Origin of the sequence: Winogradskyella wichelsiae, assembly GCF_013403925.1 — a bacterium.
Taxonomy (GTDB): Bacteria; Bacteroidota; Bacteroidia; order Flavobacteriales; family Flavobacteriaceae; genus Winogradskyella; species Winogradskyella wichelsiae.
Window position 1 is genome coordinate 57,672 of sequence record NZ_JABFDJ010000001.1, and the last position, 57,671, is coordinate 115,342.

At 32.7% G+C, this 57,671-nt stretch carries 49 protein-coding genes (2 of these 49 cut by a window edge); 13 read left to right on the plus strand and 36 right to left on the minus strand.

What is annotated here, in order from left to right:
- A protein-coding gene (locus HM985_RS00290) for a methylmalonyl-CoA mutase family protein (RefSeq protein ID WP_179314641.1) crosses the window boundary here: on the minus strand, positions 1–3,118 show its 5' portion. It extends 368 nt beyond the left edge of the window; 3,118 of the gene's 3,486 nt are visible here — the first part of the coding sequence; the start codon lies at positions 3,116–3,118; the stop codon falls past the left edge of the window.
- Positions 3,119–3,263: 145 nt separating this feature from the next.
- Between HM985_RS00290 and purU the strand changes: the two genes are divergently transcribed.
- The 3 genes from purU to HM985_RS17185 all read left to right on the plus strand — a co-directional run bounded on the left by purU (position 3,264) and on the right by HM985_RS17185 (position 5,248).
- Positions 3,264–4,118 (plus strand): formyltetrahydrofolate deformylase, encoded by an 855-nt coding sequence (purU, locus tag HM985_RS00295; RefSeq protein ID WP_173588929.1) that lies wholly within the window; start codon positions 3,264–3,266, stop codon positions 4,116–4,118.
- Positions 4,119–4,241: 123 nt separating this feature from the next.
- Complete coding sequence (locus HM985_RS00300; protein ID WP_179374317.1) at positions 4,242–4,952, plus strand: DUF4197 domain-containing protein; 711 nt, start codon at positions 4,242–4,244, stop codon at positions 4,950–4,952.
- Positions 4,953–5,050: 98 nt separating this feature from the next.
- The gene (locus HM985_RS17185) at positions 5,051–5,248 is read left to right on the plus strand and encodes a Lacal_2735 family protein (protein ID WP_179374318.1); all 198 of its coding nucleotides are present in this window, start codon (positions 5,051–5,053) and stop codon (positions 5,246–5,248) included.
- A 179-nt stretch (positions 5,249–5,427) separates the two neighbouring features.
- Here the strand turns inward: HM985_RS17185 and HM985_RS00310 are convergent, their stop codons facing one another.
- The 3 genes from HM985_RS00310 to prfA are packed head-to-tail and all read right to left on the minus strand — an operon-like array spanning position 5,428 to position 8,186.
- Positions 5,428–6,213, minus strand: a complete 786-nt coding sequence (locus tag HM985_RS00310) for an ABC transporter substrate-binding protein (RefSeq protein ID WP_179374319.1) — start codon at positions 6,211–6,213, stop codon at positions 5,428–5,430.
- 42 nt (positions 6,214–6,255) lie between these two features.
- Complete coding sequence (gene pyrF, locus HM985_RS00315) at positions 6,256–7,071, minus strand: orotidine-5'-phosphate decarboxylase (protein WP_179374320.1); 816 nt, start codon at positions 7,069–7,071, stop codon at positions 6,256–6,258.
- 35 nt (positions 7,072–7,106) lie between these two features.
- Positions 7,107–8,186 carry a peptide chain release factor 1 gene (gene prfA / locus HM985_RS00320; protein WP_179374321.1) on the minus strand — a complete coding sequence of 360 codons (1,080 nt, stop codon included), beginning with the start codon at positions 8,184–8,186 and terminating at the stop codon, positions 7,107–7,109.
- A 419-nt stretch (positions 8,187–8,605) separates the two neighbouring features.
- Between prfA and HM985_RS00325 the strand changes: the two genes are divergently transcribed.
- Positions 8,606–9,274: an ATP-binding cassette domain-containing protein gene (locus HM985_RS00325; protein ID WP_179374322.1), complete on the plus strand. Its 669-nt coding sequence runs from the start codon at positions 8,606–8,608 to the stop codon at positions 9,272–9,274.
- Here the strand turns inward: HM985_RS00325 and HM985_RS00330 are convergent.
- The 5 genes from HM985_RS00330 to HM985_RS00350 form a co-directional block, all read right to left on the minus strand.
- The gene (locus HM985_RS00330) at positions 9,271–10,275 is read right to left on the minus strand and encodes a DUF3078 domain-containing protein (RefSeq protein WP_179374323.1); all 1,005 of its coding nucleotides are present in this window, start codon (positions 10,273–10,275) and stop codon (positions 9,271–9,273) included. The two genes, HM985_RS00325 and HM985_RS00330, sit on opposite strands and share 4 nt — an antisense overlap.
- A 9-nt stretch (positions 10,276–10,284) precedes the next feature.
- Positions 10,285–11,463, minus strand: coding sequence for an AIR synthase related protein (locus HM985_RS00335; protein ID WP_179374324.1), 1,179 nt, complete (start codon positions 11,461–11,463; stop codon positions 10,285–10,287).
- Between the two features lie 44 nt (positions 11,464–11,507).
- The gene (locus HM985_RS00340) at positions 11,508–12,188 is read right to left on the minus strand and encodes a Curli production assembly/transport component CsgG (RefSeq protein ID WP_218843349.1); all 681 of its coding nucleotides are present in this window, start codon (positions 12,186–12,188) and stop codon (positions 11,508–11,510) included.
- Between the two features lie 104 nt (positions 12,189–12,292).
- Positions 12,293–12,430, minus strand: a complete 138-nt coding sequence (locus HM985_RS00345) for a hypothetical protein (protein ID WP_179374325.1) — start codon at positions 12,428–12,430, stop codon at positions 12,293–12,295.
- Between the two features lie 226 nt (positions 12,431–12,656).
- The gene (locus HM985_RS00350) at positions 12,657–14,843 is read right to left on the minus strand and encodes a glutamine synthetase III family protein (RefSeq protein WP_179374326.1); all 2,187 of its coding nucleotides are present in this window, start codon (positions 14,841–14,843) and stop codon (positions 12,657–12,659) included.
- Between the two features lie 170 nt (positions 14,844–15,013).
- Between HM985_RS00350 and HM985_RS00355 the strand changes: the two genes are divergently transcribed.
- Together HM985_RS00355 and HM985_RS00360 are read left to right on the plus strand one after the other, a co-directional pair.
- Complete coding sequence (locus tag HM985_RS00355) at positions 15,014–16,033, plus strand: glutamine synthetase beta-grasp domain-containing protein (RefSeq protein ID WP_179374327.1); 1,020 nt, start codon at positions 15,014–15,016, stop codon at positions 16,031–16,033.
- A 462-nt stretch (positions 16,034–16,495) separates the two neighbouring features.
- Positions 16,496–18,340, plus strand: coding sequence for a T9SS type A sorting domain-containing protein (locus HM985_RS00360; protein ID WP_179374328.1), 1,845 nt, complete (start codon positions 16,496–16,498; stop codon positions 18,338–18,340).
- A 399-nt stretch (positions 18,341–18,739) separates the two neighbouring features.
- Here HM985_RS00360 and HM985_RS00365 read toward each other — a convergent pair whose 3' ends face one another.
- The gene (locus HM985_RS00365; RefSeq protein ID WP_179374329.1) at positions 18,740–19,690 is read right to left on the minus strand and encodes a calcium/sodium antiporter; all 951 of its coding nucleotides are present in this window, start codon (positions 19,688–19,690) and stop codon (positions 18,740–18,742) included.
- Between the two features lie 167 nt (positions 19,691–19,857).
- Between HM985_RS00365 and HM985_RS00370 the strand changes: the two genes are divergently transcribed.
- Positions 19,858–20,217: a BlaI/MecI/CopY family transcriptional regulator gene (locus HM985_RS00370; protein ID WP_179374330.1), complete on the plus strand. Its 360-nt coding sequence runs from the start codon at positions 19,858–19,860 to the stop codon at positions 20,215–20,217.
- Positions 20,218–20,219: 2 nt separating this feature from the next.
- The gene (locus HM985_RS00375; RefSeq protein ID WP_179374331.1) at positions 20,220–22,256 is read left to right on the plus strand and encodes a M56 family metallopeptidase; all 2,037 of its coding nucleotides are present in this window, start codon (positions 20,220–20,222) and stop codon (positions 22,254–22,256) included.
- A 378-nt stretch (positions 22,257–22,634) separates the two neighbouring features.
- On the opposite strand, the gene HM985_RS00380 is transcribed toward HM985_RS00375, so the two are convergent.
- A complete protein-coding gene (locus tag HM985_RS00380) occupies positions 22,635–24,596 on the minus strand; it encodes an endonuclease (RefSeq protein WP_179374332.1) in 1,962 nt (653 codons plus the stop codon).
- Between the two features lie 565 nt (positions 24,597–25,161).
- On the opposite strand from HM985_RS00380, the gene HM985_RS00385 reads away from it, so the two are divergent.
- The gene (locus HM985_RS00385) at positions 25,162–25,314 is read left to right on the plus strand and encodes an SsrA-binding protein (protein WP_179374333.1); all 153 of its coding nucleotides are present in this window, start codon (positions 25,162–25,164) and stop codon (positions 25,312–25,314) included.
- Between the two features lie 241 nt (positions 25,315–25,555).
- On the opposite strand, the gene HM985_RS00390 is transcribed toward HM985_RS00385, so the two are convergent.
- From HM985_RS00390 to HM985_RS00430, 9 genes are all read right to left on the minus strand, one after another.
- Positions 25,556–26,518, minus strand: a complete 963-nt coding sequence (locus tag HM985_RS00390) for an endonuclease/exonuclease/phosphatase family protein (protein WP_179374334.1) — start codon at positions 26,516–26,518, stop codon at positions 25,556–25,558.
- A gap of 99 nt (positions 26,519–26,617) precedes the next feature.
- Positions 26,618–26,977, minus strand: coding sequence for a hypothetical protein (locus tag HM985_RS00395; RefSeq protein ID WP_179374335.1), 360 nt, complete (start codon positions 26,975–26,977; stop codon positions 26,618–26,620).
- Between the two features lie 183 nt (positions 26,978–27,160).
- Positions 27,161–28,969: a cytochrome-c peroxidase gene (locus tag HM985_RS00400; RefSeq protein WP_246284862.1), complete on the minus strand. Its 1,809-nt coding sequence runs from the start codon at positions 28,967–28,969 to the stop codon at positions 27,161–27,163.
- A 12-nt stretch (positions 28,970–28,981) separates the two neighbouring features.
- A complete protein-coding gene (locus tag HM985_RS00405; protein WP_179374336.1) occupies positions 28,982–30,502 on the minus strand; it encodes an alkaline phosphatase PhoX in 1,521 nt (506 codons plus the stop codon).
- 541 nt (positions 30,503–31,043) lie between these two features.
- Positions 31,044–31,709 (minus strand): response regulator, encoded by a 666-nt coding sequence (locus tag HM985_RS00410; protein ID WP_179374337.1) that lies wholly within the window; start codon positions 31,707–31,709, stop codon positions 31,044–31,046.
- Between the two features lies 1 nt (position 31,710).
- Complete coding sequence (locus tag HM985_RS00415) at positions 31,711–33,369, minus strand: tetratricopeptide repeat-containing sensor histidine kinase (RefSeq protein ID WP_179374338.1); 1,659 nt, start codon at positions 33,367–33,369, stop codon at positions 31,711–31,713.
- Between the two features lie 145 nt (positions 33,370–33,514).
- Positions 33,515–34,990, minus strand: coding sequence for a RagB/SusD family nutrient uptake outer membrane protein (locus HM985_RS00420; protein ID WP_179374339.1), 1,476 nt, complete (start codon positions 34,988–34,990; stop codon positions 33,515–33,517).
- A 55-nt stretch (positions 34,991–35,045) separates the two neighbouring features.
- On the minus strand, positions 35,046–38,018 hold the full coding sequence (locus HM985_RS00425; RefSeq protein WP_179374340.1) for a SusC/RagA family TonB-linked outer membrane protein: 2,973 nt from the start codon (positions 38,016–38,018) through the stop codon (positions 35,046–35,048).
- Between the two features lie 812 nt (positions 38,019–38,830).
- Positions 38,831–39,031 carry a hypothetical protein gene (locus HM985_RS00430; RefSeq protein ID WP_179374341.1) on the minus strand — a complete coding sequence of 67 codons (201 nt, stop codon included), beginning with the start codon at positions 39,029–39,031 and terminating at the stop codon, positions 38,831–38,833.
- A gap of 158 nt (positions 39,032–39,189) precedes the next feature.
- On the opposite strand from HM985_RS00430, the gene HM985_RS00435 reads away from it, so the two are divergent.
- Genes HM985_RS00435 through HM985_RS00445 form a run of 3 tightly spaced genes read left to right on the plus strand, consistent with a single transcriptional unit; the run spans position 39,190 to position 40,646 of the window.
- A complete protein-coding gene (locus HM985_RS00435; RefSeq protein WP_179374342.1) occupies positions 39,190–39,945 on the plus strand; it encodes a hypothetical protein in 756 nt (251 codons plus the stop codon).
- Positions 39,945–40,340, plus strand: a complete 396-nt coding sequence (locus tag HM985_RS00440) for a DUF5675 family protein (protein ID WP_179374343.1) — start codon at positions 39,945–39,947, stop codon at positions 40,338–40,340. The genes HM985_RS00435 and HM985_RS00440 overlap by 1 nt, the downstream gene beginning before the upstream one ends.
- Positions 40,341–40,343: 3 nt before the next feature.
- Entirely contained in the window at positions 40,344–40,646 is a 303-nt protein-coding gene (locus HM985_RS00445; protein WP_179374344.1) for a hypothetical protein, read from the plus strand.
- Between the two features lie 558 nt (positions 40,647–41,204).
- Here the strand turns inward: HM985_RS00445 and HM985_RS00450 are convergent.
- Positions 41,205–42,749, minus strand: a complete 1,545-nt coding sequence (locus HM985_RS00450; RefSeq protein WP_179374345.1) for a Fic family protein — start codon at positions 42,747–42,749, stop codon at positions 41,205–41,207.
- 317 nt (positions 42,750–43,066) lie between these two features.
- Between HM985_RS00450 and HM985_RS00455 the strand changes: the two genes are divergently transcribed.
- Positions 43,067–43,393, plus strand: a complete 327-nt coding sequence (locus HM985_RS00455) for a YegP family protein (protein ID WP_179374346.1) — start codon at positions 43,067–43,069, stop codon at positions 43,391–43,393.
- 942 nt (positions 43,394–44,335) lie between these two features.
- Here HM985_RS00455 and HM985_RS00460 read toward each other — a convergent pair.
- The 15 genes from HM985_RS00460 to HM985_RS00530 form a co-directional block, all read right to left on the minus strand.
- The gene (locus HM985_RS00460; RefSeq protein ID WP_179374347.1) at positions 44,336–45,586 is read right to left on the minus strand and encodes an McrC family protein; all 1,251 of its coding nucleotides are present in this window, start codon (positions 45,584–45,586) and stop codon (positions 44,336–44,338) included.
- Between the two features lie 3 nt (positions 45,587–45,589).
- The gene (locus HM985_RS17160) at positions 45,590–48,007 is read right to left on the minus strand and encodes an AAA family ATPase (RefSeq protein WP_218843350.1); all 2,418 of its coding nucleotides are present in this window, start codon (positions 48,005–48,007) and stop codon (positions 45,590–45,592) included.
- Between the two features lie 51 nt (positions 48,008–48,058).
- Positions 48,059–48,229 (minus strand): hypothetical protein, encoded by a 171-nt coding sequence (locus HM985_RS00470; RefSeq protein ID WP_179374348.1) that lies wholly within the window; start codon positions 48,227–48,229, stop codon positions 48,059–48,061.
- A gap of 122 nt (positions 48,230–48,351) precedes the next feature.
- On the minus strand, positions 48,352–48,567 hold the full coding sequence (locus HM985_RS00475) for a hypothetical protein (RefSeq protein ID WP_179374349.1): 216 nt from the start codon (positions 48,565–48,567) through the stop codon (positions 48,352–48,354).
- Positions 48,551–49,402: a nucleotidyl transferase AbiEii/AbiGii toxin family protein gene (locus tag HM985_RS00480; protein ID WP_179374350.1), complete on the minus strand. Its 852-nt coding sequence runs from the start codon at positions 49,400–49,402 to the stop codon at positions 48,551–48,553. Before HM985_RS00480 ends, HM985_RS00475 begins: the two co-directional genes overlap by 17 nt.
- Entirely contained in the window at positions 49,377–50,369 is a 993-nt protein-coding gene (locus HM985_RS00485) for a type IV toxin-antitoxin system AbiEi family antitoxin (RefSeq protein ID WP_179374351.1), read from the minus strand. The genes HM985_RS00480 and HM985_RS00485 overlap by 26 nt, the downstream gene beginning before the upstream one ends.
- Before the next feature lie 159 nt (positions 50,370–50,528).
- Positions 50,529–51,230 (minus strand): ribonuclease HI, encoded by a 702-nt coding sequence (gene rnhA / locus HM985_RS00490; RefSeq protein WP_179374352.1) that lies wholly within the window; start codon positions 51,228–51,230, stop codon positions 50,529–50,531.
- 99 nt (positions 51,231–51,329) lie between these two features.
- Positions 51,330–52,157, minus strand: a complete 828-nt coding sequence (locus tag HM985_RS00495) for a hypothetical protein (protein WP_179374353.1) — start codon at positions 52,155–52,157, stop codon at positions 51,330–51,332.
- Positions 52,158–52,565: 408 nt separating this feature from the next.
- Positions 52,566–52,859 (minus strand): DUF6804 family protein, encoded by a 294-nt coding sequence (locus HM985_RS00500; protein ID WP_179374354.1) that lies wholly within the window; start codon positions 52,857–52,859, stop codon positions 52,566–52,568.
- Positions 52,860–52,897: 38 nt separating this feature from the next.
- Positions 52,898–53,275 carry a PH domain-containing protein gene (locus HM985_RS00505; protein WP_179374355.1) on the minus strand — a complete coding sequence of 126 codons (378 nt, stop codon included), beginning with the start codon at positions 53,273–53,275 and terminating at the stop codon, positions 52,898–52,900.
- A 106-nt stretch (positions 53,276–53,381) separates the two neighbouring features.
- Positions 53,382–53,744 carry a hypothetical protein gene (locus tag HM985_RS00510; RefSeq protein ID WP_179374356.1) on the minus strand — a complete coding sequence of 121 codons (363 nt, stop codon included), beginning with the start codon at positions 53,742–53,744 and terminating at the stop codon, positions 53,382–53,384.
- On the minus strand, positions 53,744–54,247 hold the full coding sequence (locus tag HM985_RS00515; protein ID WP_179374357.1) for a thermonuclease family protein: 504 nt from the start codon (positions 54,245–54,247) through the stop codon (positions 53,744–53,746). Before HM985_RS00515 ends, HM985_RS00510 begins: the two co-directional genes overlap by 1 nt.
- Positions 54,248–54,518: 271 nt before the next feature.
- Entirely contained in the window at positions 54,519–55,676 is a 1,158-nt protein-coding gene (locus HM985_RS00520) for a sodium:calcium antiporter (RefSeq protein WP_179374358.1), read from the minus strand.
- A gap of 19 nt (positions 55,677–55,695) precedes the next feature.
- Complete coding sequence (locus HM985_RS00525) at positions 55,696–57,219, minus strand: helix-hairpin-helix domain-containing protein (protein ID WP_179374359.1); 1,524 nt, start codon at positions 57,217–57,219, stop codon at positions 55,696–55,698.
- A gap of 8 nt (positions 57,220–57,227) precedes the next feature.
- Positions 57,228–57,671 carry the final stretch of a protein phosphatase 2C domain-containing protein gene (locus tag HM985_RS00530; protein ID WP_179374360.1) on the minus strand. 1,008 nt of this gene lie beyond the right edge of the window, so 444 of the gene's 1,452 nt are visible here — the last part of the coding sequence; its start codon lies off the right edge, out of view; its stop codon occupies positions 57,228–57,230.

Genomic DNA, 57,671 nt, shown 5'->3' on the forward strand with positions numbered 1-57,671 from the left:
CTAGCACTCCTCCACGTTCCGTAATACGATCAAATTCTAATAAAACAGCTTCTTCAACTAAGTCCGTTAATTCTTCAATTATAAATGATCCTTGAATTGGATTTTCATTCTTAGCTAAACCTAATTCTTTATTAATAATCAACTGAATAGCCATGGCTCTACGAACCGATTCTTCTGTTGGTGTTGTAATTGCCTCATCATACGCATTGGTATGAAGCGAATTACAGTTATCATAAATTGCATACAATGCCTGAAGTGACGTACGAATATCATTAAAATCAATTTCTTGGGCATGTAAACTACGTCCCGAAGTTTGAATATGATATTTTAACATCTGCGCTCTTGGGTTAGCACCATATTTATGCTTCATCGCTTTGGCCCAAATTTTACGTGCCACACGACCAATAACAGCATATTCTGGATCAATTCCGTTTGAAAAGAAAAACGATAAGTTTGGCCCAAATTTATTGATATCCATTCCTCTACTCAAATAGTATTCTACATAAGTAAACCCGTTAGATAACGTCAATGCTAATTGCGTAATAGGATTGGCTCCTGCTTCTGCAATATGATACCCAGAAATAGATACAGAATAGAAGTTTCTAACATTATTCTCAATAAAATATTCTTGAACATCTCCCATTAAACGCAAAGCAAATTCCGTAGAAAATATACAAGTATTTTGTGCCTGATCTTCTTTTAAAATATCTGCTTGAACGGTTCCTCGTACTTGAGCAATGGTATTCTTTTTTATTTCTGCATAAACATCAGATGGTAAAACTTGGTCTCCGGTAACTCCTAAAAGCATTAAACCTAATCCGTTGTTTCCCTCTGGTAAATCACCATTATATGATGGACGTATTTTTCCTTTATAGATTTTTGCGATTTTAGCTTCAACTTCTTTTTCTAACCCATTCTCTTTGATATAAAATTCACATTGTTGATCAATAGCTGCATTCATAAAGAAACCTAACAACATTGGCGCAGGACCATTAATAGTCATACTCACAGAAGTCATAACGTTTGCTAAATCGAAACCAGAATATAATTTTTTGGCATCATCTAAACAACAGATAGAAACACCTGCATTACCAATTTTACCGTAAATATCTGGACGCAAATCGGGATCATTACCATAAAGTGTAACACTATCGAAAGCTGTAGATAATCGTTTAGCGGGCAAACCCATACTTACGTAATGAAAACGCTTATTAGTTCGCTCTGGCCCACCTTCACCGGCAAACATTCTTGCAGGATCTTCACCTGTTCTTTTAAAAGGATATAAACCTGAAGTGTACGGAAATTCTCCTGGTACGTTTTCTTGCAAACACCATCTTAAAACATCCCCCCAAGCTTGATACTTTGGTAAGGCTACTTTTGGAATTTGAGAGTGTGATAAAGATTCTGTGTGCGTTTCAATTTTTATTTCTTTGTCTCTTACCTTAAAGCTATAAATTGGATCTTTATATTTATTTACTTTTTCATCCCAACCTGTAATCACTTCCCAATTGTAAGGATCTAGGTTTAGTTTTACACGATCAAATTCAGCAAATAATAATTTTAATAATTGAATTTGAGATTCTTCTTCAGTCGTGCCTCCTTCTGTTGAAATAGCAACCCCTTTATCATTTTGAGCTTGTTGAAGAATTTCTTCATAATCTAAACCTAATTTACCAATGAAAGACCTTTCAACTGCGCTCAAGGTGACATTAGCTACGGAACATATTGCTTTATAAATTCCGTAAAGTTTCTGAGCAACTTCAACCTGAACATTTGCTGTTTTATCATACGCACGATTGCTCTCTGCGATTTCAGATAAATAACGTGTTCTTGATGGTGGAATTACAAAAATCTTCTCACTCATTTCCTGAGAAATCTCGAATGTAGAATTTAAGTCCGAATTTGCTTTTTCAACCAATTTATCCATTATCGCTTTGTAAAGCGTATTCATTCCTGGATCATTAAATTGAGACGCAATGGTTCCGTAAACCGGTAAATCGTCTTGGTGCACATCCCAAAGATGATTATTACGCATGTATTGTTTTTTTACATCACGTAACGCATCTAAAGAACCTCGTTTATCAAATTTATTGATGGCTACTAAATCAGCAAAATCTAGCATATCAATTTTTTCAAGCTGAGTCGCTGCACCAAATTCTGGTGTCATTACGTAAAGTGCCACATCAGAATGTTCCATAATTTCTGTGTCCGATTGTCCGATACCAGAAGTTTCAAGAATAATTAAATCGTATTCAGCAGCTTTTAAAACCTCTATAGCCTCATTTACATATTTAGATAATGCTAAGTTAGATTGACGTGTTGCCAAACTACGCATGTAAACTCTAGGCGAATTAATGGCATTCATACGAATACGATCTCCTAAAAGTGCACCTCCTGTTTTTCGTTTTGAAGGATCTACAGAAACTAAACCAATTGTTTTCTCAGGGAAATCGATTAGAAAACGACGAACAAGCTCATCAACTAATGATGATTTACCAGCACCACCTGTTCCTGTAATTCCAAGAACTGGTGTTTTTGAATTCTTATTTTTTTCATGAATAGCATCTAATGCATCCTTTGCAACTTCAGGAAAGTTTTCAGCTGAAGAAATTAATCTTGCAATGGACTTCGGATTTTTTTCATGCAACGTTTTAACCTCATCATTAAGCTGATCACCAATGGCATAATCCGATATTTGAACCAAATCGTTAATCATACCTTGCAAACCAAGACTTCTACCATCATCAGGAGAATAGACTCTGGTAATTCCATAATCCATTAATTCCTTAATTTCTTCAGGAAGAATAACACCACCTCCACCTCCGAAAATTTTAATATGACCTGCTCCTTTTTCTTTAAGCAAATCGTACATGTATTTAAAATATTCGTTATGCCCTCCTTGATAAGATGTCAATGCAATTGCGTTAGCATCTTCTTGTATGGCAGTATTGACAACTTCTTCTACACTTCGATCGTGTCCTAAATGAATCACTTCTACTCCAGTAGATTGAATGATACGGCGCATAATATTAATTGAAGCATCATGCCCATCAAAAAGCGATGCTGCAGTTACTATACGTACTTTATATTTTGGCTTATAAGGTGTTATTTGTTCCATTCGTAAAAATATAGCTTATTTAATCAGCAAATCTAAGAAATATCCAAAAAAGTCAAGCAACAATTAAAAAATATCTAAAACTTATAGATTTTTATTAAAGCATACAATTTTAATTACTTTTAACAATTCATTCAATATTCATTTTATGCAGAAAATAACATTACTTATAAACTGTAAAGACCAGCCTAATATTATTGCGTCTGTAACTAATTTTATGGCTACAAACGATGGCAACATTGTTTATATAGATCAGTATGTTGATAGAGAACAGCATATCTTTTTTATGCGTTTGGAATGTGAATTTATTTCAAATTCGTTTTCAGTTGAAGCATTTAAAGAACTTTTCAAAAATTCTTTAGTTGAAAAGTTCAAACTTAAATGGCGCATGTACGCTGCTGAGAAAAAACCTAAAATGGCATTGTTTGTTTCTAAATATGATCATTGTTTATACGATATTTTAGGACGTTATAATTCTGGTGAGCTATTCTTAGAAATCCCTTTTATATTAAGTAATCACTTAGATTTAAAACCTATTGCAGACAGCTTTAATATTCCTTTTTATCATGTTCCTGTTACAAAAGCAACAAAACATGAAGCAGAACAAAAGCAATTAGAACTTTTAGCAAAACATAATATTGATTTTATTGTTTTAGCCCGATATATGCAAATTGTATCTCAAACTTTAATAGACAAGTATCCTAATAAAATTATTAATATTCATCATTCTTTTTTACCTGCTTTTGTCGGTGCTAAACCTTATCATTCCGCATATAAGCGAGGTGTTAAAATTATAGGATCTACAAGTCATTATATAACAGAAGAACTTGATGCCGGACCAATTATTGAACAAAACGTAGCCCAAATTTCGCACAATAACTCCATAAAAGACTTAATTGCGAAGGGTAGAGATCTCGAAAAAATTGTTTTATCTAACGCCATTAAACTGCATACCATGAGAAAAGTTATGGTTTATAATAATAAAACTATAATTTTCTCGTAAAAGTGACCAAACTGAATAACTGGTGTCTATTAAATAGTGTTAAACTCGTATTAAGGTTTTTTTTTCTATATGTATGTTAAAACCTTATAAATTATATTTGACCACTAACAAAAACTAAAAATTATGATAAAAAGAATTTTAGCCTTAATTGTTGTTTGCAATTTAATGGCCTGTGCAGAATTACAACAAGTTGTAGATTCATTGCCTCAAGGAACAACTGATGTTTTAGGAAATGCTGATATCGCTGCAGGATTGAGAGAAGCCTTAGACTTAGGCATTGAAAAACAAGTTGCCAAACTAACCACAGAAGATGGCTTCTATAAAAATGAATTGGTGAAAATTGTATTACCAGAAGAATTACAAAAAGTAGATAGCGCTTTGCGTAAAATAGGATTAAGTAGTTTAGCTGATGAAGGTTTAAAGGTACTTAACAGAGCTGCAGAAGATGCTGTATCTGAAGCAACACCAATATTTGTGAATGCTGTTAAAGACATTACGTTTGATGATGCTAAAACTATTCTTTTAGGAGAAGATAATGCAGCGACATCTTATTTGACGACAAAAACTCAAACAGAGCTTTACGACAAGTTTAAGCCCGTTATTAATAATTCTTTTAGTAAAGTTGGCGCGGATAAAATTTGGGCTAATTTAATTACAAAATATAACAACATTCCTTTAACTAGTAATGTTAATCCTGATTTAACTGATTACGTTACAACAGAAGCATTAGATGGTGTTTACACTATGATTGCTGTAGAGGAATTAGAAATTAGAAATTCAGTAGCATCTCGTAGTACAGATTTATTGAAAAAAGTCTTTGCCCTACAAGACTAAAAACATATTTACTTAAATAATACATAAATATTTAAGCTAAAATCATTTGTTCTAGCTAAATTTTAGTAATTTAATAAAATAATTATTAAAATTTAGCAGTGAACAATTCAGACCAACTTCTAAAAAAGAGAATCAAGCTTAAACAAAAGTATAATCAACTCATTGAGGATGCTTATAATTTAAGACAAAGCGACCACGCTTTAAGTGACTTTTCAGAATATAAAGCTACAAAAATTCTCTACAAAATAAATAAGTTAGAATTTTTAGTGAGAAATTCTAATAGGCAACAACAATAGCTCCTAGTATTTAATTTCTCATTTAATAAAACTTACTTAATTATAACCTAACATTATCGTAACCTTGATAACAATTAAAGTTACGATCTTTGTTATGCAAAAGATTGAGATTAGTTAAGTCTTAATAAAGTTAGTTTAGAGTAAAGTCGATATTTAGTTAGGTATCGACTTTTTTGTATTTAATTCTGAAGTGTTTTAAAATACGGATAAGATTTTAGTAAACGACTACCATACCAAGAAAACAGCTCACCATCAACAATCTTTATTTTCTTTTCAGGAAACTGAGACTGCAACTCTAATACATCTGCTTCTTTAAACGGAAAAGGTTCTGTGGATAGAAAAATAAGATCAGCCTCTTTTAATTTTGAATTATTAAAATCAATTTCTGGATAACGCTTTTCTGACTCAAAAACATTTATAAATCCAGCTTCATTAAGCATGACATTTATAAAATTATCCGAAGCTGCAACCATCCAAGGTTTTTTCCAAATAAAATAAGCAACTTTTAATTTCGCGTTACCTTGATTTTGAAGTTGAAAGGCTTCACGTTCTAATTGAATATTTGATACTAAAGTTGAAGTTGTTCTTTCAATTTCAAAGATATCCCCATACATATTTATAAGTTCAAAACTATCTTCAAGATTATAAACATCACTAATATGAATTGGTGCAATACCTGTTAAATCTTCGATCATTTCCTTAGTATTTTCCTCTTTATTACAAAGAATAATATCGGGACGAAGTGCTTTTATTTTTTCAATATTAATTTCTTTCGTTCCACCAACAACCACCTTAGACATTCTAAGATGATTTGGATGTACACAAAACTTAGTAACGCCTACAATAAATGCTTCTAGACCTAAATCTACTAAAAGCTCTGTTTGTGAAGGTACTAATGAAACAATACGTTTTGGTTTACGACCAAATAGAAGTTTACGGTTTAATTGGTCTTTACACGTTTTCATTAAAGAAATTTAAATTTTTAAGTTGTAATTATTTAGAGAAATTTAGGCTTTCAATTCTATTGCCATTTGTAACTGAAGTTCTTCAGCTTTTTGTGCAGCTGCTTCAGCAAAATTGTCTTCTTGTGAAGCATAAATAATTCCTCTTGATGAGTTTATTAATAAACCTACAGAATCATTCATTCCGTATTTACAAACATCTTGAAGATTTCCACCTTGAGCACCTACACCTGGTACTAATAAAAAGCTATCTGGAATTATTTTTCTGATATCACCTAAATATTCTGCCTTTGTAGCTCCAACCACATACATTAGATTTTCTGAGTTCTGCCAAGATTTAGAAGTCTCTAACACTTGCTTATACAACTCTACACCATCTATTTCTTTAGTTTGAAAATCGAATGCGCCTTGGTTAGACGTTAAGGCTAAAAGAATGGTATGCTTATCTTTAAATGCTAAAAAAGGCTCTACAGAATCCTTGCCCATATAAGGAGCAACTGTAACACTATCGAACCCTAAATCTTCAAAAAAAGCTTTAGCATACATTGTACTTGTATTACCTATATCTCCTCGTTTTGCGTCTGCAATAGTGTAAATTTCAGGATGATTTTCGTTAAGGTAATTAATTGTTTTCTCTAAAGCTTGCCATCCCTTAATTCCATAAGCTTCATAAAAAGCCGTATTTGGCTTATAAGCAACACACAAATGATGTGTTGCATCTATAATTGCTTTATTAAAAGCAAAGATCGGGTCTTCTTCTTTCAATAAATGCTTTGGAATTTTATTTAAATCGACATCTAATCCGATACAAAGAAAAGATTGTTTTTTTTTAATTTGGGTAATAAGTTGTTGTGTTGTCATAGTATAAAAAAAAGCCTCTAAAAAGAGGCTTACATTTAAATTACATCATTGTTAGCCTTTAACAACTCTGTGTTTTCAGCTAGCATTAATTCATCTATAATTTTTTGGATATCACCATTAATGATATTTGATAAATCGTACAGTGTTAAACCTGGCACTCTATGGTCAGTAACACGTCCTTGCGGATAATTGTAGGTTCTAATCTTAGCAGATCTATCACCAGAACTTACCATACTTTTACGTTTTTCTGAATCGGCAGCTTGTTGCTTCGCTAATTCTAAATCGTATAAACGTGAACGTAAAACCTTTAAGGCCTTTTCTAAGTTTTTATGTGATGATTTTTGATCCTGACAACTTACAATCATTCCTGTAGGTTCGTGATGTAATTTAATTGCAGAATATGTTGTATTCACCGATTGCCCTCCAGGACCTGTTGATGTAGTACGCTCTATACGAACTTCAGTCATGTCTAATTGATAATCAAACTCTTCAGCCTCTGGTAAAACCATAACTGTTGCAGCACTTGTATGTACGCGTCCTTGAGTTTCTGTTTGTGGCACACGTTGTACACGGTGTACACCTGCTTCAAACTTTAAAGTTCCGTAAACATCTTCACCTGAAACTTCAAAAATGACTTCTTTAAAACCACCTGATGTTCCATCACTCTGACTCACAACATCGACTTTCCAACCTTTATCGCTACAGTATTTAGAATACATTCTGTATAAATCACCTGCAAAAATACTTGCTTCATCACCACCTGTACCTGCTCTAACTTCAACGACAACATTTTTAGCATCGTCTGGATCTTTAGGTATAAGCATAAATCGAATCTCTTCTTCAAGTTTTTCTATAGTTTCCTTAGCTTCTTCAAGTTGCATTTTTGCCATGTCTACCATTTCGGCATCAGAACCATCTGCAATAATTTCTTCAGCTTCAGATACATTCTCTAATGCTTCACTATAAATTTCACCTTTATCTACAATCAGTTTAAGATCCTTGTATTCTTTCATCAGCTTGGTGTAACGTTGCTGATCTGATATAATATCTGGCTGAATGATAAGGTCGTTCACCTCATCGAACCGTTGTTTTATAATCTGTATTTTCTCTAACATCTCTCTTCAAAAATTATCGTTCAAAAATACGATAAATAATGGATTTTGAAACGTTGCATTTCATGACATTTTAACTTTCAAAAAATAAACTACCTAAATTAAGCGTTACATAACTAATATGTACAAATTTATAGCTATACTAACCTTTTACAAACAGTTTGTTGTTTGGTCATTTATTGTAAATGTCATCATTGCACTTTACACGCCTTATGCAATACCTGCACTATGTATTAAATTATTCCTTGTCATATTTTCTTGGTATTATTTTAATGAAACTACTAATAAACGAAAATTAACTATTTATAAAAATTTGGGTATTTCTTCGTTCAAACTTTTTTCTATTATATTTATAGTAGATTCCATTATAACTCTTTTACTTCTAAAATTATATACCGAATTTTTATAAACAGCAACTAAAATTGATATTTGAAATAGATAATGTAGAACTTCACTTTAAAACCAAACGCATTTTAAATGGCATTTATTTAAAAGGAGAAACAGGAAAAGTTACAGCTATTTTAGGTAGTAATGGTTGCGGAAAAAGCAGCTTACTTAATATTGCCTTTGGCAACCTGAAGCCGAAGTACATGCTTATTCGGTTGAATAATACACCACTTCTAAAACCATTATTCTCTACAGGAATTGTTAAATATTTACCTCAATATAATTTTATTCCTGATGACATGAAATTGTCTTTTGTTTTTAAATTATATAAATTAAACTGGAAAAATTTTATTGAATTGTATGAAGCATTTTCAATATATGAAAAAGCTAAATTTAATGTATTATCTGGAGGCGAAAGGCGACTTATTGAAACTTATGTGACTTTAAAAACAAAAAGCAAAATAATACTTTTAGATGAACCTTTTTCTCACATTTCTCCATTACATATTGAAACTGTAAAAAAGTTAATAGCAGAGGAAAAGAAACATAAAATAATTATAATATCTGATCATATGTACCAACATATAATTGAAGCTTCAGATACTGTTTATTTACTGAAAAACGGCTCAACTAAAAAGATTGAGAAACTTACAGAACTTGAAGATTACAACTACTTAAATGAAGGGACTTTGCAAAATAATTAAGACGAAGAGTTACTTTTCATAATCTTATCTAAATCTACTACGACACCAACACCTAAGATTTGCTTCCATTGTAATTTAGGACCAACAATAACATTTTCTTCATTTGTTATTTCATTGGTTTCAACTTCAACTTTAATATCATCATCGTATCTTAAATGAGATCCTAAAGTGGCTTTTACAAACTTATTAACTTTCATATCTAAGTTAATTTCCCACTCCAAATCAATGTTACCAAAACTATTAATATAATCCGTATACAACTCTAGGAGACTTGTGATTTTAATGTTTTCAAAAATCTCTTGTTCATACTGATTGGTTAAAAGTATACCTAACTCTTGCCTTACTTTTTTTCCATCTCTCAAAAGATTACCTTCTAAATCATAAATCGCTGGATCGACACCAAAAGATCCTTTATTTGCTAAATCATCATCTAAAACAATGGTCGTTTTTAAGGTAAATGGTGAAACATAAAAAGACATTCGCTCAATAAACCTACCATACTCCATACCTACACCAAAAAACACATAACCTGGCGCCAAGAATTTCGAAATCTCTACATCTCTATCTGGGTAAACATATCCATTAGCAAACTGTGTATTAAAACTAAATTTTGAGGAGTAAAACCAATTACTTTTAGGGTCTTTCTCTAATCCAATATTAGAAACCACCTCGATAACATCTTCTGTTTTTCTAATATTTAATTCCTCCTGTTTGTTTAAACCATATCTAACATTAAAATTAGAGTTCCAGTACCATTTTTCTTGTTTATATTTTGCTTCTGCTTTACCTGTTACAATTCCTGAAATTGAGTTGGCACCACCAGCATTCCAGTTTGTAAATGACACTTGATTAAGCGTTAGACCAATTTCCTTTTTAGTCCGCCAGCCCAATTGAATTGTTTCATTCTTCTTCTTTTGAAAATATAAAGAATCTGGCTGTGCAAAAAGCACACCAGAACCTAAAACAAATACACTAAAAATAAACCACGAGTAGTTTTTCATGCTAAAAAATTAATAAGAAAATGTACCGTATTCGCTTTCTATGGTTAACTTCTTTTTATCTGAAGCTTCTACTCTACCTATAATTTTTGCATCAACATTAAAAGATTTTGAAATCTCTATAATAGCTTCTGCAACTTCAGGTTTTACATACAGTTCCATGCGGTGTCCACAGTTAAAAACTTGATACATTTCTTTCCAATCGGTTTTTGATTGTTCTTGAATTAGTTTAAATAACGGAGGAACGCTAAACATATTATCTTTTATAATATGAAATTGATCTACAAAATGAAGAATTTTTGTTTGCGCACCACCACTACAATGCACCATTCCATGAACAGATTCACTATCGTAAGTATTAAGAATAGCTTTTATAATTGGAGCATAAGTTCGGGTTGGAGACAATACTAATTTACCAGCATTGATTGGAGATTCCTCTACAGCATCTGTTAGTTTTGTTTGTCCTGAATAAACTAAATCTTCGGGTACAGCAGCATCAAAACTTTCTGGATATTTCTCGGCTAAGTATTTAGAAAAAACATCGTGTCTCGCAGATGTTAATCCATTACTCCCCATACCACCATTATATTCGGTTTCGTAAGATGCTTGCCCAAACGACTCTAAACCAACAATAACGTCACCTGAAGTAATATTAGCATTATCTATAACCTTAGATCTTTTAATACGTGCAGTTACAGTAGAATCTACAATGATAGTCCTAACCAAATCGCCAACATCTGCAGTTTCTCCTCCGGTAGAATGAATTGTTACACCAAATGATTTTAAATCTTCAATTAACTCTTCTGTTCCATTAATTATTGCTGAAATAACTTCGCCTGGAATTAAATTTTTATTTCTTCCTATTGTAGAAGAGAGCATAATGTTATCTGTTGCACCGACACAAAGCAGGTCGTCAATATTCATAATTAACGCATCTTGAGCAATACCTTTCCAAACAGAAATATCACCAGTTTCTTTCCAATACATATAAGCTAATGAAGACTTTGTGCCAGCTCCATCTGCATGCATTATTAAACAGTAATCGTCATCATTGGTTAAATAATCTGGCACTATTTTACAAAATGCTTTGGGAAACAAGCCTTTGTCAATATTCTTTATAGCGTTGTGAACATCTTCTTTTGAAGCTGAAACTCCTCTTTGTGCATATCTTTTACTTACCGAATTACTCATTGTACAGTTTGTTTATGTTGGTTTTGCAAAAGTAAGGATTGCGTTTAATTATATGGAATGATTAGACTGGAATTAATAACAGTATTTAATTTTTTACGAATTATTTCTTTTTCTTTCTCGCCTCCAAAGTAAATATTAAGTCCTAAGCCGACTCTAATAAAGGTATCATCAGACTCCCCAGCAACTCTTCCATCAAGTTCATCTGAAAACATATAATTGTATTCTCCAAAAAGTTTTACACCAACACCTTCTACAAGAAGATATTCAAGTCCTACTCCTCCTTGCACTTTGAATTCTGTATGTTCAAAATAATTAGAAGCATTATAACCACCTCCTAAATACAAAAACGGTGTTATTTTTTTTAAGGGCATTAGTAGATATTCCGCATTAAGATCAAACGACATAAAACCTTCGTTATAAACATCTTTCACTGATAAATTATATTTATTATACGTAAAATTAACGTTTAGATGATTAGTTAAATGATATTTATAACCTGCTCTAAAATAGATTTCAAAATCGGGATTAGGATAATCTCCATTTATAATTACAGATCCCATGGCAACATCAATAACATGAATACCTCTATTTTCTAAAAAAGTAAATCTTTCTCTATTAATTTTTTCTTTAGCATTATCAATTACCTGAGAATATGTGGTATTAAAACTGATTAAAGCAATAATCACAATTAATAGCGTACTGTTGCGTTTAGGGATAAAAATCATATACTAATAAACTATAATGGTTTGAAATAAATTTATAAAAAAAGAGATAATATTCATTAATGAATTTTATCTCTTTTCCTAAAGTCAATTATAAACCTATAATTTTAAATATTTACGGGTAAATTTAATTGAACGCTAACAACCTCATCCGTACTTGTATTCTTTAAGTCGTCTGTATTGTCTTGAGTAAGAATAAGTGTTGCTCCTGCAAGAATAGCTAGACTAAGTAACAGCTTTTTCATTTCTTTAATTTATTGATTAATAACGCAACAAATATACAAAACAAACACATCGACAAAGCGACTAACACCAATAAACAAGCACTACACAATCTTTTTTTCGACAACTAGTTTAAAGCTATCGACGAACTGCACGATTAAGCAAAAACCGAATACATACTGTACGTATAAATACGTATTTCGTCGATTAGAATATATATTAAATAAACTATACCTAACTGAAATATGGTTACTTAGTAAACAAAAGTTCTCTATATTTAGTTAGTGGCCATAATTCATCATCAACCATAAGTTCTAGTTTATCGCAATGATATCTTATTTCATCAAAAAACGGTCTTACTTTATTACAGTACCCATCAGCTTTCTTTTCTAAATCAGACTCATTATTAATTAACTTTCTTGTTTCCGTCATCTCTGTCACAGCAGAATTAATAGCTTCAATATGTTCAGATATTTTTTCTATAAGCCCTAATTGCGCTTTACCCAATGTTTTAAACTGAGCCCCGTATATATCTTTAAGACCTTTCACATTCTTTATCAGTGTATTTTGATATTTTATAGCTGTTGGAACAATGTGGTTTCTTGCCATATCACCAACAATTCTACTCTCTATTTGAATGTGATGAATGTAATCCTCCATTTCTATTTCATAACGCGCCATAGACTCAACACTATTCATAACTCCTAACTCATCAAAAAGATCTATCGTAGATTTTGCTTTTTTAATTTTAAGTGCTTCTGGTGTTGTTTTATTATTACTTAAGCCACGTTTTTCAGCTTCTTTTTCCCAATCGTCACTATAACCATTCCCTTCAAAGCGTATGTCTTTAGATGTTTTTATATATTCTCGTAATACATTAAATATAGCGTCATCTTTTTTCATCCCTTTATCATCAATAAGCTTATCAACTTCCACCTTAAAATCCATTAATTGCTTAGCTACAATAGTATTTAAAACTGTCATTGGCTTCGCACAATTTGCTGTAGAACCAACTGCTCTAAATTCAAACTTATTCCCTGTAAAAGCAAAAGAAGATGTTCTGTTTCTGTCTGTATTATCTAATAAAATTTCAGGTATTTTACCAACAACATTAAGCTTTAAATCTGTTTTTTCTTTTGGCGATAATTTACCTTTAGTCACTGTCTCTAACTCATTTAACACTTTAGTTAATTGATCACCAATAAAAACAGAAATTATAGCCGGTGGTGCTTCATTAGCCCCTAAGCGATGATCATTACTTGCAGATGCAATTGCTGCTCTTATTAACTCTTCATGAGTTTGAACTGCCCTAATAGTATTTACAAAGAAGGTTAAAAATTGTAAATTACTCATTGGCGTCTTTCCTGGAGACAATAAATTAACACCTGTATTTGTGCTTAAACTCCAGTTATTATGTTTCCCTGAGCCATTTACACCTGCAAATGGCTTCTCATGCATAAGCACTGTAAAATTATGCCGTTTAGCAATTTTCTGCATCACATCCATTAATAACGAATTGTGATCTACAGCTAAATTAGCCTCCTCAAAAATAGGAGCTAATTCAAATTGGTTTGGAGCCACTTCATTATGCCTTGTTTTAACAGGAATACCTAACAGCATGCAATTATGTTCTAGATCTCTCATATAAGCCATTGCTCTAGCTGGTATGGTTCCAAAGTAGTGATCATCTAGCTGTTGTCCCTTTGCCGGAGAATGCCCAAAAACAGTTCTACCTGTCAGTAAAATATCTGGTCTAGAGATGGCTAAAGCAGAATCGATTAAAAAATATTCTTGCTCCCAACCTAAAGAAGCATTTACTTTTTTTACATTCTTATCAAAATACTTACAGACTGCTACCGAGGCATTATCTACAGCCTGTAAAGCGCGTAACAATGGTGTTTTAAAATCTAAAGCTTCACCTGTATAGGATACAAAAACTGTTGGTATACATAGCGTTTTATCATAAATAAAAGCAGGTGATGTAGGGTCCCAAGCGGTATAACCTCTAGCTTCAAAAGTATTTCTAATTCCTCCATTAGGAAAACTAGAAGCATCTGGTTCTTGTTGCACTAATTGATCTCCACCAAACTTCTCAATTGCAAGCCCATCTCCTATTGTTTCAAAAAAAGCATCATGTTTCTCTGCTGTTGCCCCCGTTAAAGGCTGAAACCAATGTGTATAATGGGTTGCTCCTTTAGAGATAGCCCATTCTTTCATTCCTGTGGAAATATGATCTGCTACGATTCTATCGATCTTAGTTCCTTTTTCTATTGCTTCTAATACGCTATTCAGTGCTGTTTTAGTTAAATACTGACGCATAGACGTCTCATTAAAAACATTTTCTCCAAAAATTTCAGAGCGACGTTTTTTTTCTTTTATCTTTAAAGGTTTTCTTCTCAATGCTGCTTTTACAGCATGAAATCTTAATGTTGACATATTATTATTATTTAGATATAAAAATACAAAATATTTAAAAATACCCAATCAAAAATAGGGTCATTGATATTAATTAATACTATTGAATCTAAACTGCCCTATTTTTTTTGATGGTAAGAAAAAAAAAGCCATATTTGTGATAGTACATAAACAATAACACAACACAAATTATGAGTAAATCTAAATTAGAGTATATATGGCTTGATGGGTATAAGCCTACTCAAAACATGAGAAGCAAAACTAAAGTTGAAGAAGATTTTAGCGGAAAATTAGAAGATTGTCCGATTTGGTCTTTTGACGGATCATCTACAAGACAAGCCTCAGGTGGTGCTTCAGACTGTTTATTAAAACCTGTTGCTATTTACCCAGATCCTGCTCGTCAGAATGGCTACTTAGTAATGACTGAAGTTTTAAACGCTGATGGAACTCCTCACGTTTCTAACGGAAGAGCTACTATTGAAGATGAAGATAATGACTTCTGGTTTGGTTTTGAGCAAGAATACTTTATTATGGATACACAAACGCAATTACCTCTAGGTTTCCCTATTGGTGGTTATCCAGCACCTCAAGGAATGTATTACTGTTCTGTTGGTGGCAAACACACACATGGTAGAGATTTAGTTGAAGAACATGCTGATCTTTGTATTGCTGCTGGTTTAAACTTTGAAGGGATTAACCAAGAGGTTGCTTCAGGTCAATGGGAATATCAATTATTTGCTAAAGGCGCAAAGAAAGCTGGAGATGAAATTTGGGTTTCTCGTTATTTATTAGATCGTTTAACTGAGCAGTACGGATACTATATTGAATACCATCCTAAACCATTAGGTAAAGATATGGATTGGAATGGATCTGGTATGCACGCCAACTTCTCTAACTCTGTTTTAAGAACTTGTGGTTCTCAAGAAACTTACGAAAAAATATGTGAAGCATTTAGACCCGTTGTAAAAGAGCACATCGCTGTTTATGGTGAGTTTAATGACCAACGTTTAACAGGTGAACATGAAACAGCTTCTATTCACGATTTTAGCTATGGTATTTCAGATAGAGGAGCTTCTATTCGTATTCCAATTATCACAGTCGAAAAAGGCTGGAAAGGTTGGTTAGAAGATAGAAGACCAGCTTCTAATGGTGATCCATACAAAATTGCAGGTCGTATTATCAAAACTGTTAAAAGTGCTAATATTTCATAATTAAGCATTTTAAAATATTTTAAAAGTCGTTTAGAAAATGTTTCTAAACGACTTTTTTTCTCCTTATATATTAACAATATCTCTAATTAATAATATTAAACCTTATTATTGATATTATTAATTACTTCACTCTTATTTATTAACACCTACAGATTACTTATTACTTTCTAAAAGTTATAAATACGTCACCTCTTCACGAGTGTTTTATTATAAAAACAATTAAACTTTAGAACTCGCAATTAAAATTGAAGCTACATCCAATATTACTGTTACCTATAGCAGCTCTTAAATCTACAAAAAGTTATCACCAAAAACGAACGACAAATACACTACAACGGATAAATACGCTATTAAAAGGACCTTTTGTCCTTTTATCGAATTTTCGAGACAGTCTTCGCTTTTTTTAGACCGTAGGTAAATACCTTCATAATATTGTATTGTTATTAATCAAATTTAAGACTTATGAAAAACTTTACTAAGCATTTGCTTCCTGTTTTATGCGGAGCAGCTACTTTTATCTCAATTAACTTAAACGCCTTTCAAGGTAATACACAAGACACCTGTAATGCTGTTGAAGTGGTTACAGCTACACAAGGTATGAAATCAGATGGAACTCCGGTAAGTGCTGATCGTTCTGATCTATCTGCAGCTTTAAACACACCAGACAAATCTAACGCTGCTGGTGGATTTTACTCTTTAGGAATAAACGGAAGCATCACTCTTGCACTTGGAGGCGCTGTTTACAATGAAGCTGGAAATGACATTATGATTTATGAAACTTCATTTTCTGGCGATGCCTGTGGCAAAACTGACGATGAAAATGCTTTAGTTGAATTATCTCAAGACGGAACAACATGGATTGAATACGGTACTATTTGCCGTGATGGATCTATAGACATCGCAAACACAGGTTTAGATTACGTTACTCAAATTAGAATTACAGACACAACAAGCACTTCTTCTGACGGTTATGACCTTGATGGTATTGAAGCTGTTAACGGATGTGAAGACGTACCAAGTAATGTATGCTACGGTTCTGCAGCAATTAACTATATACCAGGTGCAGATAGCGAAGGAAATCCTTTTAAAACTTTAGAACGCATGGATACAGATAAAGCTTTAGGAGAACCTGAAATGGACGATACATTGAACTTTTTATCTTTAGGATATGGAGGAGAAGTTACAATTACTTTTAATGGTGTCGTTTATAATAACGAAGGCCCAGATATTGAAGTTGTAGAAACAACATTTGGTAATTTTTCTTTTTCTAACTACCCAGAATCTGCAGATGTATATGTTTCTCAGAATGGTATAGATTTCTATTTAATAGGAAGCGTACTTACTGATAATGCAGGAGATTTAGACATAAGCAATGCACCTATTGCACTTGCATATATTACAGAAGTAAAAATTGTAGATACCACACCTAATGGCTCTATTTCTAATGATGGTTTTGATTTAGACGGTGTCATTGCACTAACAGGATGTAATGAACCAATCGATCCTATGCCAGCTGATTGTTATGCTGTTGATTATTTTAACTATATTGAAGGAACTAAAAGTAATGGTAGCGTAATTGATGCTGTTAGAACTGAAACTCCAGAAAATGTTTTAGGTGAACCTGAAGGAACTGATGAGTATATATTTACAACGCTTGGTTACGGAGGAGAAATCACTTTAACTTTTGGTGGCGCAGTGTACAACCAAGCTGGTCCTGATTTAGTTGTTGTAGAAACTACATTCCAAAACACTTGGGGCTGTGAAACTTACGGTGAATATGCCGACGTTTATGTTTCTGCAGACGATATTAACTATCATTTTGCAGGTACTGTTTGCAAATCAGATAACGCTATTGACATTTCTGACGCTGGTGATTTTGACTTTATTTATTATGTAAAAATCGTAAACAATAACGACCTATCTTCAACTGAAGATGCTTTTGATCTTGATGGTGTTATTGCTATTGCAACGTGCGAAGCGTTTGATTACGATGCATATGCAAAAGAACAATATCGTTTATTAAGTGTAAATACTGTAAATGCAAATGAATTAGGTATTAAAACTTACCCTAACCCTGCAAATGGCATTTCATATATTGAATTCACACCAAAAGTAACAGGTAATATCCTTGTTGAAGTATTTGATGTAAATGGTCGTAATGTTGGCCAAGTTTTCAATCAAGAAACTTTTTCTGGTCAAACATACAAAGCTGAATTTAACGCTAATAATTTAGTCTCAGGTTTATATATCTATAAGATCACAACAGGAAGCACAAGCATAACTGAAAAGTTTATTGTTTCTAAATAAAACTAAATAATTAGTAAATTGTTTTACGACATAGAAAGCCTCCTGAAACTAGTTTCAAGAGGCCTTCTTTCTCCTATTATCTTTTACTTTCAATTTTATTATTTGAAAACACCTAAATGAATCGATAACAACTGCAAAAGGGCTAACTTCTCAATACATTCGATTTATTTAGATTGTTCAGGTTAATAATTAGAACTTTTTAACTCTACAACTAAAAAAGGAAACAAGACATTACTCATCGTTTCATGACTTCAGAATTATTCGATTAATTCACTTATAATTCATCTTTTATATGACAAAACCTGTTAGAATTATATTTCTAACAGGTTTTGTTTTTTTAAACTAATAACAAGCAATATCTTAAAGCTTATTCAATAAACAATTAATTAAGGCCATTGATTACCTTAAAGCTATAAATATAAACACCAAGTAAGAACCGAACAATAGCATTCCTTTTACTCTTCCTATTTCCAAACGTTTTGGTATAATTATAAATGGTATTAAAATAGCAGCAAAACCAATCATCCAGAAAATGTTAGTAGATAATATTTCAGGTGTATTAGGATTAACTACAATAGGTTTAATCATCGCTGTAAGACCTAAAACAGAAGCAATATTAAAGATATTAGAACCGATAAGGTTTCCTAAAGAAATTGCCTTTTCCTTCTTTAATGCTGAAATCACTGAAGCTGCCAACTCAGGTACACTTGTACCGATAGCGATTACAGTTACAGAAATGGCATAGTCACTAATCCCTATTGATAATGCTAACTCTTCTGCTCCATCAACCAGCCAAAGTGAGCCAAAATACAAACCTGCAGCACCTATTAACAACCAAAGGGCTATTTTAAAATTAGAGACAACAGCTAAATTATCATCTACCTCTTCTAAGTTTGCTTTTGTTGATTTTCTAGAACTTCTAATTAGTACAACTAAAAAGACAACCAGAGCTATCATCATTATTAGACCTTCAATCCATGTTAAAACACCATCATTCTTTAAAAAATAATAAAGCACAAATGACAATAACATCATCATTGGCCAATTCAGTTTATAAAATTCTTTATCTACAGCTAACGGAGAAATCATAGCTGTAATTCCTAAAACCAAACCGATATTAGCTATATTAGACCCAATAACGTTTCCTAAAGCAATATCAGAAACCCCTTCTAAAGCAGCCTGCAAACTTACTAATAATTCTGGTGCAGATGTCGCAAAAGATACAACCGTCATACCAATAACCAACTTAGATATCTTAAGTTTAAAAGACAAACCAACGGACGCTCTAACCAAAAAATCTCCTCCAACTACTAACAACGCTAATCCTGCAATAACCATTAACACACTCATCCTCTATCGATATTTTTAATTACTTGTTTCCTTTAAAGCGCAAAGATAATATTTCATTTTTACACCTACTAAAACTATATTTTACGTTATATAACTATTTTTACAGTTGTATAACTATGGAAATAGTTGTACTTTTGAATTCAAGATTAATATTAGATTTTATTCCTATGCAAAAGCTAACAAATAAAGAAGAGGAGATAATGCACATACTATGGAAGTTAGAAAAAGCTTTTGTAAAGGATGTGTTAGCTGAGATATCAGTAGAGAAACCACATTATAATACGCTTTCTACCATTATACGACATTTAGAAGAAAAAGGCTATGTTAGTTATAATGCGTACGGAAAAACGCATCAGTACTATCCTATTGTAACTAAAGAAGACTACAAAACTAAGTTTATGAATACTGCTATTGAAAATTACTTCAATAATTCTTATAAAAACGTGGTTTCATTTTTTGCTAAGGAAGAGAAAATTAGTATCGATGAGTTAAAAGAGATTATTGCCTTAATAGAAAACAAAAAATAATTATGGAATATCTATTAAAAGCATCCGCCGTAATTGCCATAATGTATGTATGTTTTTACTTTTTTTTGAGAAAAGAAACTTTTTTTGAGCACAACCGATGGTTTCTTTTATCAGGCTTACTTTTGGCCTTGGTTTTTCCGTTAATTATAATTCCTGTTTATATTCCTATAGAACCTATAGCAATTCAAGAAACAGCATTTATTCAAACATTACCTTCAACTTTTGTGACTCAAACACAACCTGAAGTTGCATTTGATTGGTTTAAACTTATACCTATATTATATGGCATTGGATTATCTGTATTTTTAATTCAATTTGTCCTTCAGTTTGGATCCTTAGTTTTACTTCTTCTAAAAAACCCAAAACATAAAGAACGACATTTTACTTATGTGATTGTAAACACTAAAATTTCACCGTTTTCATTTTTTAAATGGATTATATATAATCCTAATTCTTATAAAGAGGAAGAACTTCAACTTATTCTAGCCCATGAGAAAGTTCATGTTAACCAATTACATTCCATAGATACCCTACTCACACAATTAGCCTGCGTTGTCTTTTGGTTCAACCCTTTAATTTGGTTATACAGAAAAGAAGTACGACAAAACTTAGAATATATAGCTGATTTTAAAAGTCAAAATAATTCTAACGCTAAAAAGGATTATCAGCATTTATTATTAAAAACTAGTGTCGCTAATCACGACACCATATTATCTAACAACTTTTATAATTCATCAATCAAAAAACGAATCCTTATGTTAAACAAATCGAGATCACACAAAAGCAATCAATTCAAGTATCTATTAATTCTACCCCTTTTAGCCGGTTTATTAATGAGCATGAATACCGAAACTATTTATGTTGAAACCGCTCCAGTAACTAGTAAAACTTCCGCTAATCAAGAGAAAATAATTACAATAATTACAAAAAACTCAAAAGATTCAGAATTAGAAAAGATTAAAACAGCTTTTAAACGTAAAGAAATTGATTTTCAGATTCATAATCTCAAACGAAATAGCCATGATGAAATTACTTCCATCACGGTAAAATTACCAGGCTCTACTTTTGAATCAATTAATGACAAGGCCATAGAAGCCTTTTTGATTTACAAAGAGTTATTCGAAGAAAACGCAAGTTTTATCGGCAGATATGGTAATGGCGTATTTAACATGGATAGTCTTTTAAAAGCACAAAAAAGCAATGAAATTTCGGGTTCTTTCTCTACTCGAGTTAACAACCTATTATCACAACATAGTTTGTTATCTCGGCCTACAACCACCAAGTTATCCAAAATTATACAAGTACACTTTACTAAAGACATAACTACAGATGGCATAAACGCGATTAAAAAAAGATTACAATCTAAAAATGTGACTATGTTAATCAAACAATTAGAGCGCAATAGTAACGATGAAATTTCAGAAATTAGCATAGATTTTGTCACCAAAAATGGTCCAATTAACTATAGTTCTAAGGATAAAAATGGAATTACACCTTTTTATTTTAAGATGGAAAAGGATGGAAGCGCTAAGGTTGGTGCATTGACAAAAGAAGAGCATGTTGAAGAAACTATAATGGTATATAATTCAGAAAAATCAACTTCTGATGACCACTCAAATGATACGTTATATTTTAAAATAGCAAACCAAAAGACACATACAAACGATTCTATTTACTTTTCAATCGATTCAACCGTAGTCGAAAATTTGTCTAAAGTAAAGTCCGATCATTATTATGAAGGAGGTAAAACTTTAAAGATTAATAATATTAGCGAAGAGATTATTATACATCAACCCCAAAAAGCGTATAAAAATATTACATATCAATCTAATAAAAACCCAAAGCCCTTAGTTATTGTTAATGGTAAAGAAGTTTCGTCGGACTATTTAAAATCCATGTCGGCTGAAATCATTGAAAGTATGACTGTTTTAAAAGATGAAAAAGCCATAAACAAATATGGTGAAAAAGGTAAAAATGGAGTCATTGAATTAATAACAAAAGAAAGTATAAACCACTTCAAATTACGAGATCAGAATTAACAAATATTACTTTTATAGATGACGAAGATTCTTCAAAAAATGCCTCTATCGCTTATATTTCAAAATATACAACAGATGACGTCTTAGGCAGCCATAAAGCAAATCTTGAGAAAATTGGAATTAGCGTTAATTATTCAAAATTAAAACGCAACAAGTCAGGTGATATTACAAGTATAAAAATTAGCCTCGAAGATGGAAAAGGTTTTAAAAGTAGTGCGACATGGAAAGTCACTGATGGTATTCCAAATATAGAATTTGGAAAATCAGAAGGCACTTTAATTGCAAGAACTAAAGGGTAAAATTTAAATCATCTCAAATACTAAAAAAGCCAAACTATTTAAATTCAGTTTGGCTTTTTTATTGAAGTAATATTACACGTTAATCAACAATAATTTTTTTAATCACAGAACGATTCTCGCTTGTCAACTTTAAAAGATACAAGCCAGAAGCCACACCTAAATCTATATACTCCTCAACAGATTGCGATTGCTTTAAAAGTTTTCCTTCAATAGAATAAACTTCAATATCTATTGCAGACGTTAAACCAGAAAGATAAACACGTCCTGATGTAGGATTAGGAAAAATAGCTACTTTAAGTTCTGTATTATCAGTAACATTTAATACCTGATCCCAGTCTTCACCAATTCTATTTCCCCAAATATATTCTATCATATCTGGCTGATCTATAAATGGGTTTCTGTTAAACTGCCAGTTATAAATTACGTTATTTCTATTCATTTCAAAATCATCTGGAGGATCATTTCTATGCCAATCTAATAAGGTTGCTAAATCTCCAAACTCACCAACATTGCCTTCAGGAAAACCATTTACGATTTCTAAACCATTGTAACGCACAGCCATATAAAATACGCTTCTTGCTACATCTCCCTTAAATTTACCTGCCGTATCAGCTGGTCCGTTATATTCGCCATAAAATCGATTATTACGACTACTATTCTCAGGTCCATCTGCAGCTCTTAATGCATGCACATCAGAATTCCCGTGACGCAAGGAATCTGCTTTGGTTGTCCAATATACATCTATACCATCTGCAATTTCATCTGCCTCTATACTATCAAATCCTCCTCTAGATCTAGGAAATGTATGTTCTCTATTCCACTTCCCTGTACTTAATGAATTAGTTTGAATATCTAACTTAGCACGTCCTTCTTCTAGATACACCAACCAAATCTCATTGCTATTTTCCGGGTTTTCATCTGCTTCATTTAAAATATCAATAACATCAGCATACGTTTGCGCTCTAACAATACTTGGGTCTGCAATAATATCTTGTAAGGCTTGTCGCAGTTCTACATCGGCTAAACCATCTAAATTATTATAATAACCATTTGGTTGTGTACTTTCCACAATGCCGTATGTTGGATCTAAAGGTGTTCCCCATGCTGCAACTGTAAAATCATTATCTACAACTCGTATTTCAATATCACCATTATTAGCTATAGCAGGCTCTACCAAATCTAAAAACCGTATTTTTAAAACCTCATCCCCTTCATCATCTGCGTCATCAAGAATATTAATTGTTGTACTCGCTGTATTTTCACCAGACAAAATTGTAATATTTGTATTGCCTGTATAATCAGACGTATCGAATCCATAATTATCTAAACTAATATTGAAGTTTAAATCTGAAGTGACCTGTGTGTCTGATGTAAACAAAATATCAAAAGCCTCACCTTCACCAATTTGTGTTTCTGTTACTGAAATTGCTATTGCAGTAATAGCAATACCAGAACCATCATTTTCTCTTCTTGGAGTTGGCGTCTCTGCTGAAAAAATTACATTACCCTCAGCATCTACAAATCGTTGAATGGATTTAGGGTTTGCATTAGTACCACTATCATTATGCTGAAGTGTTTGCCCTAACTTCTCTAATAAACCAGTAGCATCAGAATCATTAGTTCCATAAACCATAGCATCAATTAAATTAACTTGATCTGCTACTGTTTCATCTGGAAAGTCTGATATAGAAGCTTGATAAATACCAACAGCATCTGCTCCATTCTGAATGACACTTTCAAACATTAATGATTGAGGAAAAGGCGTTACATTAGAACTACCAATCACTAACAATCCATTAATATCCGTTGTTAACCCATTTAAGTCATAAGTATAATAACTACTATCTCCTCCACTACTCGATCCATTAAAAAACACTAATATATAACCATCAGTTGAAAAATTTGGAGTTTCAGATTTTAACTCAATAAACTCATGAGTATCTATACTGGGTGTATCAGCATCTAATTCGTTAATTAGAAGTACTTGCGACCAACCAAATCCAGAAATTAATAGCAATACTAAAATTGTAATTTTTTTCATTCTTTTTTTTTACAAATATAACTTTATTATCACGCCTTAAGTTAACCACAAATTAAATACAGAACACAAGCATTCTAAATAGAAACTAACTTTATAGTGTATCATAAAAAAGATGAAAACATAAAATATAGCAGTTTTAGCCATTAAATGTCCCTACAATTACAAAAATAACTTCTAAAACCCCCTTGAATTATTACATATCGAAACCATATATTCCTATTTTAGTTACATTAAAAAACATAAAACAAGGCAAGTCACAAAATATTTAAATACTTTTTACTATTTAACCCACAAATCAGAATTCAAATTCATCGATTTCATTAAAAACGCTTGGAACATAACCAATTGAATATATATATTGAAATCACAATCAAACAAATACTGAATATTAACCTCTAAAATCCAAAACTATGATTACATTAATTACTCTTATAATTGAAACAATTATTACGACTATTTAAATCTAAAAAAATTTCATTCATTAATCAATTAATCAACTAAAAACGTAAAGCTTAGTTCTAGAATAAGTTTTACTATTTTTGCCAAAGATTACCATTCTATATTTATGAAAATTAAAATCTTTAAGATTTTGGCTAAACTTAATAAAGCCATACTTCCATCTTACACTAAACAACAATTAGACCTTAGCAAAGCCACTAAAATGCAACTTGCCATAATAGGTTGGCGCGTGTATGTTACGAAAAATGCTATTGAGTAGTTTTTGTAATCATACTTTATTCTTCAACTTGCTTCATATTGGCCTGAGCATTTCCACTTTTTCGTTGTTTTATTTTATGTAAAAAAAATCCATTTCACGTTGGATAGATTCCTTCTTCTTTTTAAAAGTAACAACTTCTTTCTACAAGAAAATCAATTATTTATATGATAACCTAATTTTTAGTTTAAGATTTGACTTGTTTTATTAAAATTTATTTGAGAAAATAAAAATATTGTCATTTTTATAATTGAAATTCAGCCCATAGCGGATAATGATCTGAAATTAACCATGACAAACTGTTATTGGTAAGTTTACGATTCTCTAAAGCTATGTTAACAAAATTATAATGGCCACCGCTTATAAATTTCATTGATAATTTTGGTGCACCATCCTCGTTATTAAACCAAGCTATTTGATCGTAATACTTTGTTTTATTAAAAATAGATCTAGTCACTTTATCATCTTGCAATTCTGGTGGCACATATAAACCTTCAGATAAAAATGTTTGATCTAACAAATCTCCACGTTCATTAATATTGAAATCTCCTAATGCTATAAAATCTTGATGGTACGCATTGACACTACTAGCCCAATCTTTAAGCCATTTTGCAATACCTTTTAATTCAGGGATTCTGCTGTCTTTATTATTGCCATACAAAATATGAAGTGTCACTAAAATAAACGTTTTAGTGCCTGATTTAAAACTCACTGCATAAGGTGATCTAACAAATTGATTAGCCAAAGCATTATCTTTAATTTCATCTCCCCATTCTTCAGGTACGACAAGTTCGCCTGCTAATCCTGAAAGTTGCACACGACGCGTATCAAATAAATATGCCATACGCTCCCCATTTCCTACTCTACCTTTATTGACATCCGTTAAGATTAATGACCAATTAAAACCAAGTACTTTTAAGGTATCTCTTAAAGCTCTTATATTATCCTTGACTTCTTGTACAGCAATAATGTCAAAACGCTTGATAATTTCTGCGATACATAGAATGGAATGCAAATCTCTTTTTGGTGAATCCTCATCATCGGAATCCCATTTACGTGTTAAGTTTCCAAAGGCTCTTATGTTCCATGTAGCAATTAGAAGGTTTCTATCTAACTTTTTAGATGGTATTTTAAGATTTAAGTCGGCTTTAAGAAGGTTTAGATTTTCTATTACTTCTTGAGGTGGTTGCTCTCCTATTGTATTCATCCTTTAAAGATACAACTATCTGATAATCTATACAATAGACTAATAATTAAGTCGTAAAATGCCTAAGATATGAATAGGTGCAGCAGCGTAATTTAATTTTTAGTTAATTAGCTCTTTTTGTGTACCTAACCGAAAACAACGTTCCTCTCCAAGATAAAGCGGATTGCCATGTTTCTCTGACCAAAAGCCATCTAAAACATCCTTACTGAAGCATTTATAGACTACAACACCTTTATAAATAAGTTTATCATCTCCTTTATAATTAAAGTTAATGACTAAGATATTATCTTTAAAAAAGCCAGTCCCCAACTGCTCTTGGTTTTTGTTTATAACCCATTTGGCATTTATTCGGTTGTGCTCATCTAAGACTAATTCTAATGTCCCTTTGTAAGCTATCCCATTTTCATCTTGATTACTTCCTATAATATTATAAATCCCTGGTAGTTCTTTTATAGTCATATGGTTTTTAATCTATACTCCTTTGTAAGTTAGTTCTTTTATAACACTGACCAAAAGTAATTAATCTATAAAGTTCTACCAACCCCAAAACCTCAACAATCCTAAAAACAAATCGCTTCATATCACTTATATGAAGTCATATGAAGCGATACCGCAATCCAATTCAAGCTTAGTAATTACAATTTATTTTTCTATAAAATCAGCATCAGTCAAGGTTTTCATAAATGCAACTATGCTTTCTTGCTCAGCTATGGTTAGGTTTAATTCATCAAAAGGTAAGGTTTGAAATTCTTCATGAATCCCAATACCTTTTCCACCACCACGATTATAGAAATCAACCACGTCTTCCAAAGTTTTATAAACCCCATTATGCATATAAGGGCCGGTTACATTTATATTCCTTACCGTAGGTGTTTTAAAAAAGTGTTTCCTCTGATCGGTACCAAACACGTTATAACGTCCTAAATCACCACTAATAACAGCATTAATAGTATCATTTGTTCCTGGCACTCCAAGTAATTCTACCTCGGTATCATTATAATGAGGTGGAACCGTACCATTAAATAATGGTGGGAAATGACAAGTGGCACAAGCAGCCTTCCCCATAAATAGATTAAACCCTTGCTTTTCTTCTGTTGTTAAAGAGGACTCGGTGCCTTCTATATTCTTATCAAATTTAGAATCAAAACCATTTAAACTACGCACATAACTCGCAATAGCATGTCTGATATTAAAATCTATACGTTTGCTACCATACAAACTATCTATAGCCGCTTTGTATGTTATATTTTGTAAGACACGATTAACGATAGAATCCATTGGCAAATTAAATTCATCGTGATTTTCAGCAACACCTACAACTTGTCCTTCTAAACTCCCTGCACGTCCATCCATAAAAAAAGATTGTTGATAAGCACTGTAGGTAAGTGTTGGTGAGTTTCGTACTTGTCGGGCATCAAAAGTCTTTCTACCATCGGTAAAAGCCTTTTCTTTAATATGGCAACTTGCACAAGCCATATCGTTACTTCTTGATAGTACTTGGTCATTAAAAAGGGCCTTTCCAAAGATCTCCTTCTGCTTTAAGTGAAGCGTATCGCTCTTATAATCTGAAAAATATAGAACATTCACCGTATTGGCGCCAAAGAAAGATGAAGTATTATTAGAAATGGCCATTTCAAATGGAAACTTAACTTTCCAATCCTCCTGAGTTTTTACTAATAATTTTAATTGAGGATCGGTATAATTTTTTATAAAACCAAAACGATCAAAAGTATCAAAATCTGAATCCAGAGCTACAATTCCTTCTTCAAAAGACGCTCTCAAGTCGTCATAAATTTCTATAGAACTAAACTTATTTTTACAAATATCTATCAACGCTATTAGCGTTTGGGTTGTATATTGACTTTCAGTTAATGCTTGTCCTAAAACAGGGGAATCAAAGCCTGTGATACCTGTAGCTGCGGTTCTCATAATTTGATCTCTAAGTAACCAAATAAGATGATAATCTTTTAATTTGATATGTGTATTGCGCTGTAACAACTTCAAACGATCAGACGTAATCGTTATCGCATTATGTAATAAAGCCTCATCCCCTTCTTCTTCGTGCAACAACTCTTCAATCACCTGAAAACCAAATGGGTTTCTAATTTTAACATCTGTTAAATCCTCTTCCTGAACCTGTAAAATATTTGGAGCATTTAAAGATTTAAAATTATTTTTATCTATAGCAGCCAATACTGGCTCCATTGCTTTAAAATGTCTACGAGCATTTTTATAATAAGCAATACGTTCTTCTGCTTTTTTAGACACAGAAATGGAATCTAAAAAAGTAATACAACGCTCTAATTCTGAATTATAAAACGAAGCTATGCTCTGATTTGTAGCGTCAACGTTTACCGTTTCTGTCTGCTTTTTACACGACACTGTAATTAAAAGCAAAAGACATATACAAAATGTATATGTCTTAGCTTTCATAAATATATTATTATTCATGCTGTTATTTTATTATCTATCTAAACCTTTAATAACGAAAAGCATTGAACCTTCTTTAGCGTTAGATAAGTTAGGATTTGCTAATGGATCTGTAAAAGAGGTGCCATCTGCAGGATTCCAACCATGATTTTGTGTCATCACTAAAAACGTATTTTCGCCATTATTAACAACATCAGTAACATCAATCATACCTGTAATTTCCCAAGTACTAGAAGTTGAACCATACCCTAAACTTTCAGCTCTGGCTTGGTCTGCTTCTAAAACGGTTTTCACCTCACCTGTATTAAGGTTATACTGGTACAGCTTAGCATATCCATTGATTGACGTATCTAAATAGCCGTTAGGATCTTCTTGAATGTAAGCATAGTTTTCAGTTACTAAAATATTATCTGGTGAATGGAATCCATCTGCAGCACCACCTGCAATATCACCATCTAAAACACATGTAATTGTTGCAGGACCTGTTGGATCTGTTTCATTTAATGTCACTTTATACACACGACCTAAAGCAGATCCTTTACCTGTTAAACTCGCAGAGATACGCCCTGTAACACAAAAATATATTTCTCTCTGGTTCGCTGCAGAACCTCTTCTCCAGTCAATATCTTCTAATCTAGAGAATCCCATAACACCTTTGTCTTTAGCTTCTGCATCTAAAGCGTTAATTTCTGTCTCATCTAATTGCACAAATTCAGCACTGTATGATGTACCTTCTTCCATATCCATTTCAAAATCAACACCAGCAGCTGTCACTTTTAATCCGTATAATTGACCACCATATAAGTCGCCACGGTTACCAACATACATTCCTAATTGACCAGAAGGTACTGAGTTATCTGCATGATCATCTCCAATAAACACCACCGTTTTATCTGGGTAAGCATCTTTTCCGATAGGCACTGCATTCTCTGTAGACCACTGTCCTAAAGCAGCTAAAGTTTCCCCTACACTAGCATCCTCAGCACTTTTAGTAGGATCTACTGCAAAGACTCCTTTTGAAGCTCCACCCCATTCACCTCCAGAAAGGTATAATGGCCCAAACCCATGCTCCTCTGGCGTCACTAAAGTCCCTGAGCACATTGCTGTTTCTGCCGTTGCTGTAGCATTTAATATATACTCCCCATTATATGGTCTTAAGTTTTCGTTTAACAAAATTCTAGCGATAGAATAATCAGCTTCAATATTATTAATTAAAGTAAAGGTATTATCACCATTATTAATTAATCCGGCACCATCTGCCATAGACCCATAAATAAAGTTAGGAGTATTTGGAATGATATCTTCTGAAGTTAAAAGCGTAGAAATTCTTAGGTTGATAAACTGGTCCGTAACCTTTAATAAAGTAGGAGTCTTAGAGGCTGTTAAATATACAGATGCATCGCTACCATCTTCTCCATCTATACCGTCAGAACCATCAGTTCCGTCAATACCATCAATGCCATCTTTTCCGTCTTCAACTTCACAACTTACAACAAGTGCACCTGATGCTGTGATGACAAATGCTAATAAAAAAAGTTTAATAATTTTGTTCATAATTTAAGGTTTTTTAGTGGTTATTATGCGTCCACAAATCTACCTTCAGACTCCTAAAAACCTGTTAATTAATAAAAACCGTTTTATTAAATTACCGCTAACTTACCGTTAACTGTATTACTTTATCTTTACTAACATCTAGAATTTTAAACCCTAATGTTATCTTAAAATTAAGGGAGCTTTATATACATTATGTTTTTTTGTATATCTTAAAAACTCTTATCTATTCTTTTAAATTTTTTGTACTATCGGGTTATTCTCTACTTGTTCTAGTTTTCTGCCTCGAAATTAAAACCAATAAGGATTCGTTATGATAATAATTATTCAGTTACGAAAAGAAGGATTTATAAAAGCTATTTCATGACCTTCGACATCTCACAACAAAAAAAAGAAGCATTCTTTACAGAATACTTCTTTTAAGCTAAATCAATCCCTACTTGATTTAATCCCCCTTACAATTCCCCCAAAACGTAAGAACAATTCAAATTTAAAGATTAAAGAAATGGATGCGTTACTGTTTCCCGTAAATGCTTTTATTTTTCTAAATAAGTCCCAAATCTTTTACAATTGCTACTAAATGTATGGCATTATTTGCTTTAAATTGAATACGAAGTTTATTCAACCTTTTCTCTATAGTACTTAAGCTATTAGGACTAATATCGTTGGTTTTAAAATTATGACTAATTTCTTCTTGAGATAAACCGTTAGATAATAATTTTAATAACTGAATATCATAATCATAGATTTCTAAATCGTTCTTTGGACTTATTGCACGCTCTACTTGGGGTGATAAATAGCGTTTATTTTGAGCAACTGCTTTAATAGCTTCTTCCAACTGAATAGACCCTTTTCTGTCTTTGCAGACATAACCATTAACGGCATATTGATTAACCAACACTCTAACTTTTTGTAATTGATCTTTCATAGAGTATACTATGATTGGTAACTTAGGAAAATCTTTACGTAATGCAGCTATTAAATCTTCACCAGATTCGAAACTTGCATTCCGATGATCTTTTTTGAAAGACAAGTCTGTAATCACTAAATCATAATCTTCATGATCCAACGCTGCTCGTTTTACTTTTAAAAATGCATCATCACAGTACTGAGCAACAGCTATGGTTTTAACCTTATAAGTTACTAAAACCTGTTGAACACTTCTACTGATAGCATCATGATCATCAATAATTAAAACCTTATTAAACATTCTATATCACAATTTTTGTTTTAAACCCTTTGTTTGGTTCTGTTTCAAAAGTAATTGTTCCATTGATAGATACAATACGGTTTTCCACATTTTGTAACCCTGTATTTTTTTTAAATTCCCCACCAACCCCATTATCAGAATATGCTATTATGGTTTTCTTTCCTTCGTTCTTAAAAATTAAAACAGCCACAGATGCTTGGCTATGTTTTTTCATATTAATTAATAACTCTTGTAAAACCTTATAAATAGTTGTTCTTCTTATTTTAGAGAAAGATTCCCAATCTATATCAATACTGCCTTTATCTAAAACACTTGTAGAAGCATCACTATAACTCAATACTAGGTCTTTTATAGAGTCTAAAAACAGACCTTCATTTTCCGTGTAATTATGTGCCTTAGAGATATCTCTAGTTTTGTCGTAAATACCTTGCAAATCATCTAAAAGTAATTCGTTCTTAATGTTTTCACTTTCTAATTTTGTCATAAACTGAAATACATCATTAGCTACCTCATCATGGATTTGTTTAGACATTCTAGATTCGGCATCATAAACCTGTTGTAATTTTTCTTTTCGATGCCTGGATTTTAAAATAAAATAAATTGACACCGATAATAACATAATAAAAGCTGCTACAATAATTGCAATTATGGTTCTGGTTTTGTGTCGCTCTTCCTTTAATTGACTTTCTAAAGCTTTCCTTTTATATTCGGAATAATCATATTTTAATAGTGCAAATTTGCTAGCAAGCTCTTTCTCTGCATTGTAAATACTATCATTCAATATTTTATATGCTGTAACGTATTTATCTTCACTCAATTTAGTTAACATCCTCAAAGCATTATGTTGGTATATTGGTGAGTTAATATGATCTGCTAGTTCTTGTGCTTTTAAAGCATTTTTTAACGATTTATCTAAACTATCTACATCAAAATAGTACTCTGCTAAATGAGCATAACTAGTATAGAGTGACGTTGTATCTTTTAATTTCTCACGGATTTTCAATGCTTTATTCATTAAAATAAAACCTTCGGAAGTATTATTAAGTTTTGAATACGTAAATCCTAAATTATCTGTAATAAGTGCTATGGATAGCGTATCTTTTATTCTAGATTGCATTTCATAAGCCTTTAATAGCACTTCTTGTACTTTTTCTGTCTCATTGTCTATTTTATAGATATTAGAAATATTATTATAAACTATAGCACTATCTTTTGAAGAGTTAGAAATTGCCAATACTTTACTGTAAAGTTCTAGTGCTTTTTCTTTATTTCTTTGTTCATAATAAAGCATCCCCAAAAGATTATAAAAACTTCTCTTTAATTCTAAATGATTAATAATATCACTATGCTTATCTAAAAGACTTAATGCTTTTACAGCTTCTTTTTCGCTAGCATTATAGTCGCCTTTTTTATGATTTATACTAGATATATAATATAAGTAATTTAAATTATTAGGAATACTTTTAGATTTTTTTAATTCTCTCTGAAAAAAGATATGAGCTATATTTAAATCTACAGGTCCCTGAGGCTTAAGTGCTAATTTTGAATAATACTGGACACTATCTATTGCCTCTTGTGCATTTAATTTGTGGTTATTAACGCAAAAGAATAACACAAGTAATTGAACAAAAAAGAAGAATGAAGTATTGATTGATTTCATTCGTCTAAAGTAATAACTAATTTTATATTATTTACTTCTTACTATTCAATTGAACTTAGTCTTAATAGTATTAAAAAAACAAAAAGTGCATGAAGTAACAATTACTTCACACACTTTTTTACTATTCAATTTAAAATAGTCTAATTTAATATCCCGGATTTTGATCACCACTACTCATAGAATCATTATAGTCGATTTCAGAATTTGGAATTGGCCACAAATAATGTCTTTCAGCAATTGTAATCCCTTTAACATTCAAAATGGTTTCAGCAGCTTTATTGGTTCGTTTTAAATCATACCAACGTTTCCCCTCAAAAATAAACTCATAAGCACGCTCGTCTAAGACTAAATCGACAAAAGAATTCAAATCATAATCTGCCGCAATAAAATCTATCGCATTAGACGAATAAATATCTTGTCCAAAAGCTCTTCGATGTACAAAATTTAATGCTTCCATACCTTCTGTTGTAGGCGCTCCTGCGTCTCTAGCAGATGCTTCTGCATATATTAAAAGTACTTCTGCAAATCGGTAAACCGGAAGGTCATTTCCTGCTCCACTATTGTTTACAGCAAACTGGTCTACATATTTTTTAGATACCAATGTATTAGGTCCTAAACCAAAATCTATTTGATCCCATAACGCTTTTCGTAAATCATTATCATCCCAATTTATATAAAAAGGATTTGTGGACTCACTATAATGTGCATAGGCGCCACCAAAGTTAAATAAGTTGGTACTTGGATGATTTAAAATAAATAACAGAAAATTACCTTGATTCAATTCTCTAGTGTACTTAAGAGAGAAAATTTCTTCTGTAGAACTCACTATTTCTGGTCCAAACAAATCATATTGCAAGTCTTCAATTGAAGTAGCAGGAACTAAAGAAAACTGATTTGAATCAATAACTTCTTTGGCTTTTGCAGCCGCCTCAGGGTACATTCCCAATGTTAAGAACACATCTGCCATTAAACTTTTTACCGCATATGTTGATGGTCGACCTGCGTTTCTTGCTATCTCAGGTAGCATTTCTTCAGCCTCTTGCAAATCCTGAAGGATAAAGTCGTACACGTCCTCCGTAGTACTTTTAACTAAATCAGGTTGTTCATAATTTACATCTGTTCTTATTGGTACACCTCCCCAATTTCTAACTAGGATAAAATAATTTAAGGCTCTTAAAAATTTAGCTTCACTGACGATTAGATCAATTTCCTCTTGAGTGACATCGGACCCTAAAGGAGCATTTCTAATCACTAAATTGGCATTTCTAATACTTTGATAAAATGCATTCCAGCGTAAACCAGCCACATTGATATTTGCTGAATTAAATCCCTGAAAATCATTATAATCTGCTCTACTTCCGCGTCCATAACCCCAATCTGTATGTGCATCTAAAACAGCTATTTGTTCCGCATATGAACCTCTAAGTGGTGAATAAGAAGCATTCATGGCAATTTCTAACTCTTCCGCAGTATTGTAAAAATTCTCTTCTACAACCGTTTGTGGATTCTCATCTAAACTGCAGCTACTAAATACAATTAGAGTTACCAATATGCCGATGAAATGAGTATTAATTTTTAAGTTTTTTATGAAATTATATATAGTGATTTCTAAATTTTTCATGTTAATTATATAAATTTTAATAATAAAAAAATTGCTATTTATTAATGTTTTTTTTTTAGAAAACCATTCTTAAGCCTAAAGTAAACCCTTTAGCTACAGGGTATGACAAATAATCAATTCCCGGACTACCTGCTCCTTGAGAGTTCACTTCAGGATCTAACCAAGAATAATTTGTTATAGTAACAAGGTTTTGACCACTAATATAGACTTGTGCTTTTTCCATAAAATCATAATCAAGTGGAATAGAATAAGCTAACTCAATGTTTTTAAGACGTATATATGATCCATCTTCTATCCATCGGTCTGAAACATATGCAGAGGTACTTCTGCTTACTAGAGGATATTTAGCATCTGTATTTGTAGGGCTCCAATTATCTTGATAGACTTCGCGCAATGTGTTTAACCCCTGTCCGTAATCCATGGTTACAGGAATAGCACTTACATTAAAAATATCGTTTCCTTCCGATCCTTGAATAAAAAATGATAAATTGAAATTCTTATAACTCATTTCTGAATTGATACCGTAGATAAAATCAGCATTAGGATCCCCAATATATGTTTTATCTTCTGCTGAAATTACCCCATCCTCATTTAAATCTACAATATTAATCTGACCTTCATCGGTATAACCATCTTCTAAATACCCCCAAAACTGTCCTATGGGTCTTCCCTCTCTCAGTATGGAAACATTATCTTGAACAGCCAATAATGAAATATTTGAAGTTAAAATATCCTCACCTCCGTTAAGTTTAATAACCTTATTTCGGTTTGCTGAAATATTTGCAGCAAGGTTCCATTTAAAATCACCTCTAAATATATCTCCACTTATACCTAATTCGATCCCCTTATTCTCAACCTCGCCTATATTTCTTATTGATGAAAGATACCCTGTAGAACTTGGTAGTCTAACTGTGTTTAAAAGGTCTTCAGTATTTTTTACGTAATAATCTAAGGTTAAAGACAATCTGTTATTAAAGAACCCAGCATCCACTCCCACATTCAATTGCTCTGTCGTTTCCCATTTTAAATCATTAGGCAGTCTAGAACCTGGCGCCAATGTATTGTATAATTCGTCATCAAAAACTGTATATCCTGAAGACAATATGTTTAACGTTGTATACGGACTTATGGCTTGGCTACCTACTAAGCCCCAACTGCCACGAAATTTTAGTTCTGAAAAAATATTTAAATTATCTATAAAGCTTTCTTCGCTTGCTTTCCAAGCTAATGCTGCTGAAGGAAAATTACCCCATTTTTCACCTTCACTATATCTTGAAGATCCATCACTTCTCATACTTAAGGTTAACAAATAGCGATCATTAAAACTATAGTTTATGCGACCGAGATAGGACATTAATGAAGAATCTGAATATCCTGTTGATGGAATACCAGGATTTTCGGCACTTTGTAATTGATTAGACTCAAAAACATCACTTATAAAACCTAAACCACTTCCTGCTAAATTAGTGTTTTTGAAATTTTGATAGGTGATACCTGCTAGAGCAGTGAAGGCATGTTTATCATTAAATGTTTTTTGATACGTTATTGTATTCTCACTTAATAAACTTCGTTGTTGATTTGTTGAAACACTTGCAGATCCATCAGAATTAAAAAAATTACGCGTAGTATACCCATCTGCTCTATCATCTCTATTTTCTATACCCCCTGAAATTTTAAGTGTTAATTCGGGTGTCGGATTATAAACAAAAGCCAAGTTACTCAATACAACATTGGCTTGTATCCTATAACTATTCTCGTTAATAAAGTTAATTGGATTAACAATATCCGGAGCTATGAAAGGATATTGAGTAGATAACACGCGGTAAGTTCCATCATCGTTATATGGCGTTGATATAGGCGCTGCAGAAATAGAGGCACCAATAAGTGAACCGCCTCGACTGCCACCACTGCTATCTTTTCTTCTGGTGTCTAAATACGATAGTGAGTTAGACCAATCTATCTTTACTTTATCATTTAGTCTATGTGTTAAATTGAGGCGTACAGAATATCTTTTATAATCACTTCCTTTTATAATACCTTCATTATTAAAAATACTACCTCCCATAGAGAACTGGGTTCTTTCATCACCACCACTTAGATTAACTGAATTTGTTTGAATATTACCTTCCCGATAAACAAAATCTTGCCAATCAAATCCCTCTCCAAATCCAGCAACTTCTTGTGACGTAAAGTAAGGATCTAAACCATCATTTTGTGCTTGTAAATTCATAAAATCCGCATATTCGGTACCATTAAGCAAATCTAATTTTGACGATCGCTGCTGTATAGAATAACTACTTTCTATTTCTACTTTAGTTGCACCATCTCTTCCCTTTTTAGTAGTAATTAGTACAACTCCATTCGCACCTCGCGAACCATAAATGGCGGTTGCTGAAGCATCTTTAAGAACCTCAATACTTTCTATGTCTGAATTATTTAAGTTTGTAGGACTTCCAGAAAAAGGAAAACCATCTATAACATATAAAGGGTCATTATTTCCTTGAATTGAATTAGATCCCCTAATCCTTACACTGAATCCAGCACCTGGGGCTCCTGTGTTTTGTGACACCTGAACACCTGCTGCTCTACCTTGCAATGATTGCATAACAGATCCTGAAGGAAAGGCATTGACTTCTTTAGAACTAACCTGCGATACAGCACCGGTTAAATCACTTTTCTTTACGCTTCCATAACCGACGATTAAAACATCCTCAAGCGCTGTATCTGCATTCTCTAATGTTATATCTAAGGTTTCTTGTCCGTTAACAGGAATTTCTTGTGTTGTAAAACCAATAAATGATATTACAATTGTGGCGTTACGATCTATTAAATCGATTGTGAATTGTCCATCAATATCTGTCTGAACACCATTTTTGGTACCTTTTTCTATAATATTTGCTCCAGGCAGCGGCATACCATCAGCTCCCTTAATAATTCCAGTAACATTTAATTCTTGGCCAAACACAGTAGATATGCCTCCAAAAAGAAATGAATTCACTATAATAAATGATAATATAAATTTATTCATAAAAAAAGATTAAATTATTATAAGTTAGTATTTCACTACATACGTGACAAGTACTTAAAAAAGATCTTTATAAATATGTTAAAAATTTAAATGGCGCGAAGCTGTGGAAGTTTTATCTAAATGACTATTTGTTTGTCTAGCAGTTGTATTTGTTCCGTTAGCACGGTTTTTGGATACGTTCAAGTAATCAACGTTCACCTGCACTCAAGACTTATGTTGATGCGCTTGCGGTTAACATTTACTCTTGCATAAATTTGTGCTTCATTATTTTCTGCACGTTTAACTTTTATCCAGAATAGGATTGAAAATATGTCTGAAAATTTTGTAACGATATGCCTTTAAAATTTAGGACAAAAGCCAAACAAACTATGTTTCAGCGTTTTAAAGGCAATCGGTCAACATGTTGACCACGGCTATTTTTTGTTGACCGCGAAGTCGTCAACAGATATGAAATGATATCAAATACTATTACCCCTAAAAACGACAAAAGCTTGCAAAATCATAGATTTTACAAGCTTTTGATAAGGAATGTGATTCCTTTTAGTGACCTCGACTGGATTCAAACCCAGTCCGTAATTCTTTAGTACTAGTGACTTTCTAAGCTTTTAAATATAGATACTAACCGAATTGCTACCATTTACATTAAATGCCTCTATAGTCATTTAGCTTGTCTAAGACATTATAAATTTACAAAAATCAAAGATTCAAACCTATATAAATCGTATCAAATACTATGAAATATAATACCGTTTTATACCCGTTAGGGTATGATACCATTGTGTTTTTATTTAATTATACCTGTAAGGGTATAATTAAATAGTCTCTAGGTATTGATTTACTATTTCTTCTTTAATACCGCTGTATTCTGCGAATTCTTCTGCCGTGATAAATTGATATGACTTTTTACCAAAGTGGGTTTTAATTTCATTTAAGAGCTTACGACCGTAGCGTTCACTTCTTCCCGTGATACGCTGAATGTCTTTTGGATATATGCAAGCTCTTACTATTCTCATTTTATACTCTACCTATACTTTGTCTATACCTCATCACGGGATCGTCTATGTGTATTGTAATGGCATAAAACGAATCCATCGGAATGGATGTCCATGTGTTTTTGATTTCTTTTATAAATCTACAGTCTTTTGCTTCATAATCAAAATTTTAGAGCATTATGGCTAGACAAACAGGTATTATCAAATTAAAAGGAACTATCGGTGATATTTCCTTCTACAAAAGCGCAGATGGGCACCTTGCGCGCTATAAAGGTGGTGTCGATAAGAATCGTATTGCAAATGATCCAGCGTTTCAGAGAACTCGTGAGAATGGTTCTGAATTTGGACGTGCAGGCAAAGGTGGCAAAGTTATCAGAAATGCTATTCGGGTGCTTTTGCAGAATGCGAAAGACAGCAGAGTTGTGAGTCGTTTGACAAAAAGCTTAGTTGCCATCACTAAAACGGATGCAGTTAACGAACGTGGACTAAGAACCATTGAAGATGGTGATATGAACACTTTGCTAGGCTTTGAGTTTAATGTTAATGGAAAATTAGGTGCGACGCTTTTCGCTCCCTATGTCACCACCTATGATCGTGCCACTGGTGAGGTGAATGTAGACCTTGTTGCATTTGCACCAACGGTGCGAATTACTGCCCCAAGTGGTACTACACATTACAAGTTAGTTATGGGTGCAGCAGAACTTGATTTTGCTAATGAAGCTTCTGTATTTGAAAGTTCAGAAACAGCTATTCTTCCCTATGATGGTGTAGATACGGCTGCTATGAACCTTACTGTGACTTTGACCGCAGCATCCGTACTTCCTGTGATTCAGGTTGTGGGTATTGCGTTTTACCAAGAGGTGAACGGACAAATGTATCCGTTAAAAAACGGTGCTTATAACGCCTTATCTGTGGCACAAATTGACACTTTGTAATGACTGTGTTGCTCCAGAGAACCTATTATGAAGCGGGTACGCCAAGTGCCCTCTTCTGTAATGGTCAATTTTTAGGCTTTGCTATTGAATTGCCTTGGAAGGCTAATCAACGACATATCTCGTGTATTCCTGAAGGTGTATATCCACTAAAAGCGCGGTATTCCGAAAAATTTGGGCCTCATTTACAAGTGCTTGATGTACCAGATCGTAGCTTGATATTACTACATCCTGCAAATGATGCGCAGCGTGAGCTTCGTGGTTGTATTGCTCCTGTTACGCAGTTAACAGGTCTTGGAAAAGGGATTCATTCAAAAGCATGCCTTCAAAAATTAGTATCACTATGCTATCAAGCCTTCGACAGAAACGAAAATGTATTATTAACTATTAAATCTTAAACCATGACTATTTTAGATCGTTATAAAACAACAACGCCAAAGTTCTTCAGAACTTTAAGAAATATCGGTATCGCCTTAGCCACTGCTGGCGGTGCTATTATTGCAGCACCAATTTCATTACCGGCATTAGTGGTGACGGTAGCCACTTATATGACTGTAGCTGGGACTGTTGCTACCGCAGTGAGTCAGGCTGTGATTATGGATGATGATGATGATGCTACTGATGCTGCGACTGAACCTCCGAAGTCTCCGACAACAAAAAAACCTAACACGGATCCAAAAGATTCTACATCAAGTTCCGGATAAAATGACCCAAAATGTGACCCCTATTCGTTTTTCAATTCTTGGTGGCACGGTTTCCTCTGTGTGGTTTCAAATCACATCTGAAGACCTCCTCAAAACTGCTGTTATGGCTGCTTTTGGTGCTATCGTCAGTTATTTCGTTTCACTACTGATTAAACGCATACATCACTTTTTTCTGAAACGAAAGAATAATAAAAAAGAGCTTCACTAGAGGCTCTTTTTGGTTAACGCAATCATTCAACTATCCTACAAAACCCTTCCCTATTATTTTTAACGAAAAACAAAAAAAGATAACTATCTCATTGGTGGTGTGGGGATGCTGTCAAGCTTTTTGGACCAAATAATACGCCTAGTTTTAGGTTTAAAAAAATGATCTGCTTTTTTCGGCGGATTATTTTTTTCAAAACCTTTGGCTTGAGCTTTATAGCATTTTAGTGGTGGCCGATGGGAACCAACTATATTTGTGTTCTTTTTTTTAAACCAATAACTGAACACAACCAACAAACAAACCAACGACATGATTCATCCAAATATTTTCTAATTGTGCGCCAAGTTATTTGGCTATTCAATCTTTAAAAAAATATTGAGATATTGTGCTTCTATCTCTGCAACTTCTTCTTTTTTTAATTCTGTAAATTCTTTTTCCAAAGCTCTTTTTGATAAAGTACCATTATTCTGTTCTAAAAACCGAACCATTAATGCTACTAATTTGTCTGGCATTTCAAAATGATTATCTAAATACCTTTTAAATTCATCATATTTTTGCAAATAACTTACTTCTTCTGGAATCACCCTTTTTAAAGTATCCGCTACGCAATCATATAAAAACTCAGCTTGTTTGGTTGCATCAAAATAACGATAAAAATCAATAGTATTATTTGTTACTTCTATATTATTAGTTTCTGTTCGACTCCATGTTATATAATCTAATAACGGGTGGGAATAAGATTCTAAAACAGCTTTATAATCCTCTATATGATCTAAAATTGAGGAAGAAACAGGAAAAATAACCCCTTGTTGTGTTAATTTCTTTTTTGCCAAAATATGGTGTATAATATAACGATGTAAACGCCCATTACCATCTACAAAAGGATGTATAAATACAAAACCAAATGCTATGGTTGCAGCCGCTAAAACAGCATCGTAACTTTTATCCTGCACTACTACATTTGTTGCCATTAAACCCTTTAGTAATTGTTCTATGTCATTTTGTTTTGCAGAAATATGATCTGGTATTGGTTCTCCTGTACTTCTATCATGCTGCCCTACAAAACCCCCTTCGTTACGTAAACCCATGGTTAAAAATCTAGTATTTTCAATAACTATTTGCTGTAAACGTTCTAACTCTTCAATACTTAAAGGTTTATCTCCAGCTTGCCCAATTGCTTTCCCCCAGCGCATAGCCCTGTTATTTCCAGGGTTTTCACCTTCAATAGTAAAAGACGCTTTAGAATCTTTTAATAGTAAAAACGAAGATGCACGTTGTAATACATCTTTATGAATACCCTGCAAGAACCTATTTTTTTGATCGGATAAATTGGCATTGATATATTTTTCTAATTTTTCAGTTTTAAAAATTAACGGACAAAAATCTACGGTACCTGGAAGATTATTAATTATTTTTTGTCTTACAGCTTCTTGTCCTTTTATTACATATTGCATTTTAGCGTCTAACAACGGAATATATTTACGTTTTTTTAAATCGACATCTACATGAATCTGTTCTTGCTGAAGCCACTCATACAAAAACCAAATTTTACGACTATATTGACCACTAGGCTCTATATGTAATATATCTTGTACTTTATCTTTAGTTATTGCATTAAATAATGATTTAAAGACTAATAAATTTATGCCTTCATATTTAATAGCAAACACCAACTGTTTGTATAATGTTTCTTCTGGTTGGTAGGACGCAGGAAACACTTTCCATTTGCCGTTACTATATTTTTTGCTTTTGTCAGCTATTAATGCTAATGTGTTTGGAAATGGTATTGGTAACCTTAAACCTTCTATGATAGCACCGTACCCCACTATTTTCCCTTTTTCAGGTATGGTTTTTCCTTGAAATATAGATGTTACTACTAATGATGTTACTATTTCCATGTTTTAATTTCTTTGAATACTACTCAAAGATAACCAAAAACACGCGCGCTATTCATAAAAAATGAGCGCAAAATTGAAATCGAAAATAAAAACGAGCGCAAATTAAAATTTAAAAACGAGCGCAATTACAAAAAAATAAGCGCAAAACTCATTTAACAGAAAAAATAAGCGCAAAAAAATACGCTTTTTACGGCGTATTATTTTTTTCAAAACCTTTGGCTTGCGCTTTATAGCATTTTAGTGATGGTCGATGGAAGCCCACTCTATTTGTGGTATTTTTTCATTATATTTAGATATTAACAATAACAACATTTATTATGGCAAAGTTTGAAGTGTATCAAGATTCTAAGAAGCACTATAGGTTTCGTTTGAAAGCCGGCAATGGACAAATCATACTCGCAAGTGAAGGTTATACCGCTAAATCTGGGTGTCTAAATGGTATTGCATCTGTTAAGACTAACTCACAAGATGATGGTCAATTTGATAGAAAAACATCAAGCAACGGGAAGCCTTATTTTAATTTAAAAGCATCAAACGGTCAAATTATTGGAACTAGTGAAATGTATGAAAGCCTATCAGGAATGGAAAATGGTATTCAATCCGTTAAAACTAATGCTCCTAAAGCACCGATTGAGGACGTTTAACGTTTATTAAAATCTATTAAAGTCATTTTTTAGCAGGTAATCTAAAAGGCGCGAGCCGACTGCGAGATGAGCAAGGGTGGTGTGGTGAATAGCCCGTTGCATTTTTCTGCAAAAGGGCGCAGCACAGCAACGGTTTACCGCAAGGGTGGCGCAGTTTTTTGATTTGTTGTATGGTGACTTACTGTTTATTCGCTTCGGTAAGTGTAGTGCCAATTTGAAGTTTTTGACGGTAGGAAAAAGCGAGGGTTGGTACTACTCTTACTTGCCAGGACAGCAGCTGTACCATTTTTTCTATGGTTCTGCTGCCGTCCGTTATTGAGATCCTTTAGGTTTATTGTTTCGGTTTCAAAAAATGTGACACCCGTAGACCCACAGCTTTAACTCTTTTAAATCTTAACGTTTTATGGCCCTTTAATTATCCGTAAAAAGCTACTATTGAGCACCTCTTTACTGTGGGTTTTGCCCGCAGCGACCCGCAGGCTCGCGAAATATTAAATAGCGGTTGTACCTTAATTTTTAGAACTTGCGCTTTGCGCAAAACCGCTTTGGATTTTAAGGTACAAGAGTAGCTATGGTTGAGGAATAGTGTAGTGTGTGGCATAGTACAAATACATAGTGCTGCGAGGACGTGTCGCCGCAGTAGTGCTATTTATGGTTTGGGCAAGGGGTTGGTTTGAGCGGTTACTTATGTGGTTTGCGAATTATGAATAAGATACCCACTTTCGTGGGTACTGTGCCTTGCCCAGATGTACTATATAACAAAATGAAACGCCTGACGAACACCTTATTACCTGCCTACCTTGATTTTGATGTTAGTGGTTGTGTTTCATAGGACCGCGTACTTCTATGAGTCCTACTTATGTTTTATTTCCTTTAATTTGTCCCCAGATTGTCTTTAATCAAAGATCAACGTCTCTACTTCATTTAACCTTTTAAGTGGCTTCAACCTATTAATTCTAATAATCTTATAATTTTTGCCCCCATCCTTTTATCTAAGTCTCCATTATCATTAAGAACAGAAACGAATCCCATCTTACATTGGTGCTCCATTTCTTTAGGCCCCTCCTTTATATGGCTTGAATAATCATCCGTTAAATAGGATTTAAACTTATTCTCTGCATCATCTCCAGGATATAAAAGCATTGCTTTTTCGGCATCCCAAAAACGACAATAGGTGTACATTTGTCGTAAATCACTTACCGAAGCAGATTTTTTCTGTGGTCGTTTCCATTTGGTGTCAATGATCAATGTCTTTGTTCCTTGACGTAATACAATATCTGGCTTAAGGCTATTACTCCCCCAAAATGATTTTGATTCTTGCCCTGAAACTTCGATACCTGTTCCTTCACAAGCTTTTACAATCTGCTTTAAAACATAAGTCTCCCAAAGGTCATTCATATTAAATAAAAGTGACACCATCTTTTCTTTACCACTTGAAATGTCTGGGGAATAGTTTAAAATAATCAATCGTGCTAATTCTAAAGCGTCCTTATAGCTATTGGACTTCCTATCTAATTTGATGTTTTTAATTTGCTGTGCGGTGATTGTTTTCTTATCTACTGTTGGAAAATTTAATAAGATCCTACTGCTTAAATTACTGAGTCGTGTTCCCTTTGTAAATTGTTCTACAATTGTTAAAGCTTTGAATAAAACCTGATGTAATACATGATTGGTATCATAAACTTGATGCGTGGTATAGAAACGTTCTTTATGTACTGCATTTTTACGGACATGTCCTGCAAATTCTAATTTCCCCTTTAAGGCTTTTGTATTATGGGTTTGCTTTCTGTAGTTTTTAATGACTCCTTTTCTCACTAAGCCTTCTACCTCCAGTAAAAATAATTCGAAATAGACCTCTAATAAATTAAGATGTTGTCTTTTAACGTTTGCTGCGCCAGATGATTCTGCTTTCAATTTTCCACAAGCCGTTAGCATATTTAACAACACGCCTTGCCACTTACTATCTGCATCATCTTTATCTGCTTTTGGATGAATTTCAATAGTTAAACCATCCACTTGAATTACACCGACATATTGATTAAACTTAATGCCTTTGGCTATGGGTTCAAAATAATTACCATCGTGATATTCGTTAAGTTTGAGCAACGCCTCTAAATGTGTTTGCTTAAAATTATGTTGCCCAACATAAAGTCTTTGGTGCTCAAAAACAGAAATTGATTTATGTATTTTCAAGACTTAACTTTCTTTATTTTCGAATAATTGATTCATCGCCTCAATAACATTAGTCGCTTTTATTGGTTTTAATATAAACGTAGGGGTTATAAATTCGTCTTTGCCTTCATATTTAAAACTAGAAAACTTTAAGTCTTTATTCGTTTTTCGTTCTACAAACCCATTACCCAATACTAGACCTATTTTACCATAATCGCCATAAAAATACTCTTGTAGTAAGGGTATTATTTTATTTGTAAATGCCTTGGCTAGTTGCTTTGCTGTTTCTACTCCAACAAAATAAGAATGTCCAATTGCATGCTCTCTATCAATCAATAATTCTATACGTTCATTAATGGTTTTTAAAACGTTTGAAAGCCTTATGCCCTCTACCTCCGCATTTGCTATAACAGTATAATCTGGCATCATTTCTTTAAACTCAAAACGACGACGTAAGGCGGTATCTAAAGCCTCTACGGAACGGTCTGCGGTGTTCATGGTGCCATAAATATCTAGATTAGAAGGCACACTGAATTCCTTTTTAGAGTACGGCAGTTTAATACGCAATTCATTTTTAGCCCCTGTTCGTTTATCGACTTCAATAAGCGTGATGAGTTCTCCAAAGATGGCGGACACATTACCACGATTAATTTCATCAATGAAAATAGCGTACCTGTTATTAGGATCGCCAGAAGCCTCTTTACAAATCTCTTTAAATACACCATCTTCAATTTTATAACCTAAATCTTCCGCCACTGCTTCATTTTCTGGCATTATAGGTTTTATACCCTCTATAAAATCCTCATAACTAAATGATTGATGAAAGGTCACAAATGTAAAACGTTCAATAACCTTATTAGCATCTGGCACAAAATCCTCTACCTTTTTAACAAGATCGTATAATTCAGGTATCTGGTTTTCAACCTCTTCCTCAATGATTTCCCATGTCGAATTTTTAGTTTTATTAAAAATCAAAGGCTGTTGTTTCGATTTCACCCTTACATTATCACACGATTCTACAGTATGACTTTGTAATTGCCCCCAAAGTGTTGGCTTAATAGTCTTTGAATTAGACAACTCGGCTTTTTTCTTAACCCATTTATGATTAAAAATATCATTGACTTTAGATTCACCAAGTTGTAATAATGCTACCGCTATAACTTCCCACCATGAACATTCTTTTACCACTGATTCAAAATGTTTTTCGGACGTAATAGAAGTTTCTTTTGTTGTATATAATGGAAAGTAATCTTGTTTTAACGCATAGGTTTTACCTGTACCTGGTGGGCCGTATAAGATTTGATTGATAGCAACACTATTATTAACATCTAAGATATCTATATCTCCTTTCATAATACCCATTAGATTTTCATAATAAAACGCGTACTCTGAACTTTTAGATTTATACTGTGTAAAATCTGTAAGTGTCTTTAAAACTAAACTAAAATGTGTTTGCCAATTCCCTTTTAGTTTCCAATCTATTGTTCTACAATGTTTATAGTCTTCTCGTTTCTCATCAAAATAATAATCGGACGTCACCTCTCCATAACCCAATAGCTCAGCACTTCCTCTTTTTACGATAACAACATCTCCAATCTGAATTTCATTACAGAACTCATCATTAGCTGTTACATCATTCCTTTTGTCTCCTTCTCCTCCATAATTTTCCTTTAAGGCATCAAACACATCATCCTTGCTCTCGTATTGTAACAAATCTCCTAATTTATCCCAACCAATAGCCATGATCCCTTCCTCGTAAAACGCATCCCAATGCTCTGCATTTCTGCCTGGTGTGTAAAGCCAATACTTCGGACTTTCCTTAGTACTACCCAAGACCTGGTCTTTATATTTCACAAAACGTTTGTTCAACTTATCCTGCATTGCATTGAATTCTCCTAACTCAATTGAATGTGCCGTTAGCTCTGAGTTATTCTTTTTTTCTTCTTCTATAGCTTTATTCACAATTGGAATTATGAGTTCCAAATCCTTTTCAATATCCAAAAGCATCGTCGGTAAATCTGTATAACTTTCAGAGTGCTGTTTAGTAATATAAGAAAACATTTTTTTCTTATTAGCCCCCTCCTTTTTTAATCCAAGATTATTTTTAATTAACTTTTCAGAATTTCGGACAATATTTAAAACAGATTGGTTTTGATTATCTTGAGGGGTATTAGTCTGAGTAAATTCAAATCTATAAGTAAATAAATCCCCATTAGTACCAAATCTTAAATTGATAGAATCAGTTGACGAGCCAGGGTAAGACACAGGCAATGTCCAAAATGTCGTGGCAAAATAATTTGATTTCTCTGTGCCTATAAAGTAATCAAGCTCTGTGCCTTTAGACGCATTTTGTCTTACCGAAAATGTAAAATCCTTAGTAGCGTCATGCTTTTGCATCAACCAATTATATACTTGTTTTTCGTAGTCTCTATAATTAATCATTTTATTTTTTAGTTTAATTAGTCACAAACATTGAGGTAATCTTTTTCTATTTTAAGCTTGTAATATAGGTTGAGCCATACACGTTTTACCATGAGAAGGCGCACCTGTTTTGTGACAATAATTCTCTGGATAGTCATAGTTTTTATAATACGCCCAAGATCTAAATGCATTATATGAATAAGGGCGTTCTGGATCAAAAGGAATTTCTTCACCTGTTCTCATACTATAAGGTCATGTAGATGGCTCTTTTCGTATTTCTAATAATGTTATCAATAGCGTTGTTAATCTCATCTCCTGTTAAAAAGGTACTCATAATAGATTAATACTTTAATTTGGTTTTTAATTTATATTATAATAATTATCCTTAAAAAATTGTGTTTTAAAGGTTGTAAATCATTATTCATTAGAAAGGGCTGACTGTACCGATGATAACTCTCTACAAAAGCTTGTGTTTGTTTAGCAACAGTTTCTACCATAGCTTCAAAATAAGCCGCATTAGTACTTAATTTTTCTAAAGTATTGGTGCTAGATAAACTTAAGGGCTTATTTTCTACTGTCATTTATACCTCCCAGGATACTAGACAATAAAACTTGTATATCTTCAATGGACTTGTTCATTGATTGGGCTAATATTACTTCTGGGTTTTCTGCCTTATCTTTTTTAGCAATACCTTTATTAAGTATTTCTAAAATACTGTTTTTTAATGTGTCATTTTGGTTTATAATTTGTTTCATTTTTCTACCAATAATTCTAGCAGCTACAATTTGTGTATCAAAATTATCATCGTCAAATAAATCTAAATGATTTTCGTATGCCTCATCTTCATACAAAGTCCAAGCGTGGTGTAATAAAAACGAAATATCTTCAAGATCTTTTACTCTTAAATCTGGTTTATCTGTCCAAGACATTAACTTCAATATTATAATACCTTCTATTGGTGATACTGGTAAAGTGTAGTTTCCTTCCTTAATTGTTACCGATTCTATATGTTCACCAACCTCTGAAAAACCCAATACCGATAATGTGATATCTCTATCTATAAAATTTACGGTAAACTCTTGCTCTATTTCTCCATAAGGCATTAAATCTAAAACTGTATTAGTTTCGTTATAAACTAATCTGTAACCTTCTTTTGTGGTTTTAAAACCGTTATCACATAATTCTGTAAAAATAGATTGATACATATCTATATCTGGAACCATGATAGCAAAATCAATATCTGCTGTACCTCGACTTGGTTTTATACCTTGCTTATATAATTGTACGTCTCTTGCATTAGCACCTATTAAATAATAATTAATACCGTATTTAGCAAAAACGGCTTCTAATATTGCATACACTTTTGCATGATGTGCAAATGAGTATTGCTTATAAGTTTGGTTGGATGTGCTCATTGTAAAGTATTTGGGCTGTTTCTAAATTTCTACTGTTTCCGCTGTAAATTAATTGTGCATATATAATTAATGGATTTACAGTATAGTTACTAGATAAGACACGTTCTATTGGATTACTTTCTAGCCAAAAAGGTCTATATATACTTATTTCACCATGGGGATCTGGTAATAGTTTTAAGTCTTTAATAATGTTTTGTTTTGACAACGGTGTAAACATTGAAAACTTTTCTGGATTCAAATACTCTGTAAGCAATGCTGCAGCTGGTTCACCACTCCACAGTACATTGGGAATCATCAGTTGATTTTTCCAATTATCCCTATTCGTTTTAGAAAATGTAAAAGTGCCTATTTTATGTGCTGGTAATATTTTTTCGTTAAGAATTACAATCCATTTTTCTAATAAAGCTTCTTTATTTACCAACTGGTATTTTTGTTGGTTATTCCATTTTACACTGTATCCTGCATCAAACAATCCTTTTAAAAACTTACTAACGCTACCTAAAGACACATCGCTTATGTGCGCTAAATGGCGTTGCGTTTCATTAATTAACTCTGGGTTTTTAAGTAAGTTAAACAGTATTTGTCCTCCAGATTGCGTAAATATATTAGAGTATTCGCTGTTATATGGTTTTGCGTTGCCTTGTTCTACATAGATTTTTAGATGTTTTAAATCTATGTAAGCGTTTCCAAAACTGTCTATGTAATTGATGCCTTTTTCTTTTAGAAGTTGTTTTGCTTTAGGCGTAATATATTTTGAAGCTATTAGTAAAGGTAAAGCTTGTCTCCTGTGTTTTTCAAAATTTGAAATATTTTGAGGACGAACTTCGTTTTTGGTTTCTACAAACACGGCTTCATTGTTTAGTGAGTAAATACGGTCTCCTGTTTCTTCTTCATTTTTTTGCCATAGAACTTCCACCTCAAAATTTAAGGTTTCAAAAAACTCTTGTATAAATAAAAAATCTAACATATTGTTCAAGTTTTAATAATGTTCATGTAACATGAACAAGTAAATATAATGAACAAATACTAATTACCAAATATTTAACTTATAAATGTTCATCTTACATGAACTAACATAAACACTAAAAATCGTATATTATATACTGAACTATAGCGGTACTTTGTTTCAAAATAAACTATCGTTCTTCGGTACATCTCGTTTTGCATCTTCTACCATGTACGTGGCATTACAATTAGGGCAAGACAAATAATACTCATAATAAAACGCTTTGTTTGGTTTTATCTTGCGTTTTTTAGGTGTTTTTTTCACTGTAGGTGTGTTACACTTGCGGCATAAATCACCTTCTTTCTCTATTTTTTTCTCTTGGTAATCGTCAATATGTTCTAGGTGATCCATATACCCTTCATCCTTAATTTTATCCTCTGAGTTTATACCTAAATTTGCCAAATAATCACAACGTTCATTTTCTATATGACCCGCATGTCCTTTTACCCAATAAAATGTAACCTCATGTATTTTTATCACAGCCAATAATCGGCTCCATAAATCCTTATTAAGGACTAGATTACCTTTCTTTTTAATCCAATTATTTTGTTCCCAATTTACTACCCAGCCTTTTTCAATACCATCAACCACATACTTAGAATCTGAATAAACAGTTACCTTAGCCTTAGTCTTTATTTTTTCTAAACCAAAGATCACCGCCATTAACTCCATGCGGTTATTAGTAGTAAGCTCGTAACCTCCAAAAAATTCCTTTTGCCTACCTTTATATTTTAGTATGGTGCCAAAACCTCCTTTGCCAGGATTGGGTTCAGCGCCACCATCCGTAAACAAGTCTATGTCTGGTATCGCTTTAGTTTCCATTAGTATTTATTTAATTCAAATTCGACATCTGTATTTAATGGTTTTATTATTTACATTAATCTTGATTAACTAATACCATTATATAATTACAACTCCCCCTTAAAAGCCTGACCTAACAATCTGCTTTTTAAAGCTTCTAAATTCTAATTCTTCATAGCACTCAAAAAATTGATTAGCATTTGCTACAAAATTTTTTAGTTCTTTTATTTTATATAGTGGTTTGTCTATCTCTCCACTGCGATAAGCTAGATCCTTACTATGTGCTACCCAATTTCTAACCTGCTTAACAGCTTCTATATTTTCCTTAAATTTATCTGACACTAACTTTTTTGAAGCAGCAAAAAGCAGTAAGTCATTTAAATAAAAGCTTTGAAATTCAACTAAATCTTTTCGTTTTTTAATGAGTTGCTCTCGCTTCTCATTATTACTTGGCATACATTGGTTATATCTGTTTTCCCAAAATTTGTTGGTGCTTGCTTTTTCTTGCATCCAATTCAATAATGAATTATTAGTTTCTCCTACATCAATCAAATACTCTCTTAACATGCGTTCAATATTGTAACTAGCTTTGTAAAACTCTATGTTTAGAAAATCATTGTTATAATCTACAATGTGTACAGCACCTTTAATAACATCATCCTCGATCACAAACATGACTTCATCATGATCACCATTTTCAAATTTACTTATGGTATTTTCATCAAATAGTCTGTCAAAAGGATGACATATAAGGTCATCTGTTAATGGCACCTTTGTAAATTTATCTTGATTTAGTTTATAAATGGTTTTTCTATCTGCATCTGGCAAATGAGATATTCCATTCTTTTCACAAAACTCAATTAACCTTTGCTCTTTTCCCTTATCATAAAAGATAAGATCTTTAACATATATGTTTGAAATCGTTGCGTATTTCACAGATTCTATCATAAATAATACTTTTTACAACTCCCCCTTAAAAGCTTGATCTAACAAACTACTCTTTAAAGCTTTTAAATGATTTAGTTTTTGGGTTTGGGTTTTGATTAAGTTTTCAAAATGATCAAATAATTTATCGAATTTTAAAATCATTTTATTTTGATGTTCTAAACTCACTTTTGGTACTAATGTATAAAAGTCAAACTAAGGGGTAGTCCATAAGGGAACACTAAAAATAAGAAAAGCTTCCATTTTTCAAAGTGAAACATCACATCCTTTTTGATAGGAAATTTAGAGTCACTACAAGCACACTACTTCATACCTCTATAGGTATTACTCCTTTTTGGTTTTTAGTTTGTAACTTCTTTCAGTATTTCTTAAACCTTCCTCTTCTTTACATAACATCAATATTTTAAAGACTTAGTTTTCCTTTTTGAATAAGGTCCACATGAGACCTAACGCCACAATGACATCTACCCCATTCCATAGTTCTCTTCCTAAGGCTATTTTGAAAAAGGGTTGAAAAAGCAAGGCTAGTGCTCCGTAAATTATCATTTCGGTTTTGTTATCTTTTTCATTAGCATTATAAGCCAAAAAACCAAACCCTATTAATGCCGCAAACCGCACTAATTGATAGAAGCTATAGGGCATATCTAGCAAGCATAACCCTAACAGGATTACCAATGTTATTTTTATAAGGACTTCTTTATGCATTGTTTTGTTTAAAGCTGTAACCGTATTAACTTTTGTGTTTACATTACTTTGGCTGCTAAGTATTTTTGCACCTCGTACACATCGATACTTTTATTGAATTTTTTGCTTACGGATGGTAAGTTTTCACTTGATATCCAGATTTTAAGCTCGGCATCTAAGTCGAACGTCCCAGAGGTTTCTAAAGAGAATCTTGAAATACTTTTATAAGGCATAGACTTGTATTCTACTTTACTGCCGGTAATGCCTTGTACGTCTATAAGAATTAAGCGTTTGTTGGTGAACATGAACACGTCTCTAAAGAGTTTAAAACCGAGTTCTATTTGCTCATTATCGGTTAATAAGCGTCCGTATTTTTCGTTAAGTTGCTCTGTTGATGCTTGGCTTGCGTTGCCTAATATTTTGTTGAATAATCCCATAGTCTGTTTTGTTTATTTAATATGCTCTAAATTTAAAAATCCTTATCCTTTTTTATCCTTATCCATTATTTTTTTTTGCAGGTATGAATACAATCTATAAGATCACTTAATGTTGGTAGCACCTGCCACTGCTATTTTTGGTTTTTCGTTTGCAACGGTTACCGGCTTTTGTTTTCCCTGTACATTGGGTTGCTGTGGTATTTTTAGAAGCCGTATTTGTTGGTGTTGTGTTATTCGATTTGAGAGTTGATGGCTTTGTATTACTGGCTGTTGGCTTACATACTTTACAAGCTGCATAACCTAAAGCGATTGCTTTTTTTAAATCGATCTCTTTTTTAGAATACTTAAGATATCGGCAATTCGTTTTATGATACTTCTCGCCTGTTTGCGTTGTGTATACCGATTGAGCTACTGCAATAGAACTAAAAGTAAAAGTTAAAAAAAATAATAAAAGCCTTACTTGTTTCATTATTTAACCTTCTTTTTTTTATTACTTCTCCAAAGCCATGGTGCTATAGGTTTAGGATCATTCCAAAGGCCTGTTTTGTCTTTACGCGCTGTATCTTCTATATCTTGTAATGTAGCATCGTTAGAATACTTTACATAGTGCCAGGCATACCCTGCTTTTAATAACTCTTTACTTAGATTTTTATCTTTATCATAAATGACATTGGCTATATACCTGCCATAACGATCTTTACTTAACACTACAATCTCTATATTTTTGCCAAAAATAGCATCTGAAGCAAATTGTTTTGCACGGTTAGAGAACGGTTGTTTTCGTTCTGGGCAATCTATATTTGCTAAACGGACTCTGATTAAAGTAGAATCTTTTTGTAAAAGTTTAAACGTATCACCGTCTGTGATTGCGGTTACTTTTCCTGAAATTATTGTTTCTTTTACAGTATTAAAACTACTGGATGTTAATAGCAATATTATAAATGTGACTAAAGCCAACCAAGTCTTTTGCATTGTGTTGATTATAAGGTTAAATATATTACAATTGTAATGCTTATTTTTTTAAAATAAAGTTTTTAATAAGATTATCCAGGTTAGATGGTAATTCAGCTGTTTTAATAGCATAATGCTTTACTTTCATTTTATCAAACCAATCTGACCAGTATTTTTTCACAACATATTCTCCGAATAAATTATTTTTATCTGGATTAATGCCTAAAACTAATAGCTAAAACAATCTCTCCCTTCTTCCTAAAAGCTCTCTTTAAAAGGGTGAAAAAAGTGTTTATTTCCAAAACCTAAATTGGTCGATAACTTCATTAACAGAACTTAACCATTTGCTAATAGCTAATGCTATTTCTGAATCCATTGATCTACCTAAAATATAAATCGTAAACAGTAAATAAATCGTTAACAACAAAATAGCACTTGTAACCCCCATTTTTCTGTTCGTTATATAAATAACAAAAGCGACAAGGGTTAAAATGAATAATAAAATTCTTAATTCTGAAATATTTACTACTGTTTCGGGACTCATTTGAATTGGTCCATAAATTAAAGTAAACAAGAATAATGGAAAACCAAGCGCAAAACACACATCAAAAATATTACTTCCTAATGCATTAGATACAGCATCATCGTAATTCCCTTTTTTAGCATCCTTCATGGATAAAATAGTATCAGGAACACTTGTTGCTGCGCTCGCTAAAATAACTGCAATGAAATAAATAGGAATATCTAATTCATCTCCTAACCATTCACAAGACTTCACTAATAATAAACATGCGGCTCCAATTATAAACATCGCAAAGATCAGAAGACTCCAGCCATTTTTAGTATTAATAGCCCCTCTTACAAATACAGGTTCCAAGTCTAAAGTTATTAAACTTACAAACACGCTTTTATCATTACCGTTTAATTCTTCACTTTCATCTTCTAGTTCTTCAATATTATTACTGTCCTCTGATGATTTCATCGTAGTAAGCATGTAAACAGCATAAATAGCATAAAGTGTCATTAAAATCAATCCATGAAACCAATTTAAGGTATCGCCTCCTAAAAGGAAAATTAAAATAAACTCACAAATTAATAATGAAATACCATCTCTATACAACACTTTTTTAGAAACCTCAACACTAGAGGTTACACGTTTCAAAACCACCACCAAGATAACCACAGCCGGGATAATCATACCATTAAAAATAGCACTCCCCGCAGTAGTGCCAATACCACCAGCGAAACCATCTTTATCTTTTAAAATAAACAAGAAAAAGAGTGTTGTAAATAATTCAGGCATTGACGACCCAATTGCATTAATTGTAGCTCCTCTAACACCATCGCTTAGGTTTCTTCCTAAATACTCTGAAGCAGCTTCAAAACCGTCACTTGCCCTCCAAATAATTATACAGCATAAAATTATAAGTAATATTGAAAATAATATCATAATGAAAAAATGTTAGTTGTTATTGGTTATTGGTTATAGTTACGGTTGCTATTTTGCCACCTTTTTTAGTTGTAAATAATATTTTTTTACCCTCTGTTAAAACAATACTTCCGCCAATAGGTATTTTCTTATCGTCAGTAATATCTTTTAAACTATCTAAGTGTTCATTGACAAAGAGCCATTGACTATTATGAAATGTAAAATATCCTTGTCTTTTTTTATCAGCATCAGAAAGTCTTTCATTACGTATTAAATCCTTATTTGCATGCCATTTATGAAATGTTGTATTATTATAAACTACAAGTCTTTGGTTTTCTGGTTTCCAAACCCCTTCTTTGAATTGGTAGAAAAAATCTAAAACAGGAATACTATTACTATATTTTGTTTTACAAAAAGGACACTTTGTTACTTTAGAATTATCAAAAATGAACCATTCTTGTTCGCAATTAGAATTACTGCACTTTAGCTTTAAGTCATCCGTTTTTATCAAAGCTTGCTCCCACATTTCTGCAGGAGGACGTTCTCTAGGATTATGAAGTCCTTTTATAAACGCCAAATCAAAAAGTTCTTTAAGGTATGGTCCTGCTATTGTATAAGGTATTGCGTTTAAATCCGTCCACGGATGAAATTTTTTAATGTTATCGCCATATTCCCTTTTAAAATTCCGATTACTATTATCTGTTGGATGCTCAATGAATAAAGATTTGGACCCCATAAGTAAATCCTCTTCTTGATCTGATTCCATATTACCAAAAAAATTCCCACCTCTTAACGGGTGTCTATAAAACAAATACATATAAATCAATACCGCTAATGCGTGCAAGTCGGTTAATCTACTTGGAAGTTTTCTATTAGGGTCGGAAACGCTTAAGTGCTTTGTCTCAATAACCTCAGGAGCAATAAAGTCTGCAGTACCTATTACGTCAGGCGGAAACAACCCAGGCACCACTAATCCATCAATATCTATAATGGCTGCAGATTTAGAAACGGGGTCAATTAACACATTATTATAAGACAAATCTGAATGTGCTAATCCTGCTGAATGTAATCTTTTAACACCCCTTGCAATGTTTACATTCACTTGAAAATATCCTAGCCAATTACCTAATTCCTTTCTATCTAAATTTAATTTTGATGCTTTGGTTCTAAATTTTGCACTTGCAAACCATTTCCCATTCTTCTCTTTACCTTTTAATATGGGAAAGCTCTCATAACCTTTTGCAAAAAAAAAGTTTTTATTATAAGTAGGAACAATAACACCAACTTTACCATTTTGCTCAATAACATCTGTTGGCCATGCATAAATATTTTTATAATAATCTCCTCCTTCTCTATTAAAAAAACTATCATAGTAAACCGTCACTATTTTTTTTAGCCTTTCTACAGAATTAAAGTCTTGTTTATCTCTAAAAATAGCAACAACATAAGTCTTATCAGGACTAAAATAAACATCCTTCATCCCCCCCCTCATGGGTTCTCCGTTATTAACAAATTGGTATGATTTAGATTTATTTATAATAGAATATACAGTTTCTGTACTCATAATTATGTTTAATAAATAATTGATAAAGTTCTGTCATCATGGTTACCTTTACTCCAAAAGTCCATCCAATTACTCAAGCTCTTCAAGCTTTCTTCTGCATTTTCTTCAAAATCAATCTTAACACCAGTTTCATTTGCTCCTTCTAAGTCTGAAATAAACTCGAGCCACTTATCGGTTTTTTCTAGATTAGCTTCTACTTCGAATTTAGCGTCGTAAATACCATCCGTCATAAGAAATAAGAATGAAAAATCTGATTCAATTTGGATAGAGAATCTACTCCCCATTCTATCAGAATGAAATATTTCCGGCTGAGTAACAAAGCGAGTACCACCACCAAATTCCCCAACATCTAACCAATTAAGCAATTTTGCTTTAGATCTATCTTGATTAACAATGCCTATAGGGCAATCACCAACACTAAATGTGAGAATGACATAACCTATTTTAAACTT

Bases quoted from the DNA above. Each gene is read 5' to 3' on its own strand.
- HM985_RS00495 (WP_179374353.1), bottom strand. From the start codon at position 52,157: ATGATAGAATCTGTGAAATACGCAACGATTTCAAACATATATGTTAAA.
- HM985_RS00380 (WP_179374332.1), bottom strand. From the start codon at position 24,596: ATGAAAAAAATTACAATTTTAGTATTGCTATTAATTTCTGGATTTGGT.
- HM985_RS00480 (WP_179374350.1), bottom strand. From the start codon at position 49,402: ATGAGCACATCCAACCAAACTTATAAGCAATACTCATTTGCACATCAT.
- HM985_RS00445 (WP_179374344.1), top strand. From the start codon at position 40,344: ATGACTATTTTAGATCGTTATAAAACAACAACGCCAAAGTTCTTCAGA.
- HM985_RS00455 (WP_179374346.1), top strand. From the start codon at position 43,067: ATGGCAAAGTTTGAAGTGTATCAAGATTCTAAGAAGCACTATAGGTTT.
- HM985_RS00335 (WP_179374324.1), bottom strand. From the start codon at position 11,463: ATGAGTAATTCGGTAAGTAAAAGATATGCACAAAGAGGAGTTTCAGCT.
- HM985_RS00310 (WP_179374319.1), bottom strand. From the start codon at position 6,213: ATGAAAACGTGTAAAGACCAATTAAACCGTAAACTTCTATTTGGTCGT.
- HM985_RS00360 (WP_179374328.1), top strand. From the start codon at position 16,496: ATGAAAAACTTTACTAAGCATTTGCTTCCTGTTTTATGCGGAGCAGCT.
- rnhA (WP_179374352.1), bottom strand. From the start codon at position 51,230: ATGGAAACTAAAGCGATACCAGACATAGACTTGTTTACGGATGGTGGC.
- HM985_RS17160 (WP_218843350.1), bottom strand. From the start codon at position 48,007: ATGATTAATTATAGAGACTACGAAAAACAAGTATATAATTGGTTGATG.
- HM985_RS00300 (WP_179374317.1), top strand. From the start codon at position 4,242: ATGATAAAAAGAATTTTAGCCTTAATTGTTGTTTGCAATTTAATGGCC.
- HM985_RS00510 (WP_179374356.1), bottom strand. From the start codon at position 53,744: ATGAAACAAGTAAGGCTTTTATTATTTTTTTTAACTTTTACTTTTAGT.
- HM985_RS00515 (WP_179374357.1), bottom strand. From the start codon at position 54,247: ATGCAAAAGACTTGGTTGGCTTTAGTCACATTTATAATATTGCTATTA.
- HM985_RS00345 (WP_179374325.1), bottom strand. From the start codon at position 12,430: ATGAAAAAGCTGTTACTTAGTCTAGCTATTCTTGCAGGAGCAACACTT.
- HM985_RS00430 (WP_179374341.1), bottom strand. From the start codon at position 39,031: ATGAGAATAGTAAGAGCTTGCATATATCCAAAAGACATTCAGCGTATC.
- HM985_RS00425 (WP_179374340.1), bottom strand. From the start codon at position 38,018: ATGAATAAATTTATATTATCATTTATTATAGTGAATTCATTTCTTTTT.
- HM985_RS00525 (WP_179374359.1), bottom strand. From the start codon at position 57,219: ATGAGTACAGAAACTGTATATTCTATTATAAATAAATCTAAATCATAC.
- HM985_RS00400 (WP_246284862.1), bottom strand. From the start codon at position 28,969: ATGAATAATAATATATTTATGAAAGCTAAGACATATACATTTTGTATA.
- purU (WP_173588929.1), top strand. From the start codon at position 3,264: ATGCAGAAAATAACATTACTTATAAACTGTAAAGACCAGCCTAATATT.
- HM985_RS00340 (WP_218843349.1), bottom strand. From the start codon at position 12,188: ATGATTTTTATCCCTAAACGCAACAGTACGCTATTAATTGTGATTATT.
- HM985_RS00390 (WP_179374334.1), bottom strand. From the start codon at position 26,518: ATGAATACAATAGGAGAGCAACCACCTCAAGAAGTAATAGAAAATCTA.
- HM985_RS00330 (WP_179374323.1), bottom strand. From the start codon at position 10,275: ATGAAAAACTACTCGTGGTTTATTTTTAGTGTATTTGTTTTAGGTTCT.
- HM985_RS00395 (WP_179374335.1), bottom strand. From the start codon at position 26,977: ATGACTATAAAAGAACTACCAGGGATTTATAATATTATAGGAAGTAAT.
- HM985_RS00385 (WP_179374333.1), top strand. From the start codon at position 25,162: ATGAAAATTAAAATCTTTAAGATTTTGGCTAAACTTAATAAAGCCATA.
- prfA (WP_179374321.1), bottom strand. From the start codon at position 8,186: ATGTTAGAGAAAATACAGATTATAAAACAACGGTTCGATGAGGTGAAC.
- HM985_RS00375 (WP_179374331.1), top strand. From the start codon at position 20,220: ATGGAATATCTATTAAAAGCATCCGCCGTAATTGCCATAATGTATGTA.
- HM985_RS00440 (WP_179374343.1), top strand. From the start codon at position 39,945: ATGACTGTGTTGCTCCAGAGAACCTATTATGAAGCGGGTACGCCAAGT.
- HM985_RS00420 (WP_179374339.1), bottom strand. From the start codon at position 34,990: ATGAAAAATTTAGAAATCACTATATATAATTTCATAAAAAACTTAAAA.
- HM985_RS00505 (WP_179374355.1), bottom strand. From the start codon at position 53,275: ATGGGATTATTCAACAAAATATTAGGCAACGCAAGCCAAGCATCAACA.
- HM985_RS00520 (WP_179374358.1), bottom strand. From the start codon at position 55,676: ATGATATTATTTTCAATATTACTTATAATTTTATGCTGTATAATTATT.
- HM985_RS00475 (WP_179374349.1), bottom strand. From the start codon at position 48,567: ATGACAGTAGAAAATAAGCCCTTAAGTTTATCTAGCACCAATACTTTA.
- pyrF (WP_179374320.1), bottom strand. From the start codon at position 7,071: ATGACAACACAACAACTTATTACCCAAATTAAAAAAAAACAATCTTTT.
- HM985_RS00410 (WP_179374337.1), bottom strand. From the start codon at position 31,709: ATGTTTAATAAGGTTTTAATTATTGATGATCATGATGCTATCAGTAGA.
- HM985_RS00405 (WP_179374336.1), bottom strand. From the start codon at position 30,502: ATGAACAAAATTATTAAACTTTTTTTATTAGCATTTGTCATCACAGCA.
- HM985_RS00500 (WP_179374354.1), bottom strand. From the start codon at position 52,859: ATGCATAAAGAAGTCCTTATAAAAATAACATTGGTAATCCTGTTAGGG.
- HM985_RS00370 (WP_179374330.1), top strand. From the start codon at position 19,858: ATGCAAAAGCTAACAAATAAAGAAGAGGAGATAATGCACATACTATGG.
- HM985_RS00415 (WP_179374338.1), bottom strand. From the start codon at position 33,369: ATGAAATCAATCAATACTTCATTCTTCTTTTTTGTTCAATTACTTGTG.
- HM985_RS00355 (WP_179374327.1), top strand. From the start codon at position 15,014: ATGAGTAAATCTAAATTAGAGTATATATGGCTTGATGGGTATAAGCCT.
- HM985_RS00435 (WP_179374342.1), top strand. From the start codon at position 39,190: ATGGCTAGACAAACAGGTATTATCAAATTAAAAGGAACTATCGGTGAT.
- HM985_RS00470 (WP_179374348.1), bottom strand. From the start codon at position 48,229: ATGAGAACAGGTGAAGAAATTCCTTTTGATCCAGAACGCCCTTATTCA.
- HM985_RS00365 (WP_179374329.1), bottom strand. From the start codon at position 19,690: ATGAGTGTGTTAATGGTTATTGCAGGATTAGCGTTGTTAGTAGTTGGA.
- HM985_RS00450 (WP_179374345.1), bottom strand. From the start codon at position 42,749: ATGGAAATAGTAACATCATTAGTAGTAACATCTATATTTCAAGGAAAA.
- HM985_RS00350 (WP_179374326.1), bottom strand. From the start codon at position 14,843: ATGTCAACATTAAGATTTCATGCTGTAAAAGCAGCATTGAGAAGAAAA.
- HM985_RS00485 (WP_179374351.1), bottom strand. From the start codon at position 50,369: ATGTTAGATTTTTTATTTATACAAGAGTTTTTTGAAACCTTAAATTTT.